The sequence below is a fragment of the candidate division KSB1 bacterium genome (genome assembly GCA_034506255.1).
Lineage (GTDB): Bacteria > Zhuqueibacterota > Zhuqueibacteria > Zhuqueibacterales > Zhuqueibacteraceae > Coneutiohabitans > Coneutiohabitans thermophilus.
In genome coordinates this window covers 461,372-519,042 of record JAPDPX010000003.1, presented here as the reverse complement: position 1 = coordinate 519,042, position 57,671 = coordinate 461,372, and the positions used below count along the sequence as shown (strand labels likewise).

The following is a 57,671-nucleotide window of genomic DNA, read 5'->3' as shown; positions in this document are numbered from 1 at the left end:
AGACTAGAATAGCCAAAGCTCAGGCTGAAAAAGTTGAACAGCCCGAAACGTTTACCCAGTGTGAACATGCCGCCCAAGCGCTTTTCGTTGACCTCCTGCCGGGAGGTGGTGAGGTAGCGATTGCGTTCCGTTTGGGCGGAGAAACTCCAGCGGCCGAACAGGTTGGCATGGTTGAACATCCAGGGGTTGCCGTAATCGAGTTGTAAAGCGGGATTGTAACCCGCCCAGCCCGAAATCGCCAGGGTCTCGCGCCGGCCGCGGAAATTGTAATGCAACAGGCCGGCGCCATAGGAAAGTTTGCCCCAGTCGCGATCATTCATGAAAAAAATGGGGTACGGGTAGATGTACCAGGCTTCCTGCACCGTGATCACGAGCTGCACACCGTCCGCCACGGCAACGCCCGCGATATCGACGCGGCTGAACAGGCGCAGATTGAGCAGGCGCATGCGATCGGCTTCCACCACTTCAGGATCGAAGACCGTGCCGACTTGCGATTTGATTTCCCTCAGGATGATTTGTGCCTTGGTCTGGCGGTTGCCGGTGATGACGACTGACGTGATGAGAGCGGGTGGAGCGAGAGAATCAGGTGCCAGCTCAGGTTCCTGCGCCAGGGCCGGCGGCTGCCCCAGCAAGAGGGCCACCCATGGCAGCCAGAAGCGAAAGGACCGGGCCGGCAGGTGGAAGTCACAACGGCAGCCGGCGCACTGTCGATTCATCATCAGCATCAAAACTTGTCGAGAATGCGAACGAGCAGACGCCAGTCATCGGAGCCGCGATCCAGGCGTTTGGCGATATCGATGCGCAGCACGTTCTCCGCGACAAAGATCGAGAGGCCGGCGTCATTGCGAAAATCTTTGAGTTTGATCCTGCCGAAATCGAACAAGCCGGCGTCGGGATTGCCCGGCGCCGCGAACCAGGCCAGGCCGGTTTCCGCGAACACGCCCAGCGAGACGCCCTCCCAAATGGGAATGAAATCGAGCGGCACGTGATGCAGCCAGTTCTGGCCGATGATGTAATTGGCGGTGAGGTAAAGCGCGCGATCGCCGATGAACTCCTTTTCGCGATAGCCGCGCAGATTGCCCAGACCGCCGAGCGGCAGCAGGTGTTGAAAGGCATGGCTGCCGGTGCGGCTGCCGGCGAGCAGCTTGATCTGGAATTTTTGATCGCTGAAGGTCGGTTGAAACCGCTTCACCGTGAGAAACCAGCCGGTGGTGGAAAAATCGCCAAAGGTCCGTTCGAGCTGAAAATCGGCATACCAGCCATAAATGGGAAAGATGGGGTTGTCGCGCCAGTCGAAGACGGTGGCGAGCGACAGGGTTCGTTCGCTGCCGGGCACCACCGGATAAGGCGTGCGGCTGTTGGGCGGATAAACTTTGTTGCCGCCAAACAGGCTCCAATTGCTGTTGCGCCGCACGACATCATACGCGTGGCCGGAGAATTCCAGGCGCAGGGTGTGCGTCTGCTGCAGGCGGTAATCGACGAAGCTGCGCACGCCTTTGCGGCTGAAATAATCCATGAAGTCTTCGTGCAGGAGGATGCCCGCCAGGGAGTTTTCCCAGTCGCCCACCAGCCAGTCGTCATTGCTGTCGATGCGATTAAAATAGTCGGCGCCGAAGGTGAGCTGGTCGGGCAGGGACAGCCGTTGCGAGAAGCCGGCATTGCCGCGCCAGCGTTTGCCCTTTTCGTTCTTGAAACCGTATCCCAGATCGCCGAACAGGGTCAACCCGCCGAGGGCGCGGGGGCGGTACTTGGCCCCCAGGTTGAGATACAGCCCCTCGACGCGATTGAAATGGGTGTTGGTGTAGAAAACGATCTGGCGGGCCTGCTGGCCGAGGAAGAAATCTTCACGCGCACGTTCGACTTTGAACTGGGCGGCTGCCGGCAACAGGGGAAAACCAACGAAAAGCAAAAAGAATCCACACAACTTCCGGGGCATCAGGCAAGATCTCCTGCACAAGTGAGGTTTGATGGGCGACACAGGCACGCAAACGCGCGGGACACAACGCCCGTCCAGTTGGCAGACGCGGTGCCTGGGTGCCGGGCGAGTCAAAGCAAGGCAGTCGGTTGGTTGAAATTGCGCGAAAGGTAGCAAACAGGGTGGGAAGATGCAAGGTTTCTTTTGGCGGCAGTGACGGTCACACGTGCACAATCCACCAGAAAGGGCGGAATGACGTGCCGCGCAGCCGGAAAAGCAAAAGCGAAGCGAGAGGCAACAACCCGGTGGCGAGGAGCGCTCTGCCTTCGTGGGGTTGTTGCACTCCGTTACAGCTTCACTTGTTGGCGAAGGTTCATTCGCCGGAAGTCTCGGTTTCCAACACCAGGGGGGTGCGCTCCTGGCGTCGTTTCGCCTGGGCGTGCTCACTTTTGCCGTTCTGGCCGGCTGGCACAGGCTTCATGCCGGGGAGTTGCCGGAACCAGGCCACGGTCTTTTCCAGGCCCTCTGTCAGGCTGGTCTTTGGCTCCCAGCCCAAAATGCGGCGGGCCAGCGAGATGTCGGGTTGCCGCACTTTGGGATCATCCACCGGCAATGGCCGCTCGATGATGGTACTGGAACTGCCGGTCACCCGCACGATGGTCTCGGCCAGCTCGCGAATCGTCATCTCATGGGGGTTGCCGATATTCACCGGCTCATGATAGTCCGAGAGCAGCAGGCGATAGATGCCTTCGATGAGATCATCGACATAGCAAAAGCTGCGCGTCTGCGAGCCGTCACCAAAGACGGTGAGCGGTTCGTTGCGCAGGGCCTGGGGAATGAAGGCGGGGATGGCACGGCCGTCATTGGGGCGCATGCGCGGGCCATAGGTGTTGAAGATGCGCACGATTTTGGTGTCGACGCCATGCGTGCGATGATAGGCCATGGTCAGTGCCTCGGCAAAGCGCTTGGCTTCATCATAAACACCGCGCGGCCCGACGGGGTTGACGTGACCCCAGTAGTCCTCCTTCTGGGGATGTTCGAGGGGGTCGCCATACACTTCCGAGGTGGAAGCGAGCAGGAAGGTGGCACCGGTGTCTTTCGCCAGCCCGAGGGCCTTGTGCGTGCCCAGCGCGCCGACTTTCATGGTTTGAATCGGCAACTGCAAATAGTCCATCGGGCTGGCAGGTGAGGCAAAATGAAGGATATAGTCCAGGCCGCCGGCGAGGTAAATGTACTCGGTGACGTCATGCTTGATGAATTTGAAGCGATCGCTGCGCAAATGTTCGATGTTCTCCGTGGTGCCGGTGAGGAGATTGTCCATGGCGATGACTTCATGTCCGGCATTCAGCAGATACTCGCACAGATGCGACCCTAGAAAGCCCGCCCCGCCCGTGACAAGTGTTCTCGGCATAGTTTCGGTCTCCACAACTCAATCAGTCATTGCAACAGGCTGCACAGCCTTGGTGTTGGATGTGATTTCCCCTAATACCTTCATGGCCGCCAGTCTGAAGAAGGCACAAACAAATTCAGCCCTGTCGCATGAACAAATTGCATACCAGGGCTGGCATTCTGTTGCAGGGGAAAAGTCAAACCGGGAAGTTCAGAAATGGCAGGATTGTAAAAACGGCGACTTAACAGGGGAACTTCACCGCCGCGGCCGTTTCGCCGCATGGGCGGGACGGCCGGGCGTGCCACACGGAATGTATCAGGTTGCTACCATGCCGGCGTCATTGTTCCATCTTCGCCCGCCCACTGCGGCGCCCATGCCAACGCCAGCAAGCGCACGCTGATGCCGGTTTTCTTCGGACGGATGGCGAGGGTTTCCAGCGTTTCCGTATGTGCCGCGCCCGCCCCCAGCGCCGCCACTTCGGCGTCGAACTCGGCGTTCAAATCAGCCACCTGCTGCTGCAACAGATCGAGCGTTTCCTGCGCGCTTTTCACGTCCTGCGCTTCCCGGCTGGCACGGCTGACGCTGCGCATGGCGGCGCCGGCGCGTTGCACGGTGGTGCGGCTGAGGGTCTTGCGGCCCATGAATGCGCCCAGGATGGTCGCGCCCACGTCCAGCACGGTGTTGATCTGCTGGCTGCGCGCCTGCGCCTGCTCGCGCGCCACACGTTCCTCCGCGCGCCGGATTTTCTCCTCGAGTGCCGCCAGCCGGGGGGCATATTTGCGTCGCAGCTTTTCCATCTCCGCATCGCGATCCTGGCGGCTGAGCTGGCTCAAGCGCACGCGGAAATCACGCTCGCTTTCACCCGGTTGGGAAATTTCCTTGGAGCGCGCACTTTTGAACAGCTCCAGGACGCAACTGCGTTGCAACTCCGCCACGAATTCCTTTTGCCATTTGCTGTAATTCGCCGCCTGGGCCGCAGCCGCCGGCAACCCGGCAAAACCTGCTCCCGCCTCGGCTTCCCTGCGCAGCTCTGCTTCCGTGACGCCCGCCTCAACAGCCTGCTGCCATTTCACTGCCAGCACCTCGTCGGTAATCGGCACCAGACGGCTGAGCGTTTGCATCACGTCCACGCCTTTTTTCGCGTCGCTGAACTGCACCTGCGCCAAACCGAACAAAAACGGTTGATACAACAACCGGCTGTTTGCCGGTGCTTCCCGGCGCACCGGCAGAAACACTTGCGGAATCGTGCCCGGCAAAATCGGCCGGCCGGCACTGGTCACCGGTGCGGCGGTCGCGACCGGCGCAGCCGGTACAGCCGCGGGCGGCCGCCGGCGGGCCTCCATCAGCGTCTTGATCTGGCTGCGCGTCAACGGGCCGGCGAGATACGACATCACCCAGCGCGTCTCGAAGACTTCCGGCTTGTCGTCGTGCACATTGTGCATCAGAAAAATCCGGTTGCCCAGGCCGGCCAGCGTTTGTTCCATGAGATTGCGGTCGAAGGTGCCGCCGCTGGCGGCGCCTTCCAGCCCCTCGAGCACGCGCGCCTTGTCGCGCTCGGTTTGCAATCTCCCCAAAAACCACGTGCCGATATTGGACAGGCCTTTATAATCGAGATCGACGGGATTTTGCGTGGCGAGTACCACACCCAGGCCGAACGCGCGCGCCTGTTTGAGCAGGGTGAGCAGCGGCGCTTTCGAAGGGGGATTCGCCACCGGCGGCAGATAGCCGAAGATTTCATCCATGTAGAAGATCGCGCGCAGACTGGTGGTGCCCGCCTGCGCCCGCATCCAGCCGAGCGTCTGATTCAACAGCAGGGATACGAAAAACATGCGCTCGGCATCGGAAAGATGCGCGATCGAAAAAATCGCGTGCCGCGGCTTGCCGGCCGGGGAATAAAGCAGACTCTGAATGTCGAGCGCCTCGCCCTCCAGCCATGCCTGAAAACCCGGGGAAGCCAGCAGATTGTTGAGCGCCATCGCCAGCTCCAGCCGTTCTTTCGCCGGATAAAACGCCTCGAGATCGAACACGCCGATTTTGCCCACCGGCGGTGTTTGAATCGCATGAATCAGGGTGGCGAGCTCGAGATTCACGCCCTGCTGCCAGTAGTGCTGGAGTAGGGTGGCAATCAAAATGTGTTCGCGGCTTTTGATGGGATCGGCGGCGATGCCGAGCAGGCCCAACAGGCTGGTGGCGGTGGTCGCAATGCGTTCGCGCAGGGCGTCGCTGTCCTGGCGCACCGCCGCGCCGGGCGCAGCGAAAGACTGCAGGATGGAAACCGGCAGACCCGCCGAGCTGCCGGGCGTATAAATCGCAAAGTCCACCGCTTCGCGCAGCCGCCGGATGCGGCTGGCATCCTGGCCCCAGGAGGCCAGCCCTTTTTTCCACAGCTCGGCCTGCTGCGCGGCAAAAGTCTCCGGGGTCAGGCCTTTCTTGCGCGCATCGTCTTCATTGATCCACGGCCGAAAATCCTCCGGCCGCAATTCCGGAAAGGTGAGCAGCAGATTGCCGAGATCACCCTTGGGATCGACGATCAACGCGGGAATGCCATCGATCGCGGCCTCCTCCAGCAGGCCGATGCACAGGCCGGTCTTGCCGCTGCCGGTCATGCCCACACACACCGCGTGCGTGACGAGATCCTTGGAGTCGTAGAGAATGAGATGCTGTTTCGCCTGTCTGGCGGCCAGATCATAGGCGCGCCCCAGGTAAAACACGCCGAGTTTTTCAAAATCAGTCATGGTTTGAAATGGGATGCATGATCCTTGCTGCCGGATACCGGGCACGGGAGACGGATCCGTGTCCGCTGATCCGGGCACGAACACACGGCTTTACGCCACCACAGCGGTGCAATGGCCGCAGCGCCGGGCTTTGAGTGGAATCGGCATCAGGCATTCCGGGCATTCCCGGGTGGTGGGCGCGGCGGACGCGGCTTCCGCCTTCTTCTTCAGCCGGTTCATGGCACGTACGATCATGAACATGGCAAAAGCGATGATGAGAAAATTGATCACGGCGTTGATGAAGACGCCGTACTTGATCGCCACCACCGGCTCGCGCTGCAGGGTGACCGCCAGATTGCTGAAATCAATGCCGCCGGTGAGCAGGCCCACGGGCGGCATGATCACGTCATTCACCAGCGAGCTGACAATGCTGCCGAAGGCCGCACCGATGATGATGCCCACCGCCATGTCCACGACATTGCCGCGCATCGCGAACTCTTTGAACTCTTGCAACATGTTGCTCCTCCTCACACGGGAAAATTCCGGCCGTCGGGGGAAAGCCGCCGGCCACTCATTCGTTCCACCGCGGCCGTCCGGGGTGTGACGGCGCCGCGTCAGAAAAAGGTATAGGACACACCAAAGCCCAGCACTTGTTTGAGCTGTCGCTTCTTCGAGAGGTCTTCATCATACAGCAGACGCACATTAAGATTGGCCGTGAAGAGTTTGCCGAGTTTGGCCGTGAGCGTGTTGTCCCAGTTGACATCCACCTTGTCGAAATGCTCGAAGGCGCTGAACATTTCCAGTTTGCTGGTGAACAGAACATTCTCCTCGAGTTTGTGCGAGAAGTCGGTCACCGACTCGATGCCGGTTTCGACCCGCACGTTCTCATCGAGCGTGTTGCCATAAAGCGGCCGGAAGGCTTGCGTACCGACAATGGTCTCCTTCAGCGACAGGCCCAGCCGGGTGACGAAATTCCCGGAGGCCTTGTAACCCATGCCCATGCTCTGGCGCAGAAAAGTGGGATCGAAAGAGTCGGACACCAACAGCCGCGGTTGCTTGCTGTAGTCATAACCATTGGCAATTTGCGTCAACCCGTTGAAAGAGATGTAAGGGTTGAGGTACTTGCCGACTTTGTAGGTCAGCACCGATTCCACCCGCAGCTCATCGTCACTCTTGCGCACCTCCTGATCGCCCTGCTTGACCTGGCCATAGGCCAGTTTGGCGGTGTTCTTCCAGTTGATCGTCGCCTGATTGTTTTCCCACAGAGTTTCAATGACACCCTTCCAGGCCACGGCATTTTCACCGCCCTGCGTCCAGTTGCTGTACGAATTTTGGGTCAGGGTCAATACGCCAATGAGACCCTTCTTCCAGCCGCTGGGCTCCGGCTTCGGCGCTTCTTGGGCCCGGGCGGCCGCGCCCGCCAGCATCATGACCAAAACAAAAACTTGTGCCACACGTTTTCGCATCTTGCCTCCTCCTCAACAGTGAAAGCTATCGGATAATTTGGGGGGCCGGAAACATGTATTGTGCCGGTTCATGCCCCAAATGCTCATCGGCAATCTACAAGTCTTGCCGCAAAAGTCAAGTCGGCAGTCCCGCTGGGCGGGCGGCACAGGGGATTTCGCAAGCTGTGCAAGGGCGCTGTGCTGATGTCATGCCGGGTGGAATGCCGCTGAGAAATGGACCGGTGCTCGCACATCCAGCCAACGGGATTTTCACAGAACAGGATCAAGGGGGTTGGCAGAGAGCTCTGCTGTTCACCGAGGGAGGGCATGGCTCTGTTTCATTGAAAATTCCGCAGCAGGGACCGGGAAAGGAGACGTTGTCGAGGCGGCGCTGGTCATCGGCGGCGCCGGGCGTGGAAAAGTTCGACGAGCTTTCTGCGATAGGCAGGACAATTTGAGGAATTTTGGTCTGACACAGAGAGCAGCAAGAGGGAGGGCAGAAAAAAAATAGTCACCGCGACTGCCGCAGCAATCGCGAAAAAGGTGGGAAAATCTCACTGCGGAGCGCTGGCAGCGCGGCCGGCTCAATGCAAACGATACAGCTCAATACGGCGGTTTTTGGCACGACCCTCGGCGCTGGTGTTGGGGGCGATGGCATTGGCTTCGCCAAAACCGGCGCAGCGAATACGCTCGCGGCTGATCCCGCAGGCCACGAGATAATCATACACGGCCTGTGCCCGCGCCAGGGAGATTTGCAGGTTTTGTCCGGCTTCCCCGCTGTTGTCGGCATAGCCGCGGATCTCAAAAGCGAGCTCTGGAAACGCCTGCAGGGTGCGGCACACACTGTCGAGTTGCTCGAGGGAGTGCGGCATGGGCTGCGTCTGCCCCTCCGCGAAGGTGACGCGGCTCAGCAGGAAGGACTGTCCGATTTCCACCCAAAAGGCCGGCTGTTCGTCCGGGCAACCGTCATGATCCTGATAATTGTTGACGCTTTCGAGCTCAGTGGGGCATTGATCCTGCTCATCGGACACGCCATCACCGTCGCTGTCTGTGGCAAGGGCGTTGGAGAGCAGGCTGCGGACCTCCTCCCCGTCGCTAAGGCCATCGCCATCGCTGTCCCGCCGCCGGGGATCGGTGCGGTACTGCAAAACCTCTTCGCCGTCGGGCAAACCGTCATGATCACTGTCCGGCCGGAGTGGATCCGTAAGTGTCTCCTGCAACTCGAAGGCATCCTCCAGGCCGTCCTGGTCGCTGTCGCGCTGCTTGGGATCGGTGAGATATTTTTCGATCTCATCAAAATCCGACAGGCCGTCGCGGTCCGAGTCTGCCTGCGTGGGATCAGTGAAATGCCGGTTGATCTCATCACAGTCAATCAGTCCGTCCTTGTCGCTGTCTGGTGAACGGGGGTTTGTGCCCAGAGCCTTTTCCTCGTGATCAGACAGGCCGTCACCATCCTTGTCGATGCGCAGCTTGATTTTCGCCGGATCGAGGCCGTTGGCGCTGAGACTCAGACTTTGCATGGCGACAAGTGGGGAATCAAAAGGATGGAGCGAGTTGAGAAGAAAAAAAGCTGGCAGGAGCAGTTTCAGGCTGGCGGCACGGACCATCAGAGTGATTTTCTTTGGCATGACCGGCTCCAATTTTTTTCAGGTGCTCATCTTCATGGGTTAGTTTCCTCCTGGCCGTGGTGCGAGGGTGTGGTGGGTTGCGTGAAGTAGGAAGCCCGATTTCGGCAACGCAAGGCTTGTGCCGGAATACAAGTCTATGCGATGACAGCAAGAAAGGACTGAGCACAGTGCCCGCAGTGCCGGCGAGAAGGCAGAAAAATCAACGAGCCAAGTGAAATAATTTTTTGTGATTAGCTTATGGGAATGAAAAAAGGTATCTGGCTTCAGAAACTGAAGGAAGTGGCGGTGGGAGAGAGATGTTGTCAGCCCGGGCTGGATGGAAATCAACCCGTCATTCATGAGCATAATTGACTCGAAATTGGCCAGGCGGGGTACAACTTGCCGCCCCTGAGACGAAGCAAGAATTTGTTCGCGCCAAACGCGTCAAAATGGAAACGGGAAGTACGCATTTAGTCTGCCTATTTTTGAGAGGTTGTGCCCAAATATGGGACCCCGAAAGGGGTCGGCGGATCACAGGTCAAATCATCTGCTGCGCCCCAAGCCAAGCGTCGGCAAAGCGGCACAGCATAGCAAATTTTTGCTTGAATAACAAATCCTTTTTGGCCGGCTAGGGAAAATGCGGGATGCGATGGCGCCCCGGGCTACGGAGCCACGCCTGACTACGGGAGGGCTTTGCCACAGGCAGGCGGGGCACCGCGCGGAATCTGCTGCTTCAATTTTTGCCATAGGTCTGCGTGAGGTAGAGCACGAGCTGTTCAAATTCTTCATCGGTGACCTCCAGGCCATTGTCGATCATGCGATCGAGCAGCGCGGTGGCTTCCGTCGCGTTGGCTGGCGGATTTTTTTCGACGTTGCTCAGGCTGTGGCACTGCGAACACGTTCGCTCGAACAGGCTGCGGGCCGCGGGGTGATCGAAAGCCGCAGCGGCGGGTGCGCCGGCAAGCTCCCCGGGAAGTGTGGCGGTAACGGCCGCGATTGCCGCCCGGGTCTCCTCCCGCTTAATCTCCTGCTGGCGGATGGCCATGACGGATTTCTGCAGTTCCGGTGTGATGGCGATTAGGTAGGCGGTGACGAAACGCTGTTCGAATTCGTTGAGCGGCTCGGCCAGCACGGCGCGTTCCGCCATGCGCGCGACGGTTTCCCGCCATTGGCCGGGCGTTTTCGGCCGCACCAGCACAGTGCGCAGGTCATGGCATTGCACGCATTTCTTCAGGAGAACCGCGCGGCCCTGTTGCAAGGCGGACGGGATGGCAAGCGAGCCGAGCGGCACGTCTTCAGGAAAACCGGCCTGTGGCAACAAAGACGCGACCCGCGCGAGATTTTCCGGGGTAAAGGCCGGGCCGCCAGCGGCACGCCGGCTCAAGTAGTGCTCACGCAGCGCGACAGGCACCGACAGCCCGATGAGCAGCGTAGTGCACACCAGCAGTCCGGTGCCGAGAATCGGTGCCATCTGCCCTTCCAGATATTTGAAGAACCGCACGATCACGATCTTGGCCAGCAGAATCACGCCGATGGCCATGCCCAGCATCAGATGCGCCACAGTGCGCGCCGGCAGCTCGACCTGATATTGCCAGAGACGCGGCAGCATCTGCGACATCAAATAGAGATAAATGACGAGATAGAGATACCCGATGGTGCGGTGCAACAGCATCATCGGTCGCGGCGCCGAGCTTTTCAGGGTCTTTTCATCGAAGGGATAGCCCCACAATTTGTACATCAAAAACGTGCCGGCGAACGACAGCGCCAGGAAAACCATCCCGAGAATCGCGTTGCCGAAGGTATCCATCGTCATCCTCACTTGCTTGCTGAGACATGAGCACTGCGAAAGTCGACATGTTTCTTCTTCCAGGCAGCGGACAGGGAACCTCCTGCCCGTTGCAGACGAATTGGCGGGCAAAATACCCAACACCACCGGCAAAGTCAAGGCCGGCGCTGGCAGATGTGGCAGGCACTTTCGTTCATAGCCACTTAATGATGCCATTATTTTCCTGTAAATCCTGCCGGCTATATTTCCACGACCATCAACAGCACTGCACTGCAACCATGAGAGGACACGATGATGGCATCCTTTGGTCTGCGACCGGTGGCTTTTCTCAAAGAGGAAGCCAAGCGTTTTTTGCTCACGCGTGCCGGCCTTAAACGCGTTCACATCGTTGGTTGTGCACGCTCCGGCACAACCATGTTGCACTACGCCATGATCGCCTTCGCCAATACCATTTTGTTTGACCGGGAAACAGCGCCGTGGAGTGCGCCGGGCCTCAAACTTTCTTTCATATTATGGCGGGAGGCGGCCGGCGGCCACAATCCCGGCTTTTTCATTACCAAGCGCTACGCCAACTGGTGGCGGCCGGCGCAAGTCAGTCGCCTGGCGGATTATGCCAGACGCTACCAGGTTTTCATCATTAACCTGATTCGCGACCCCCGCGATGTGCTCACCAGCCGCCACGCCCTGGATCCGCAAAAATACTACGTCACCCCCGAGTTGTGGGAAAACAGCATCGCCGCCGGCCGGCAACTCGAACATGAGCTGCGGAACTCTCCCTGTTTTCTCACGATCAAATATGAAGACGTGATTTTGCAATCGCAGCGCGTCGAGCAGTTGCTGCATCACAAGTTGGGACTCTGTCTGCGGCGGCATCTCAAATCATGGAGTCGCCTCAAAGAAAACCTGCAAGCCAGCAATGTTTCCGCCCGCATGCTGCCCTATATGCACCGGCTGCGCGATTTTGACCCAAGCTCGATCCAGAAATGGCGGCACGATCCCCACAAGGCCGCCTATATCAACCAACTGCTGACCGCGAGTCCCCACGCGGAAAAATTGCAAGCCTTCCTCACCGAAAACGAGTATGTCGACGCCGGGGAGCGCCCGCCTCTCGCGAAACGGCAGCCGCGGTTGGAGACCGTCTGAAGCCGCGCGTGATGCCGCCGCTGTCGTCACTGCCACGCGGTAACGCGCCGCTGGCAGGCACCGCCGGGCAGCGGCGGCGAAGCAAACGGTCGGCAACCGCCTTCTCTTTGGCGTGCACGGTTCCTCGCATCGCACCTTTCACCGGACGCCTGCCGTCTGGTGCCCGCCCGTCATTCACTTCCTGTGCCGCCGCCAACCTTGCATTCTTGCCGCCGACTTGTTAGATTGCCGGCGGTTTTTCTTTCGGCAATATTCACCGCCGGTTGTTTCACATTCGCCCGGCCGGTGGGCGGGCTGTGCCTGCCACCGCTCTTTCTCCATCGAAAGCCACGCGCCCATACTGAGGCGCTGCAGGTATTTCGCTGGGAAAGCAAACCTCTTACCCTCATGGTTGCAAGGATTGGCTCATGTCTGACTCCACCCGTGACGAATCATCCCGCGTCGAACGCATCGCCCTGGAGGCTTCACCCTTTCGGGCGCTTTATCCACCCACGGAAAAAATCAAAACCATCGTCGTCCCCAACTTTCCGGCACTCGGCAAGCTGGCGGCGATGCGCTTCCTCGAATGGGTGCAGCACAACCCCGGCGGCGTGATTTCCCTGCCCACCGGCAAGACGCCGGAACACTTCATCAAGTGGGTCACCCACCTGCTGGGACATTGGGACAACCGGGACACGCAGGCGGAACTGGAACGCAACGGGGTCGATCCCGCCATCGTGCCGGATATGCGCAGCCTGTACTTTGTGCAAATCGACGAGTTCTACCCCATCAATCCCCACCAGCACAACAGCTTTTACTACTACGTGCGCGAGTTCTATCTCGAAGGCTTCGGGCTGGATCCCGGGAAGGCGATGCTGATTGACTGTTCCAAAATCGGCCTGGAGAAAAACGAGACGCTGGCGGGCGTCTGGCCGGACAACGAGGTGAACCTCGAGCTGCGCTACCGGCAGGGTAAAACCGCGCGCGAACGCCAGCAGAAGCGCGTGCTGGAGCGCATCGATGAATGGTGCCAGGAGTATGAGAACCGCCTCCGGGCGCTGGGCGGCATCGGTTTTTTCCTCGGCGGCATCGGCCCGGACGGCCACATCGGCTTCAACGTGCGCGGCTCCGATCATCACAGCACCACCCGCCTGACGCCCACGAACTACGAAACCCAGGCGGCGGCGGCCACCGATCTGGGCGGCATCGAAGTGGCGCGCAAGCGGCTGGTGATCACCATCGGCCTGGGCACCATCACCTACAATCCCAACTGCACCGCCATCATCATTGCCGCGGGCGAAGCCAAGGCCGAAATCGTGGCGTGCGCGGTGCAAAGTGAAAAAAGCATCCGCCATCCCGCCACGGCCCTGCAGGTGCTGCCGAATGCCCGCTTTTATCTCACCATGGGGGCGGCCAAACGGCTGGTCGAGCGCCAGCATGAGCTGCTGCTGAACGCGCCCACCGTTGACGACACCGAGGTCGAGCGGGTGGTGGTCGATCTTGCGGTGCGGCTGCGCAAACGCGTGCGCGAGCTGCGCGAGGAGGATTTTCTCGGAGATCGCAACGCCCACCTCATCCTGGCGAAACGCCAGCAGGAGCCTGCTGCGCTGACCGCGCTGGTCGAACGCAATCTGATCACCAAGATCGAGAGGGGCCGCACGCTGTTGCGCAACACCCGTTTCTTTCACACCGAACCCCACCACGATGATCTGATGCTGGGTTATCTGCCCGCCATCGTGCGCCACATGCGCGATGCCAGCAACACCCATTATTTCGTCTGCCTGACCAGCGGCTTCACCGCGGTGACCAACCAGTACATGCGGCAACAGCTCGACCGCCTGGGCGAGTTCATCGACCAGCCCGAATTTGCCACCCTGCTGCGCGAGGGCTACTTCGAGCCGGACAATGACGAGGGCCGCAACCGCGATGTCTGGCAATATCTCGACGGCGTGGCCGCCAATCGCAATCGCGTCAAGGACGAGGGCACCGCCCGGCGTCTGTTGCGCAATCTCATCGAACTCTTCGACGAGCACGATCTCAACAACCTCAAAGACCGCATCGCCGAGCTGACGCATTATTTCGACAGGCAGTATCCCGGCAAGAAGGATCCCGACTACATTCAGCGCCTGAAGGGCATGTGCCGGGAATGGGAGGCGGAGTGTTTGTGGGGCTATTTCGGCTGGGATTGTGCCAACGTCCTGCATCTGCGCCTGGGCTTCTACACCGGTGATATTTTCACGCAGGAACCCACCATCGAACGCGACGTCATCCCCATCCTGCGCAAACTTGAAGAGGTGCGGCCCGATGTCGTCAGCGTGGCGCTCGACCCCGAGGCCAGCGGCCCCGACACCCATTACAAGGTCCTGCAGGCCATCACCGAAGCCCTGAAACGCTACGAAAAAAACAGCGGCCGCTCCGATCTCAAAGTGTGGGGCTACCGCAACGTCTGGTTCCGTTTCCATCCCAGCGAGGCCAATCTCTACGTGCCGGTGTCCCTCAACATGTTTTCGGTGATGCAAAGCGCCTTCATGAACACTTTCATTTCGCAGAAAGATGCTTCGTTCCCCAGCTATGAACACGACGGCCCGTTTTCCGAGCTGGCACAGAAAATTCAGGCCGAACAGTACCAGCGCATCAAGATTTGCCTGGGGCGGGAATGGTTTCACCAGCATGAGAGCGCGCTGATTCGCGCCACCCGCGGCCTGGTTTTTCTGAAAGAGATGAATTTGCAGGAATTCTACCAGCGCAGCCGCGAACTCAAACAAGTCGCCGAAAACCGCTGAGGCCCAAGCCGCGCTGCCACGAAGAGACCGGCATGAAATTGAAAAAACACTCGCGGGGACCGGCTTCGCCGCCGGTGCGCAGCAGGCCATCGATCATGCGGGGAAACGGTTCGAGATCAACGCCGCCAACTGGTGGTGCGTGAACAGCGCGGGAGCAGCAGGCAGTGTGTTAAAAACGATGCCGGCCATGGCCGCTCCGCGGAAGCTGCTGCTGTCGCCCCTCAAGAGGAGAAGGGGTACAATCCATCAGGCCTGCTCGTGACGAAAAAGCCATTCGGGAAAGCAGGCACCACAAAATTCCATTAGCACAGGCTGTCAGCCCTGTGGCATCAACTTTTTCACCTGAACTGGTTCAGAACCGCGAAAGCCGAAAACAACGCGAAGTTTGAGGGGACCCGGCTTTGTTTGGTTCGGACCATGACCAGCCGGCAAACCGGCTTGGATAATAGCTTTCATGGCAAGCTACGGTTCTTCGCGATGAAAACAGATGTTTTGTCTCTCTAGATCGGCAGCCTCGCGCTGCCAGCCTGCAGACAGGAGGTCTGCACGACGTTGTCATCTTGCTTGACGTGCAAGCGCACATGAGAATAATCCCCCCAAATCCCAACCGCGAAGATTTCTTGAACCGCCAAGGCGCCAAGCAGGCAAAGCAATGCCAGCTTGGCGTTCTCGCATGGCAGCCGGCGATGACCTCGTTTCCGAGTCGCGTTGACCGCCATTGCGCCAAAGCTGTCCGCCAGCAATCTGGATTCGGTGTTGCTGCCGCTGGCGTTGTTGTCCGCGGGTCGGCTTCTGTTGCTGATCGCGGCCGGCCCGTACCTGCTGTCGCAACAGCGAGGCGCGTCACAGGTTGCGCCGTGGCAATTGTCCGGCCCGAGGTCAGCTCTTTTGATCTTCCGGGTTGCCTTCCGGCCGGCCGGCCAGGCCGCAATAGCCCAAGACCAGCGTCTCCTGGCCTTTGGCCACAGTAACGGCGCGCCACATCATGCATTCGCCCGCCAGGCACAGGCAATCAGGATCCGCTTTGCCGCTGCCGATTTTGCGATTGATGGTCAGAGAGGTTGCTTCATGCCGGCGAAATCCCGCCCGCGCCATCGGGCACCATTTGTTGCGGGCATCCTTCTCGACCAGCCACATGGATCGTTCTCCGCTTGTTGGTGAATGCCTTGCCTCAGTCAAAAATTTCCAGAAAAGCGCTTGACTCGCACGGGAAACTTCTTCACATTGCCCGGACCGCGGATACAGCCCAAAAGTTCAACTCTTTTCCCAAGGACAATGCCCCATGACCTTCAGCCTCGAGGCGGTGAAATCCAACTGGAATGAAATCGTTGCCAAATATCAAAAGCCCGATCTCAAAAAAAGCATTTGGCAGTTGCTCAATACCACCCTGCCGTTTTTCGCGGTGTGGTATCTCATGTATCTCAGCCTGGATTATTCCTACTGGCTGACGCTGGCGCTGGCGCCGATCGGCGCCGGCCTGTTGATTCGCATTTTCATCTTCCAGCATGATTGCGGCCATGGTGCATTTTTCAAATCACAAAGGGCCAACAACATTGTCGGGTTCCTGTGCGGCGTGCTGACCATGGTGCCCTACCAGTACTGGCGCAAGTCCCACGCCATGCATCATGCCGGTGCCAGCAACCTCGACCGCCGCGGCTTTGGCGACGTGACCACACTGACCGTGCGCGAGTATCTGGCACTCTCGAAATGGGGCCGGCTGAAATACCGCCTTTATCGCAATCCCCTCATCCTGTTCGTCATCGGTCCGACGTTCTACTTTTTGGTGATGAACCGCTTTCCCTCCGCGGCTTCCCGGCAATGGATTCGCGAGCGCCGCAATCTCCATTTAACCAACTTCGCCCTGTTCGCGCTGGTCCTGCTGCTCGGCTTCACTCTCGGCTTTCGCAAGCTGGTGATGATTCACCTGCCCATCGAAGTCTTTGCCGCCACGGCCGGCACCTGGCTGTTCTACATTCAGCACCAGTTCGAAGACACCTATTGGGAACACAATGACGAGTGGGAATACGTCCTGGCGGCTTTGCGGGGCAGTTCCTTTTACCACCTGCCCAAAATCCTGCAATGGTTCACCGGCAACATTGGCTACCATCACATTCACCATCTCAGCAGCCGCATTCCGAACTACAACCTGCAAAAATGTTACGAGGAGAATCCGGTTTTTCACCACAGCGAGACGCTGACCTTCTGGCAGAGTTTGAAATGTATCCCGCTGAAATTGTGGGACGAGGAGCAGCGCAAGCTGGTGGGCTACCGGCATCTCAAAACGCTGCGACAGCCGGTGACGCGGCGCCTGCACGCCTGAGGGCGGCATCATTCCGCCACGGCTGCAGCACTTGCCGGCCGATGCGATCCGCGTGGCACTCGGCACCACAGCGCATGTTTGTGGCGCCGCCGCTGTCCGGAAGCAGTCGTGCACTGCCCGTCCTCACCGGCAATGGCGGCGCAACAGCTCGAAGAAGCCGGGGAAGGAAATATCCACACATTCTGCATGCTGGATGGTGACGGGCGCGGTTGCGATCAACCCGGCAATCGCAAAGGCCATGGCCATGCGGTGATCACCGTGGGGGTCGATCATTGCGCCCTGCAACCGCACCGGCCCGGTGATGATCAAACCATCCGGTAATTCCTCCACTTTTGCACCCATCGCCCGCAAGTTGCCCGTCAGCACCGCCAGACGATCACTCTCTTTCACCCGCAATTCCTGCGCGCCGGTGATGACGGTTTGTCCCTCCGCCTGAGTCGCCAGCACGGCCAGTGTGGGAATCTCATCGATCAATTGCGGAATTTGCTGCGGCGTGATGGTCACCGCCTGCAGGAGACTGTGCCGGGCACGCATATTTGCCACCGGCTCGCCGCCGCGGTCGGTTTGATCCTCGAGGTCGATGGCCGCACCCATTTGCCGCAGCACGTGCAGCATGCCAATGCGCGTGGGATTGACGTTGATGTTGTCCAGTATCAAATCGCCATTGGGCAGGAGGGTCGCGGCGGCGAGCAAAAATGCCGCGGAGGAGAAATCACCGGGCACCGTGATGCTCGCCGGCTGCAGACTGCTGCGCCGAATCGTCACGGCATGGTCTGTCACCTGCACCGCCGCGCCCATCGCGGCCAGCAGGCGCTCGCTGTGATCCCGCGTCGGCAGCGGCTCCAGCACCGTCGTCTCGCCCGCGGCTTGCAATCCTGCGAACAAGATGCAACTCTTCACCTGCGCGGAGGCGACCGGCATCTCATAGCGGATGCCCGTCAGGCTGCCGCCGTGGATGGTGAGCGGCGCAGTGCCGGCAGGCGAGGCCGCGAGGCGGGCGCCCATGCGCTGCAGGGGTTCAATGATTCTCTGCATCGGCCGGCGATTGAGCGAGGCATCGCCATAGATGCGGGTGGTGAAGGGCCGGCCCGCCAGCAGCCCGCTGAGCAGGCGCATGGTGGTGCCGGAATTGCCGGCATCGAGGGCCTGCATGGCGGGCTGCAAACCGGAGAACCCCCGGCCGCGAATGCGGACGGTGTCGCCTTCCGTTTGCATCGCAACCGCGAGTTGTTGCAGGCATTGCCGCGTGCTGTTCACATCCGCGCCCGGGGAGAGGCCGGCAATGCGGCTTTCGCCCTGCGCCACTGCGGCCAGCATCAACGCGCGATGTGAAATGGATTTGTCGCCGGGGACGCTCAGCCGCCCGGTGAGGGATTGGACAGGATTGAGGGTGAGATTCATTTGCGCAGATGACTTTCTTTCTATTTGCCTGATCGTCTCGCGCCAAGTCACCGGGAAACCCGCAGGATTCTGTTTTGCGGCTTTGCGACTCGGCGTTTCAAAAACCTGCGCAGGCGGGAAAGTTTTAGATCGTCCGACTCAAGCGTACATGGCCACATGACTGTTCTTTGCATCTGATGAACTCCGACAGGAGTGAGATGTTTATGGCCAAGTGCCGTTCGCCGAAATGGAACCCTCTCGGGGTGACATGTGCATCGTGCCTCCTCATTGATCTCCTCTTGAATTGAATGCAAACGCTGTTACATGTCACTCCCAAAGGAGTTTGAAGTTGGCGGTGTTGACAATTACTCTAGACGTTTCACCCCTGGCGGGGTTGGGCCGTTCGCCATCACGTTAGGCCAAGTGGCTCTCCGCAGAGAAGGCACGGAACTGATTTTGCGATTCTTTTCATCTTGTTGCCGCAAAATGTACGCAAAATTCGGATGATCCAAGTTTTTCCCGGAGAGACTCCATAACCAGACCTCTCGTCTGCAAACTTGTGCAGGCAAGATGCCGACGCTACCAAACCGACGCGGGCGGGAGGGATGGTTTTTCCAGGGTGACACCATACAGCCATCTCCGCCGGCACAACCTAAGCAAATCCAGCGTGCAGCGCAATTGTGATTTTGCGGGGGAAGATCGCGGGCTGCCAGCCGGCAGGCAGATCAAACAAAGCAAACAACTCTCACGCCGGGACCGCGGCGAGTTTATTGCGGCAGTTGCCCAACATCAGGCTGCCGCACCGCAGCAATCACACCGGCCGCCAGGTTTTCCCCCGTGCTCCTGGCCGGTTTCATGGTTTAAAAATCTTAGCAGTAACCGTTCACGACTTGGCCGCTGCATTCCTGCCGGGAGCATCCGCAGGATCGCAGGATAAAGCCACGGTCAAATCGTGCGGAACGGTTACTCTTTGCGCAATCCCCCCGGCTTCGTGTCCTTGTGTGTGCTGGCTTTGGGATTTTATCGCTGCACAAAGGTTGGCAGCATGGGACAGCCGGTCTGCGCTGCCTGTGTGCGCACAGCCTGTGTTGTCACTCAGGAGAAGTCCTTTCGAGCTGAGGCGGCTTCCCGGGTCTAAAGAGCTGCCTGCAGCATCCCATGCTCACCCGGGCGCTGTTGGGGAGCTGTACCGCCGTGCGCTGGGTGCGGCGGTTCCAAGCCTGTTTTTCGGGTTGCGCGAGACCGGGCGGCTGCCTGCCGCTGGTTCCGCCAGGCGGGCAGGCGCGGGTGGGTGCGTTCAACCTTCTTCGACAAAATCGAGGTTGCGGCCGTGCGTTTCACTCATGTTGTACAGCGCCCAAAAGGCGAGTAGAAAAACCACGCCGCCGATGGCGAGGGTGCTGGGGATCAAGCCGAGCTGGTGGCGCGTGGCATCGAGCACCGTGGTCATCGGTACCACCATGGCACGCACGAAATTGGGCACGGAGGTGGTCACCGTGGCGCGAATGTTGGTGCCGAACTGCTCCGCGGCCATGGTAATGAACACCGTCCAGTAACCCTGGCCCAGGCCGATGATGAAAATCGGCACAAGAAAAGCGAGAGCGGAGACGCGGCGCAGGCTGAGCACGGTCACGATCAGCGCGGCCATCAGCAGAAAACAGCCCCACACCACCCGTTTGCGGCTTTTGATCATTTCACTGATGACACCTGTCAGCGCACTGCCGATCGCGAGTCCGACGGCCTGCCAGCGCAGCGTTTCCGCCGCCGGCACCAGCCGGTGCAACGCGAGCGCCTGGCTGAATTCCTGCGAGAAGGTGACCAGGATGCCGGAAACATACCAGATCGGCACGCCCACCGCCACCACCCCGAGATATTTGAGCAAAGCACGCCGGGAGCGCAGGAGCAGCAGGGCGTTGCCCATTTCGCGGCCGCTGCTTTTTTGCGCAGCGAACATTTCCGACTCGCGCAGACTGAGAAAGCGGCCAAGCAGGACAACCAGGCCCATCAGGCCGCCAACCAGGTAGGCGGTGCGCCAGTGAAAAGCGCTGCCCACGAAAGAAGCGGTGAGCGCGCCCACCAGCCCCAGGAACGACACCACGGTGGTGCCGTAACCGCGGTACCTTGCCGGCAGAATTTCCGAAACCAGGGTGATGCCGGCGCCAAACTCGCCGGCCAGACCGATTCCGGCAAGCAGGCGGAGCAGGGCGTAATCGGCGAGGCCCTGCACGAAGGCGTTGGCAATATTGGCGAGTGAATACATGGCGATGGTGGCCAGCAGCGCCAGCCGGCGGCCGAATTTGTCACCGATGATGCCCCACCCCACCCCGCCGAGGAGCATGCCGATCATTTGCAGGTTGAGCAGCAAAATCCCTTTGGAGGTGAGGGCATCACCGCTCAGCCCCAGGTCGGTGAGGCTGGCGACGCGGACGACACCGAACAGCACGATATCGTAGAGATCGACGAAATAGCCGAGCGCGGCGGCCATGACCGCAAGCACGGGGGCGGATTGTTGCGTTTTCATAGGGTCGCGAGCGGTTGGTTGAATGTTTGCGGTGAAGAGGGCAAGGCTTCCACCGGGGCGAGCAGGAAATCGAGGACGACCTGGTTGAAGCGGCGGCTGTGTTCATAAAAGAAGAGATGCCGGCCTTCGAAGGTCACCAGTTGCGCGTGGCGGATTTTTTCGCGCAGGGCCGCGGCATTGGCGAGCGGCACGATTTCATCATCACGGCCGAAGCACAGCAGGGTGGGCGCCGTGATCTTTTGCGCGCAGCGTTCGCCGTGATAGGCATTGCCGGCAAGCAGTTGGCGGTAATAGGCGAATTCCGGCTGCGGATGTTCGAGGCGCCATTGCGTCAGGCGTTCGAGCTCTTCGGCGTGCCGGGCGATATAATCCGCCGAGAAGCTGAGCGGATAGGCATCCTGCAGGCGCTCCAGGCGGGTGCGGCCGTGGGGCCGGATCAGCCGGCTGAGGATTTCACCGTTGGGCCCAATCTGGCACTGGCCGCCAAGCGAGGTGGCAACCAACACCAGTTTGCGCACGCGCTCCGGCCAGCCGCCCGCCAGTTGTTGCGCCACAAAACCACCCAGGGAGGCTCCCAGCACGAAGGCGCGCGGCACATTCAGGGCATCCAACAGCGCCAGCATGTCCTGCGCAAAGAGCCGGACCGAATAGGGATGGTCGGGTTTGTCGGAGCGGCCGCTGCCTCGCAATTCCGGCATGATGAGGTGAAAATGGCGGCTCAAGCGCTCGACGTTGTGCTGCCACAGCCAGGTGCCGGCGCCCAAACCGGGAATCAGCAGCAGCGGCTCACCCTGGCCGCGCTGCTCGACGTGCAAATTGATGCCATTGACATCGAGTTGACCATCCAAGAGGGTTTCACCTTTCCCAACCACTGCCGCAGGGCACCGCCGGTTTCAGGGGCCTGGTTGCAGCTTCTTCTTGTCGATCTTGCCGATTGCTGTTTTGGGCAATGCGGCGAGGAATTCGAAGGAGCGCGGGATTTTGTATTTCGCCAGTCGCGTCCGGAGAAATGCCAGCAGTTCCTGTTCACTCACCTGCCTGCCCGCCTTCAGGACGAGGAAGGCCTTGCCGACCTCGCCCCAGGTCTCATCCGGCACGCCGATCACCGCCGCCTCCGCCACGGCGGGATGGGCATGCAAGGCACTCTCCACCTCCGCAGGGTAAACATTTTCGCCACCGCTGATGAACATGTCCTTGCTGCGGCCGATAATGTAGAAACAGCCCTCCTCATCCTGGCGCGCCAGATCGCCGGTGTGCAGCCAGCCGTCGCGCAGCACGGCGGCGGTTTCTTCCGGCTTGCGCCAGTAGCCGGCCATGACATGCGGCCCGCGAATCAACAGTTCGCCGGCCTCCTGTGCGGCACAGCGGCTGCCATCGGGCCGCACGATTTTCATGTCGATGTGAAAGAGCGGGAACCCCACCGCGCCGGGTTTGCGACGCACCTGTGGCGGCGGCAGCCAGAAATTGTTGCCCGCGGCCTCCGTCAGACCGTAGCCTGTTTTGAAATCGACGCCCTTGTCCCAGAATTTCTGCATCACCGGCAGAGGGCAGGAGGCGCCACCACTGATGACCAGCTTCAGGCGGGAGAAATCCGCCTGCTGCCAGCGCGGATGCTGCTGCAGCATGATGAACATCGTCGGCACGCCGACATAGAGGGTAATGGCGCCACTTTCCACCAAATCGAAGGTTTCGTCGACTTCGAAACCACGGCACAGGATGGTGCGGCCGCCGACGTGCACCAGCGGCAGCATGAAAATGTTCGGCCCGCCGATGTGAAACAGGGGAAGCTGCAGCGCGGCGCAATCCGCCGCGGTCAGCCCCCAGCTCGTCACCGTGTTGATGCTGTTCCAGGTCATGTTGCCGTGGGTGAGCACCGCGCCCTTGGGAAGGCCGGTGGTGCCGCCGGTGTAGAAGATGGCCCAGGCATCATCGCTGTGCAGCTGCGCGGGATCGGGCAAAATGTCGGCGTACTGCTCGCGTTCGTGGAAGCCGCGTTCGCCGGCCGCCGGCTCGCCCAGCGCCACGATCGTGGTGTTGCCCAGCGCCGGCCGCAGCTCCTCCACTTGCAGCCGCCACTCCGGCGAATAGCACAGCACTTTGGCCTCCGCTTCGGCGAGCAAAACGCGCAGTTCGAACACGGTCAGCCGCCAGTTGAGGTTGTGCAGAATCGCGCCGATCTTGCCGCAGGCGAACAGCAAATCGAGATAGGCCGGGCAATTGGAGGCATACACCGAGACGCGGTCACCCGGTTGCACGCCCAGGGCGCGCAGAAAATTGGCGGTGCGGTTGGCCTGCGCGTTCCACTCGGCAAAAGTCAACTGCCGGCCGCTGGCGCGATCCAGCAGCGCCGGCTGCTCCGGCGTCAAACACGCCCGCTTGTGCAGCCAGTCCGTAACATAGGTTGAGGGTTGTATCGGCATGACAGCCGCACTCCATGTCTTTGGTTTTTTGCAGCCGCCGGTCCTCCGGGAATGCGCCGATCCGGCGGCACCGGCGTTTCTCGAACGCCGCGTCGCGTGCGAGCTTGCCGGGTGCGGATACTCGCGCTCACTCACAGCGGGCCCCAGCGCACGCAGGCCGCGCCCCACACGTAGCCGATGCCCGCGCCCACCATCACCATCAAATCCCCGTCCCGCAGCCGGCCCTGCTTCTCGCCTTCGCGGATGGCGATGATATTGTCCTGCTCCCCGATATGACCATACTCCGCCAGATAAACCGACTGCGTTTCCTGCAGGCCGAGGTGCTGCAGCATTTCGCGATGCGCCGAGGGTTTGACCAGGATCATGTTGAGAAAACCGATGTCGCGACGGGTCAATGTCCGGCCCACGAGCCGGCTGCTCTTGCGCAGCGCCTCGTCGATGCAAGTGAGCCAGTTGTGCATGGAAACTTCGTTCAGACGGTTCTTCATCGCTTCGGGCTCGACCAGGTCGAAATAAAAGCGGCCGGCGGCCACTGCCGCGTCGCTGGGATGTTCCCGCGTGCCGCTGGCAGGCACGATGACATGCCGGCTCATCGAACCATCGCTGAGGAGATGGGCGCCCAGCACGCGATTGCGCGGCCAGTGCTTGCGCAGCAGCAGGGCACCGGCGCCGGCGCCGAGATTGAACAGAAACGAGGTGCGGGGGTTTTTGAAATTGACGAAGCGGCTGACGTTGTAGCCGCCGGCGATCAGCACGGTGTGCAGGCTGTCGTCACAGGCCATCAGATCGCAGGCGATTTTAATGGCGGCAATGGTGGTGCAGCAGCGCATGTGCAAATCGATTGCCCACGCCCGGGGGGCGCCCAGACGGTGGGCGAGATCGATGCCGGCGGTCCACATCGCGTATTCCTTCCACTCCTCGGTGGTGCAGAGCACCAGGTCGATTTCGCTGGCGGGAATGGCGGCGCGGGCCAGGCAGTCACGCGCGGCGGCCAGCGCCATGTCGTTGGGATGATCATCGGCGCCGGCGATGTACTTTTTGTGAATGCCGAGCTTGTCGCGCACCACCCACTCCGGCAGGCCGCTTTGTGCGGCAATGTCGGCGGCGGTGAGGAAACCGGCGGGCAGGTGCATGCCGGCACTGACGATGCCCACGGGGACGGTACCGGCAGGCGCTGCAGGCAGCGCGCTCGCAGCGTTGTTGAAAGACTGACTCATGTGGCAGATCAGCAGATACCAACAAAAATCAGCGGGGATCGGCGTTCATCTGTGTCCCCCGAAACTACGAAAATGCCTGTCGGCAGACAGGCTGTCTGCGCTGCCTCCCCTTTTTGATCGGCGGCGGCCTGGCCGTGGCACTCCTGCAGAGAGCCTCCACAGGATCGCAGGACAAAGCTGCGGCCAAACCGTGGCAGAACGATTATTCTTTGCAAAGCCCCTGCGGCTTCGCGTCCTTGCCCGCTTTGGTTTGGGATTGTATCGTTTCGCAAAAGTTGGCAGCATTGGCTCGCCCGCCTGCAGGCAGACGGGATGCCGACCTTTCCGGTCAGCATCGCGAAGCCGGCAAGCGGCCTCGCCACATCCGGTCAGGCGCTCTCTTCACGCAGGACGGACTTGAGCAGTTTGCCGGCAGCGGAAACCGGCAGGTGCTCACGAAAAACGATGGTTCGGGGTACTTTATAGCCGGCGAGTTGATCCCGCAGAAAGTGCAACAACTCCTCCGCTGTCACCGCCGCGCCTGATTTCCGCACCACGAACGCCCGGCCCACCTGCCCCCATTTCTCATCGGGCACGCCGATCACTGCACACTGTGCCACCGCAGGATGGCGGTACAAGGCGGCTTCGATTTCAGCAGGATAAACGTTTTCGCCACCGCTGATGAACATGTCTTTCAGGCGATCGACGATGAAAAAATAGCCCTCGTCATCGACATAGGCAAGATCGCCGGTGTGAAAGTAGCCGTCGGCATCGAAGGCGGCGGCGGTGGCGACAGGATCGCCGAAATAGCCGGTCATCGCCGTGGGGCCGCGCAACACCAGTTCGCCGATTTTGCCGGGCGGCAGCGGGGTATTGTCCGCCGGAGCACGAATCGCGGCATCGACGAAGAAATTCGGTTTGCCGATCGAGCCGGCCTTGCGCTCGGCGTCCTCCGCCGCCAGGGAAAACACGCCGGGGCCGAATTCCGTCATGCCGAAGCCCTGGCGAAACACCACCCCCTTCTCCTGTTGATAGCGGCGAATCAACGGCACCGGCATGGGCGCGCCGCCGCTCATGCAGTAGCGCAGCGAAGTGAGATCGGCCGCCGGCCAGTTGGGCGCCTCGCTGAGCATCTGAAACACCGTGGGCACACCGCCAAAGAGGGTGACGTGCTCCTGCGCGATGAGCGCGAGCGTGCGCCCGGCCTCGAATTTTTTGGTTTGCACCACCGTGCCGCCCTGCAACAAAATCGGCAGGGAAAAGGCGAACAGGCCACCGACATGAAACAGGGGAAAGATGTTGAGAAAGATGTCACTGCCCCGCACGTCGGCGAGCATGGAATTGATCATGTTCCACACGATCTGGCGGTGGCTGATCTGTGCCGCCTTGGGCCGGCCGGTGGTGCCGCCGGTGAACAGCAGACAGGCGGTGTCGGATTCGGTGAGTGTCTCGCAGGTCACGGGGGTCACCCCGCCCGCCGGCACAGGGAACCATTGCGTTGCACCCGCATCGAAGGCGATCACAGCTGGCAGGCCGGGCCGGCCCTGCCATTGTTGCACCAGCGACGACATCGGCTCTTCACGGGCATGAAACAGCAGGCGCGGTGTGATGAGCCGGAGCTGCTCTTCCAACTCCCGGCTGTGCAGACGCCAGTTCAGCGGCGCGAAGATTGCGCCGAGCTTGCCACAGGCGAAAAAGGCGTCGTAGAAATGAATGCCATCGTGCGCCAGCATGGCGACGCGATCGCCCTTGCCCACGCCCTGCTCGCGCAACCAGCACGCCAGCCGCTCGGCGCGCTGATTGAGCTGCGCATAGGTGTAGCGCCGTGCCGGCGTGTGGCTCACCGCGATGAGCGCAACCTTCTCCGGCGTGTAGACACAGCGCCGGCCGAGATAATCACCGATGTACATGTGCCAGACCCTGCTTATGCCACCAGGCCGCCGTCCACCGAAATGACTGCGCCCGTGATGAAACTCGCCTCTTCGGAGGCCAGGAAGAGATAAACATTGGCGACTTCCCGGGGATCACCCAGCCGGCGCAGCGGTGTCTTCTCGCGCAGGGCGGTGAGCACTTTTTCCGGGACGGTTTGCATCATCTCCGTGGCGATGAAGCCCGGCGCCACGGCATTCACGCGGATGTTTTTGGGGCCCAGCTCGCGGGCCCACACTTTGGTCATGCCGATGACGCCCGCCTTGCTGGCAACATAGTTGCTTTGCCCGAAATTGCCATACAACCCCACCACCGAGGCGGCATTGAGAATCACGCCACCGCCAGCCTGGTTTTCCATCATGCGCGCGGCAGCCTGGCCGCAGAGAAACACGCCGGTGAGATTGACGGCGATGACGCGCTGCCACTGCTCCGGGGTCATTTTCACCAGCCGGGCATCCTGCAGAATGCCGGCGTTGTTGACAAGCACATCGAGCCGGCCATGACGGGCCTGCACGCGCTCGAACAGTTGCTGCACTTCGACCGCTTCGGCGACATTGACCTTCTCGAATTCGGCGCCCGCCAGACGGGCAGCCACCGCCCGGCCGGCCTCTTCATTAACGTCAACAATGATCACCTTCGCCCCTTCGCGGTGGAAGGTTTCCGCCGTCACCCGGCCGATGCCGCTGGCGCCGCCGGTGAGGAGTGCAATTTTGTTTTCAAGACGCATGCTTTTTCCCTGCCTTGCCAAGACAAACGTTCGAGAGTGGCCCTGTTCCTTCCCTCAAAGCCGGCTTGCAAACACCGAATCGTGGCGAGTGCGGCATCCCAACCTCACCGTCTTTGCCGATCAGATGACAGTCCCACCCCTCCGGGTTGCGGCTTCGAGCTGGGCCACTGGTGAAAATTTCATGCAACGCCCCGGTCATTGCTGCGTGCCGGAGGAGAGCTGCTGCCTGATCCGATGAAGTGCACCCCGCCCGCCGCCATGCAGCAAGGCCTCGCGTCGTGCGGAGGGCCCCTTCTGCTCCCGGGAAATCGGGCCGGGCCTGGCGAGGATGCCCGCAGCAAGACAGGGAGCGGGAACACCTCCGTCAAAAAATAATTCCCCACGAACGTGTGGCGCAACGCAGACCTCCCTGTCTGCAGACAGGATATCCGCGCTGCCTCTCCACACGAAACTGAGGCATGACGTCAAACACAAGTTACAAGCGCCTGCTGGTCAGGAGGTCATCGCGTTGCCGATGATGACAACCCATGCCGGACCGGTGCGGCATACAGCATCCGGGGCAGCCATGTTGTTGGGAGAAGCGCCCGGCGCATGGCGGGGCGCTTCTCCCACAACATGACAGCCGGATTCCTGCGCGCGGATTCAGAATGCGTACTTCAGCTCGGCGGCGAACAGCCTGCCGATGGGGGGTGAAGCCACGAATTCGCGCACTTTCGCATCGAAAAGATTGGTGATGTGGCCGGCGATGGTGAAGTCCGGGGTGAAACGCCAGCCGGCGCTGAGATCAACATTGACGAAGCCGCCGAGTGGGCCTTCGTTGAAATCGCGGCCGACGCGCCGGCCTTCGATCACCGGCTCGCCGTTGTAGATCAACGCGCGGTTGGTTTTGGCGGCGACATTGATGCCGGAGAAGAAATCATACTCATCCACCCAGCGCACGAACAGCGAGCCAAAGTACTTCGGCTGGCTCAGCGTCAGGCCGCCGGAGGCCTTGTGCTTGGGGGTGTTGATCGGCAGGTCGCTCTCGTTGACCCGGCCGTCCTTGTTGCCGTCGTTTTTGAGATCGGAATTGTCGAGAGCGAAATCGAAGAAGGAGTAGTTGAGCGACAGGGTCAGGTTGTTGCGCAGGTAGTAATTCACCCCGAGATCGAAACCAAAAGTGTTGACGTCACCAAAATTGAGATAGGTGAGCACGAAGGGCGAGCCGGTCGCCGGCGTGCCGGGGATCACCTGGCTCATCGGCGTGTTGCCGCGATGGGTGACCGTGCGGCCGTTGGTGGCGATGTTGATGGTGGGGCTGATGAAATTTTTGGAGAAATTGTAGTAGCCATTGGCATCGAGATAGAGCTTGCCCGCGAGCACGCCCTTGTAGCCGGCCTCGAGGGTTTGAATGGTTTCCACCTCGAGTTTGGGGATCTTGGTGCCGTCGCTGAGGGTGAAGCCCTCGCCGTTGCCGAGCAGCAAGCCGCCGAAGATGTTGGCACTGAGGTTGAGGATCGAGGGCGCGGCAATGCCCTTGCCGTAGGTCAGGCGCCAGGTGCCGTTGCCCTGGCTCACCAGCACCCCGCCCTTGGGGATGAAGTTGAAGCCGTAGAGTTCATGATCGTCGGCGCGGCCGGCCAGCACAACCTTCAGACCCTCCACCAGGGGTTTTTCCACCTGGGCGTAGAAGCCGTACTGGTCGAGCTCGATGGTGCCGCCGTTGTCGAGCAGATAGGTGCCCTTGCTGCTCGCCATGTCACGCTGCCACTGCACCCCGCCAATCACGGTGAAACCGGCCCAGGTGTTGTTGTATTGCAGCTCGGCATTGAGCCGGCGGGAATCGTCAATAAACAGCGCGCCGCGATTGAGCGCCACGCCCGCAGTCTGCGTGCCGACCCACTGCTCGCGATAGGAGCGCTGCCGCGCCACCGACTCGCTAAAGCCGGCATTGATGAAACTGCGATAGTTTTGTGTGCGCTGGTTGATGGCGTAGGTGCTGTCGGTGCGGCTCCAGGTGTGATAAACCTGTGCGAACAGCCGCGGGGAAACGTAACGGCCCTGCACGAAAAACAGCCGCCAGTCGCGAATCTGGTTGCGGCCGGCGTTGGTCACGCCCAGATTGTTGCTGTTGCTGCCGCCGGCGGAAAACACCAGGTCGGTGCCGGGCTCGAGGGTGTAGTAGAGCGCGCCCTCGCCGCGCAGCGAGTTGAACTCGCGGTCGAGGTCGAGCTCGGGGTAGGGCCGGCCGGCGATGTAAACCGAATCGATGAAAGCAAACTCTTCGCCGCGGCTGTATTCCCCGCTGATTTTGTAGGCAAATTTTTCATTGACGACGTTGGCATGGCGGAAGCGGCCGCTCACCACACTCTGGTTGCCGCCTCCCACGGCCACGCTGGTGCCGGGATAACTGCGCGGGTCCTTGGTGATGGTGTTGACCAGGCCGTTGTGGGCGTTGGGGCCATAGAGCGCCGCGGCCGGTCCGAGAATCAACTCGACCCGTTCGATGTCCTCCTTCACCGTGGTGCTGAGCGCGCCGAACGGCAGGCTGGTGGCAATGAGCGTGGAAAGGCGCGCATCGTTCATCTGCAGGTTCTTGGCATTGAAAGCGCTGTTGAAGCCGCGAATGTTCAAGCCGGTGCCGACCACACCCGAGCGCACGTAATCCACGCCCTTCTGCCGGCCCGCCAGTTCGCCGGGATTGAAGGCGGGAAATTCATCGATGCCGCGGGCATTGATCACCGCGACGGTGGCCGGCGCCTCGGTGAGTTTTTCCGCGCGGCGCGAGGCACTGATGATCACCGCATCCGCCAGCAGACTGCTTTCTTCCAGGTCGAAATTCACCGTCGTCGTGGCACCGGCCGTCACGGTCACCTCCTGTGCCGCCTGCTGATAACCCATGAAAGTGGCGCGCAGGGTGTGCGTGCCCGCCGGCACATTGCTGATGGTGAAATTGCCATTGACATCCGCGGTGGCGCCGCGGCTGGTGCCGGTGATCACAATGTTGGCACCCGGCAGCGCATTGCCGCCTTTGGCCTTCACACTGCCGGAGATCGTTCCGGTTTGCGCCAGCGCCAGCGGGGCGAGACACAACAGCGCCGCCATCCCGCCACGCAGCGCGCGGCTGATCGCTTGAAGCCGTTCTTTCCTCATGTTACCTCCCTTTGGTTGATCACAACAGAACGAATTGAAAGGTGAGCATGCCTGCGGCCCCTGCCGGAAATGGCGCCCGTGGCCGGAGTGCGCACGGGCGCGGTGCTCATCATGCCTCCAGAAATTGTTTTGCCTGCGGCAGCCGGGCCCGCAGGCTGCGCCAGTCCTCGATGAAGCGCTGGTAGGATTCGATCAACTTGCGGTGGAACTCGCGCATCTCCAGCAGCCGTTGCGCAATGATCAGGAGCGCTTCGCGCTCCGGCTCCGGAGCGGTTTTGTACCGCTCCGCCACCAACTGCAAATTGCGCTCGGCAATCTGCACGTTGCCCTCGGTGAGCCGCGAGAGATTCAAGCTCGCCTGCAGAAAGACGTTGTCGACGATCTCGTAGTGATACTTGCGCCCGCCCTTCACCCAGGCGCGGCGAATCAACTTCACCTCCTCCAGCCGGTTGCAGATTTGATTGACCGGGCTTTTGCTCACCCGCAGCGCCTCGGCGATTTGCTCGACCGTCATCGGCTCGCTGGCACACAACAACAGCCCGACAATGCGGCCCATCAGCTCGCTGTTGCCGAAGCTGGCGTAGCCGTTGCCAAAATCGGTAATAATGGCGGTGCGGAGATCATCCATGGTTGCTGCCTGTCACTGAAAGGTTGTGGCATGGGGAAACCGCGGGCGGCCCGCCGAATCCCCCGGGCAGACCGGCCGCGCTCACCGCGGTGCGGGCACAGCCGCCTGCAAAAATTCTTTGACAGCACGATTGAACGCCGGCGCCTCTTCGACAAAAAACTGATGGCCCAATCCTTCGAAAATTTTCAGCCGGCTGTTGGGAATCTTTTTGGCGAGATTGTAGGCGTTGGCCACCGGCACCAGCCGGTCGCCAGTGGCGGCCATGATCAAACACGGCGCCTGAATCAGATGAACCTGCCCGGAGAGATTGAAGGTGGCCCCCGCCGCCGCCTGCGCCAGATAGGCGGCGCGCGGTTGCGGCTCGCGCAGGCGCAAATCGATGAGATGCTCGACGACCTCGCTTTGCATGAAAGCCTCGGAATAAGCCAGCGCCAGTTTGCGGCGGGTCAGCTCGCGCGGCTCGCCCTCGGTGGCCAGCATTTGCGCCAGAACCTCGGGCGCCATCGGCACATGATCGGGACCGCCGGCACTGGTGGCCACCAACACCAGACGATCCACCCTTGCCGGATAACGCAACGCAAAATCCTGCGCGATGAAACCGCCCATTGAAATCCCCAAAATATGCGCGCGGGCGATCCTGAGCGAGTCCAGCAAACCGGCGAGATCATCCGCCATCATGCGAATCGAATAAGGCCCCGGCGGCATGCCCGATTTGCCCACCCCACGGTTGTCATAGGCCACCACTGTGAAATCCCGCGACAGCTCGGGAATCTGCCGCTCCCAAATCCAGGTGGCCACTCCCAGCCCCTCGATCAGAACCAGGTAAGGCCCGCTGCCGCTGATTTCATAATACAACTCGACATCACTGAGCTTGACCCGGCCATGCACCGGCTCACCCGCATGCAGCGCAATCATGGAAGCAACCATAACGGCTGCGACCATTTGCCAGATTGCTTGCCACTGACCACGAGAGGATGTCATGGGCCACCCACAAGTTTTATGATTTTGATTTTTGTCGGATAATTCGAATTTTCGAATTTTTCGAGATATTAAAAAAATAAAACTTGATTGTAAAGAAAAAATTTTTTGAGGGTGAACCAGGATTAATGTCAGGTGAACAAAAAATACCAAAAGATTAACATTATTTTTGACAATAGCTTGCTCGCATAAAATTGGCTCCAATGTGATTGATCTGAATAACGGAAGTGAAGACTTTGCCTGCCTGTGCTTCGCACGAACGCTTTAATGAACCGCCCGCCAGAACAGATTTGATCTTGCGAAAAGGAACGCCGGCAAAATGAGTTTTGGCCTTTCTCGTGGCATTCCGATTTTGTGGGAGGGTTTTCATCAAAATGCCGCAGTGCGCTTTGCAGGCTGCCCCGAGACAAGGCCTCTGCGCAACAGGATGCCGGCGCAGGGTGAGCCGCTTGCGGAGCAGAGGTCAGTTTCATATTTCTCTGCCGGAGCGCGGGTCGTCCGCCTGCCTGCAGCCAGGCAGACGACGCGGCATATTCATCGTGACGCACAAGGGAGCATTATAATCCCTCAGGAACGTGCGGAGGGGCGCAGGCCTCCCTGCCTGCACACAAAGAGGTTTGCGCGGCGTTCCCAAACGGAACCGAGGCTTTGCAGACCGTCAGGATTTTCTGTTGTCTCTTTTCACAAAATTTGATAGATTGCCGTTCCGCAAACGGCTCAGGATGACACGACGTTTGCCGGCTGGTTGTGATTTCAAATTATGGGACGATCCGGAAATTTATGCAGGCCAACATTCGCAACTTTTGCATCATTGCACATATCGATCACGGCAAATCCACGCTGGCTGACCGTTTTCTCGAACTCACCGGAGCGTTGCGCAAGGAGGAAATTGTTTCCCAAACGCTGGACAGCATGGATCTGGAGCGCGAGCGCGGCATCACCATCAAGCTGCATGCGGTGACGATGAACTATCATGCGCCCGACGGCCGCGCGTATGTGCTCAATCTCATCGACACCCCGGGACATGTGGACTTCAGCTACGAGGTCTCGCGCAGCCTGGCGGCGTGCGAGGGCGCGATCCTGGTGGTGGATGCCTCGCAGGGCGTGGAAGCCCAAACCATCTCCAACCTCTATCTCGCCCTGGAACACAATCTCACCATCATCCCTGTCATCAACAAAATCGACCTGCAGGGTGCACAGATCGACCTGGTGAAGCGCCAGATCACCGAAGTGCTGGGCATCGACGAGAGTGAGATCATTTTGGCAAGCGCCAAGCAGGGGGTGGGCATCCCCGAGATCATGCAGGCGGTGATCGAGCGCGTGCCGCCGCCCGCCGGCAAGGCGGATGATCCGCTGCGCGCGTTGATCTTCGATTCGATGTTCGACAGCTATCGCGGCGCCGTGGCCTACATACGGGTGTTCGACGGCACGATCCAGCCCGGCATGAAGATCCGTTTCTTTTCCACCGGCAAGGAATTCGAGGTGGCGGAAGTGGGCACCATGTGTCTGCGCAAGTTTCCCCAGCCGCAACTGCGGCCGGGGGAGGTCGGCTATTGCATTGCCGGGGTGAAGGAAGTGAAGGACACCAAGGTGGGCGACACCATCACCGCGGTGGATCATCCCGCCGCCGAGCCGCTCCCCGGCTATCGCGAAGTCAAGCCCATGGTGTTCAGCGGCATCTTTCCCACGGCCTCCGAGCAGTACGAGGTGCTGCGCGCCGCACTCGACAAGCTCAAACTCAATGACTCGGCGCTGGTGTACGAACCGGAGAGTTCGGTGGCGCTGGGCTTCGGCTTTCGCTGCGGCTTTCTCGGCCTGCTGCATCTGGAGATCGTGCAGGAGCGGCTGGAACGCGAATATGGTCTCGACATCCTCACCACCGTGCCCAATGTGGAATACTGGGTGTACAAGACCAACGGCACGAAGGTGGTGGTGGACAATCCCGCACTCATGCCCAACGCCGGCGAGATCAGCCGGGTGGAGGAGCCCTATATTCGCGCGCAAATCATCACGCCCGCGGAATACATCGGCAACATCATGAAGCTGGCGCAGGAGCGCCGCGGCGTGCACAAGAACACGCATTATCTCGACACCAGCCGGGTGGATCTCACCTATGAATTTCCGCTGGCGGAGATCATCTTCGATTTCTACGACAAGCTCAAATCCTGCACTCGCGGCTATGCCTCGCTCGACTATGAGTTCATCGGCTATCGCGAGGGCAACCTCGCCAAGCTGGATATTCTGATCAACGGGGATCCGGTGGACGCGCTCTCCCACATCGTGCATCGCGAGAGGGCCTACGAGTGGGGCAAGAAGATTTGCGAGAAGCTGCGCGAGCTGATTCCGCGCCAGATGTTCGAAGTCGCGATTCAGGCCGCCATCGGCTCGAAGATCATCGCACGCGAGACGGTGAAGGCGATGCGCAAGAACGTCACCGCCAAATGCTACGGCGGCGACATCACGCGCAAGCGCAAGCTGCTCGAACGCCAAAAGGAAGGCAAGAAGCGCATGAAACAGCTCGGCCAGGTGGAAATTCCACAGGAAGCCTTCCTGGCAGTGCTCAAGGTCGAGCATTGACCGTCCGCGCCGTTGGCCGGGCGCAACGGCTCAGGTCTCGGCGGCCCCCACCGTTTTCCCGGATTCTTCGCGGAAATGAATCTCTGAGAAATTATCCTTGCAACCCTCACGGGACTTATCTAGCTCCAAGGTAGTCAACATTATGGCCCAGGCAACTCTGAAAATGACCAAGCCCAAAGGCGAAACGCCGGAACACCCCACCAAAAGCAAATCACGGGAATACATCGAGGCCATTCTCGTGGCGCTCTTTTTCGCGTTGCTGCTGCGCACCTTCGTGGTGCAGGCGTTTCGCATCCCCACCGGCTCGATGAAGGACACCCTGCTGGTCGGCGATTTTCTGCTGGTCAACAAGTTCATCTATGGTGCGCGCACGCCCGACGGCATTCCGTTCACCAACATCACCTTTCCGGTGTGGCGTCTGCCCGCGCTGCGCGAGCCGCAGCCGGGTGACATCGTGGTGTTCAAATATCCCCGCGATCCCATGCTGGACTACATCAAGCGCTGCATTGCCGTGGGCGGACAAACCGTCGAGATCCGCGGCGGGGTGGTGTATATCGACGACCGGCCGGAGGGCGAGCGGGTTTTTCTCAAAGAGGAATATGACGCCTCGGAAAATCACAGTGTGCGCTATTATCGCATCACCACCCCCACCGGCCAGAGCTACACCATCCGGCATTATGCCGACCGCAATGAGGCCAGCGACAACTTTGGCCCAATCACCGTGCCGGCCGGCCAGTTCTTCATGATGGGCGACAATCGCGACAACAGCCAGGACAGCCGCTACTGGGATTGTCTGCCGCGCGAAAACGTCGTCGGACAGGCGCTGGTGATCTACTTCTCACTCGACACCGACAAGCCCTGGCTCACCTGGCTGAAAAACATTCGCTGGAGCCGGATCGGGAACTACATCAAATAACCGCCATGGCGGAAGCCGGCCTTTACATTCACATTCCCTTTTGCGAAAAGCGCTGCCGTTACTGCGATTTCTACACCCTGGCCGGCAGCCGGGCACGCATACCCGACTACCTCGCCGCGCTGCAGCGCGAGCTGGCGCTGCGCGCCGCCGAGCCCTTCTGGCAGCGCCAGCGCTTCGCCACCATCTTTTTTGGCGGCGGCACGCCCTCGCTGCTCTCCCCCCAACAGATTGCCGAAATTCTCGACAGTTGTTTTGCCCATTTGCGGTTCAACGAGCGCGTCGAAGTGACGCTGGAAGCCAATCCCGGCACGCTCGACGGCACCCAGATGGCCAAGTACCGCGCCGTGGGGGTCAATCGTTTGAGTCTGGGCGTGCAGTCTTTCGACCCCGCCGAGCTGGCCCTGCTGGAGCGCGTGCATACGCCGCAGCAGGCGCTGATCGCGGCACAAAACGCACGCTATGCCGGCTTCGAAAACCTGAATCTCGACTTCATGTTTGCGCTGCCCAATCAAACCCTGGCGCGCTGGCAGCACACGCTGGAACAGGCGGTGGCGCTCGCGCCGGAACATCTCTCCGCCTACAATCTCACCATTGAGCCCGGCACACCGATTCATGCCGCGATGCAACGCGGCGAGCTCAAACCGCTAACGCAGGAGGAGGAACGCGAGTTCTTCGCCTTCACCATCGACTTCCTCGAACAGCACGGCTACCAGCATTACGAAATTTCCAACTTCGCCAAACCCGGTTTCGCCGCCCGCCACAATCTCAAGTATTGGGACGGCAGCCCGTATTTGGGGCTGGGCGCCTCGGCGCATTCCTTCGATGGCAGGCGGCGGTGTTGGAACGTGGCCAATTTGCGCAAATATCTCGAACGCCTGGCCGAAGGCAGGCTGGCCCAGGAGGGCGAGGAGAAGCTCACCCCGCAACAGCGCATGTTCGAGTTTGCGTTTTTGGGACTGCGGCAGCGGCGCGGCATTGCACTGGACGAATTCGCGCAGAAATTCAAAATGCCGCTGACGCAGGCCTTCAATGGCGAGTTGCACCGTCTGCAGGCGCAGGGCCTGCTGATCCACGAAGACGGGTATCTGCGCCTGAGTCGCGAGGGCGTGTTCCTGTGCGATGAAATCTGCGCCCGGCTAGCGCCGTGATGGACGGGCAGGTACCAGCCCGCTGAGCATCGCTTGGCCGCTTTCATTTCTCGAAACAATTCACGCGACTTCGCCGCCCGCCGGGCGACTGCATCAGAGCCGCTTTACTGTCAAGCTGTCGCAAGAGTGTCCGCCGCCGAATCGCCACCCTGCAACAGCAGGGTTCCTGCACTGGCGCGGACGTTGCATGAGAACCCCTTGAGCGTTCATGACACCCGGCAGTGGTGCAGCCTCTGCTGCGCCGGAATTGGAACGTTTTCAGACGGACACGAACAACAAGTGCCAGAGGCGGCTGCCGGGAAGCCAATTGCCGGGGCCCGCCGGCATCCGGTTTGTCTTTGCAGAGGGGCAATGAAGGAGCTGCAGCCGGCTCCGGCCCCCACTTGATTTTTTGTCCTGCCTGCCGCTCACCCTAGATCAGGAGATCCTGCCATGTTCATGCGTCTCTGGGGTTCCGCACTGTTGCTGCTGGGATTGTCGGTCATTGCCGAGGGCAGCTTCCATTTGCTGCAGCGCGACAGCGGCCTGCCGCGCTGGCTGTATGTGGCCTTGGGTGTCGTGCTGGTGGTGCGAGGCCTTTATCTCACCTGGCCGTTTCACAAGCAGCCGCCTGCTGACGGCGCGGCATAAGATCTTGTGCGCGTTGCTTGTCCCCCGCCTGCCGGCTGGCGCGCGCAATTTTAACCCGCTCCCACCTGCCGCAACCGCCTGCTTTGCCGGTACTATCCTGGCACAATTGAATCTCCATCATCAGGACGAGGCATGGCGGCTGTCGAACACTACGGCGATTGGCTCGAGATTTTGGGGAGCATGTTTCCGGAGGTCGGTTACACGGCAATTTTGGTATTCGTGCTTTATCTCGCGCGCCAGGGCTGGAAAACGCGCGACGACTGGCAAATCGGACCGCCCTGGAGTGCCTCCACCCAATACCTGAAAAAATTCCATCAAGAATTCGGCCACCTTCTCCGCCACGGCTATGGCCAGCAAGTCTCCTTCTACATCCTCAAAGCCTGGCCCGCCACCGCCAAACGCCTGGATGAGCACGAGGCGCACGATCTCGAAAGCATCATGCAACTGCTGGCGGTGGAAAAACGCAGCCTGCTCATCACCGGCGGTGCCAGCTCGGGCAAGACCACGTTTCTGCAGGCCCTGGCCCTGCGCGCCAGTTCGCCGCAGGAACATCGCAAGCTGGGCTTTCGCAAGCCGCGCCTGCCCATCTATCTGCCACTCAAGCTCATCGATACCTCGCTGCCGTTTCCCAAAGCGCTGCGCCGGGCGCTGGCCGGATTGGGGTTGAGCCTGAAAACCGTTTACCTGCAACGCGCGCTCAAAAGCGGACGGGCGCTGTTGCTGTTCGACGGTCTGGATGAAATCCCCGCCGGTGAGCAGCGTGAACGTCTGTGCCGCTGGCTCGATGGCCTGGCGCAAACAGCGGCCGCTGCCTTTCCCCTGGTCATCACCTGCAAGGCCGAAGCCCTGCTGCAAAATGTGCGTTTCGAGTTTCCGCATTTCACCGTGGCACTGCGCAACTACGCACTCCTGCAATACCGCTCGCTGCGCGCGGTTTCGGAAACACGCATGCCGCCGCTCTACCACAATCCGGTGGAGCTGGAGGCCGAATACATTCTGCTTTCGCCGCCCGGCCTGCCGTTGATGTTGAAGGGCGCAAAGAAACCGGCGCCGCTGTACTTCTATCATCTCGCGAAGTATCCCGTCACCAACAAGCGTTATCGTGCCTTCGTCCAGGCCACCGGTCACCGGCCGCCCAGTCTGTGGCAACAGCCGGATTTTGCCGGCGACAATTTGCCGGTGGTGGGCGTGGATTGGGAGGATGCCGAGGCCTATTGCGCCTGGCTCACCGCCATGGCGGACAAGCTTACCAATACGGCGGCGCTCGGCAAGTTCGTCTTTCGTCTGCCGACCGAGGAGGAGTGGGAATGGGCGGCGGGCAACGGGGAGCGCACCTATCCCTGGGGCTTTGAATCGCCCCGGCCGGAGCATGCCAACTTCGCGGATGATTTGTGCCGGCTGCAGCCCGTCGATGCCCATCCCGCGGGCGCCACACCGTTGGGCATCCACGATCTTGCCGGCAATGTATGGGAATGGACGGCGACCAAAGCAAGCGAGAAACCCGAAAAACGGGTGGTCCGCGGTGGCGCCGCCTTCAATGATGCCGGCGCCCTGCTCTGCACCGCGCGCGATGCCCATCTCAAACAACTTTCCCGTTTCATCGGTTTTCGCGTGGCACGTCTGCCGGTGGAATGAGGTCGTCGCTTCAGCTTCGGCTGGCAGCGCCTGCTCTCTTGCCTCCCCACGCCAGAAATTGCAGGGACCACACAACGCGGCCTGTGCCCGGGCGGATTGCCTGACCGCGGTGCGGCGCCCGCTTTTCAAGCTGACGTCAGAACCGGCTGCCGCCCTTGTGACTGCCGCGCCCGATCGCCACACCGTTGTCACCCAGCCACGCACAGCCCGAAGCTGTAGTCATCGCAGTCCTGCCATGCGGCTTTGCATGCCGGTTTGCTGTTGCCCGGAAAAAATGTCGTGTTCGCAAAATTCCATCAGTTATTCCGTTCGAAGTCAAGCAAAACTTCTTTTTCAAACGTGGCGCAGCGCCAACTGCGAAATTCGCCCCTTTGCCGAAGGCACCACGATTTTTCCCCCAACGAAAATGGCCTCCCACGAAATGGCTTTTTCCGTCTCGTGGGTGGCTGGCCATCGCAATCAAACCGGCGTTGCTCGCAGAGGGGATCAATCCGGGTGCAAAATACAGCGTCCAGGAACGTTTGTGATAAAAACCCGCCACTTATTTTTTGCCATTCGTTTTTCTGTCTGTGCTTTTGAATTGTTTTGCCCGCCATCGGTTTGTCTTTCCAAAAGTTGGCCGTCTTGGACAAGAGGTCTGCGCCAGACTCCTGCACGCAAGCGAGACACTACGTGACAAACGCGCTTGACTTGTCGGTTTTTGATTATTATCGTCAGGGGCATTCGAATATTTATTGCAACCGGTTTGCCATGCACCTGCTCATCCGAATTGCGCGCCTGGTACGCGCTCATTGGAACCGCCACTTGGAAAGCCCTGCCGCGCCGCAAGCGCAATGGCACGATGAAGCCGGCAACGACCGGACGGCGGGGCCGGCCTCCTGGCGCAGCGGGCAGGATCCCGAGCTGGCGCGTTACTATGCCAATTTGGAGGTTCCCTATGGCGCCGACCTGGCCACCGTGCGACAGGCATGGAAAAAACTGTTGCGCAAATATCATCCGGATTTGCATGCGCGCGATCCCGAAAAGCGGCGGCTTGCCACCGAGCTGACCAAGGGCTTGAATCACGCTTATGCCGAGCTTGAAAAACGACTGTCAAGATAAGCGGCACGCCGGCGGCGTTTGACCCGCCGGCCGGACAACTTTCCAACCCAGGAGGTTTGCATGTCATCACATTTGGATCGCATCAAAGGCTATTTGCTGGATCTCGATTTGAAAATCGTCAGGGAGGATCGCGAGCAAGAGCTGGTGGTGGTGGAAGACGAGGCGGAAGGCATCAAAAACCTGGTGATCGATTGCGAGCCGCCGCTGGTGATTCTGGAGCAATTGATCATGCCGGTGCCCGAACAACCGGGCGATCTCTTCAAACGGCTGCTGCAGATGAACCATACCCTGGTGCATGGCGCCTTTGCGCTGGATCAGGAAGGCCGGCACGTCTTCTTTCGGGACACGCTGGAATTGGAAAACCTCGACCGCAACGAGCTGGAAGCCTCGATCCGTGCGCTCTCGCTGGCGATGGCCGAGCATGCCACGGAACTGCTGCAGCTCGCGAAAAAGTAACGCCACCCAACTTGCCAGGCCGGGCCGGGATCACAGCCATTCACTCTGACTGGAGGACATATGCCAAGCATTTTCCAACGTGTTTTCAAGATCGCCCAATCGGAAGCCCACGCCGCGATTGACAAGCTCGAAGATCCGATCAAACTGACGGAGCAGGGCATTCGGGATTTGAAAAACGATTTGCAGGCCGCGATGGTCAGCCTGGCGCAGGTGAAGGCGCTGGCCATCCGCATGAAAAAGGACGCCGAAGAGCAACAACGCCTGGCAGCCGACTATGAACGCAAGGCCATGCTGCTGCTGCAACGCGGCCAGAGCGGGGAGTTGGAGGCCGCGCAGGCCGACAAGCTCGCCACCGAGGCCCTCACCAGGAAGGAAGAGGCCGCACAACGCGCCAACTCGCTGCTGACAGACTATCAGGCCCAGGAAAAAATGGCCGGGCAACTGCAGGTGAAGGTCGACAAACTCAAACAAACGATCACGCGCTATGAAAACGAGCTGGCCACCCTCAAGGCGCGCGCCCGCACGGCCTCCTCGATGCGCAAAATCAACCAGCAACTCGCCAATGTCGATTCCTCCAGCACCCTGCACATGCTGGAGCGCATGAAGAACAAAGTCTCCGAAGAGGAAGCTCTGGCCGAAGCCTATGGCGAGGTGGTGACGGGCGGCACCAGCCTGGATGAACAAATCGACCAGGCACTGGCCACGCCGGCTGCGGCGAAAGCCGCCGACTCACTGGCCGAGCTGAAAAAGAAGATGGGCCTCACCGCCGGCTGAGGCCCGCCGCGTCCTGCCGGACAGGTGCACCCCGGGGGCAATACTCTGCTCGCGTTCCACAGCCGTTTAGGGTTGGTTTTTGAGTTGGTGTGCCGGGCGGACGCTTCATACTCAGAGATTCACATTGCAATCCTCAACGAGTATAAAATTCGCCTGTTTGCCAAAGACATCCCCTCTCATCCTCCCACGAAAAGGAACTTCCTCGAAAGGTTTTTCCGAGGAACTTCGTTTTCGTGGGAGGATTTTTTATGCTCTCAGTTGCTTGCTGTGGGTAAACAATGGCGGGATATTGGCCGCGGGTTTTGCACAAAAGCGTTTCATCAGACCGGCGTTGGCCTTGGCATCGTATCCCCCCAAATGCCGCAGCCCGCATTTGCTCCCTGCCGGCAGACAAGAGGTTCAATGCTGCCAACTTTTCGCAGTGATAAAAATTCAAAAACACGCAAGGGCGCGCAGCCGCAGTGGTTTCGCAAAGCATAACCGTTCCGTCACGGTTTGACCGTGGCTTTATCCTGCGATCCTGCAGATGTTCCCGGCAGGGATGCCTCGACCAAGCCGTGGCAAGGTCAAACAGGGAACTGCATCGTTACTGTTTTCTTTTCGCAACGCAAAAAGGCGGAGTCGCCAAGCCGCAAGGGAAAACCTTGCGGGGCTCCTGGCGACTTTGCGTTTATCATGGGAATAGCTTTTGTCGCAGACCCTTCCAGGTCGGTTTCTGAAGGCACTGCTACGAAAGTTCGTCTCCCTCATAAGGCCTGAAGCGCGCGGCATGGCAATTACCCGGAAAACACCATTTGCCGCCGAGATTTTGGCGACACCGATTTGTACAGCTTGCGGCCGATAAAAATCAACGCGACCCCGCCAGAAAATTTGTTTGGGGCCGCGTTACGATTTACTCACACACAAATCAACGCAGAACCGTTTTTATCTCACGCCCTGTCCGATCCCCACTCCGCCAGCAGACGATCCATATCGCCCTCCGCCTGATTGCGTTGTGCCTCCAGCTCACGCAAAGCCTGCCACTCGGTTGTGAAATCAAAGGCTGGTTGATAACGCCGGCCACTGACGTAGCGGGTGAAATTGAGATTGCAATGATGAGCAGTCTCGATGTCCGCCAGCGTGGCGGTGGCCGCGAAACCGGCGAGGGCGGGGTTGTGGGCCAGCCAGAGGCGGGCGCGTTCGGCGGCCTGTTGCAGGGCCTGGCGGCGCAGATGAAATTGGGCATCGATCTTCTCCCGGGCGCGGCTCCCTTCCGGCCAGCGGTTGCGGGCCGCGTGGTGTGCCGTATCACAATGCCGCAGCCACTCGGCAATGATTTCCTCGAGCGCCGCCGGCATTTGGGCCGCCTCGCCAAAGGTGCGGTATGTGGCCACGATTTTCAAAATGTCGGTATCCTGCAAGCCCTGCTCCGGGCTCTCCGGTTCGAGGTGTGCGGTTGCGTCGATGAACAATACCCGGCCGCGGCGGGCTTGGGGTTTGTTGGGCCGCAGCAGGAGGATGGCAAAGGCCAGGCTGGCACCATAACCCAGGCCACTGGGCAGGCCGATGACCGCTTCGATCACATCGCAGTCCGGTTGCAACCACCCCCGGCGGATGTTCTGTTCGAGGCCGGCGCGAAAGAGCACGCCGTGCGGCATGATGAGGGCCGCGCGGCCGGTGGGCGTGAGCGCCGCAAGCGCATGTTGCGCGAAAGCGAGGTCACCGCGTTTTTCCGGTGGCACGCCGGCCTGAAAGCGCTGCCAGGGATCATTGCTCGCGATGTGACGCGGCCAGTTGGCAATGGAAAACGGCGGGTGAGCGATGAGACGGTCGCAGGTTAGCAGACTGCCGTCGGCAGCAAGCAGCGGACGGCTGAGGGTGTCGCCCAGCTCGAGTTGAAAATCGGTGACCCCATGCAGCAGCAGATTCAAGCGGCCAAGCACCCACGTTTCCGGATCGAGTTCTTCGCCATGCAGTGAGAGGTTTTGGAGCTGGCCGCCGGCGCGCGCTACATACGCGCGACAGGCCAGCAGGCCGCGCGCCGCGCCGCACACCGGATCGCACAGGCGCATGCCGTCTGCCGGCTGCAGTAATTCTGCCAGGAGCTGCATCACGCTGTGCGGACTGGCAAAATCGCCGGCTTTGCGGCCGGCCTTCTGGATGAAGTCTTCCAGCAGACGGTCGATAGCCCCGGCAAAGACTTCATCGGTCAAAAGATTTTGATCGGCAAGCGAAATTTTGCTGAGATGATGCAACAGCCGGTGCCACAGCTCATCGGCAGCCGCCGCCCCTAGCCCGGTGTCGAGCGTCTCGAATGAGAGACGGTCGAGCACGCCGGCCAGGGCGCCGGGATTGCGGGCCGCCAGCGCGGCGCAGGCACGCGCCAGAGCCGCCAGACTGTGCCCCGGGGTGCCGAGCAAGACCGGCCAGCGCGCTTCGCGCGGCACAAAGATGGGATGCTCATCGGGATCCTCCGCAACCGCAACCGCCTCGGCTTCCGAGCTGCCCTGGCTGCGCTCGCGTGCGATGAGCGAATCATAGCGGTCCTGGAACTGATCGTGAAGACGCTTCAACAGAATGACTGCCAGAAGATGATTGCGCAACGGCAGCGGGTCGGTGACGGCACTCACCAGCTTGAGGGCTTCGGCAAAATGGGCACTCAACTCGTCCAGGGTCACAGGCTCCGGCCTCATGTCACCCTCCATTTTCCAGCAGCGTATGCACCACCAGATTGTGCGCCAGCGCCAGTCGCTGCGTGGCGGCGGCCAGTGCCAGGTGATGGTGTCGCTCGGCGGCACGCAGCAGCTTCACCAATTGTTCCTGCCTGCCTGGGGGAGGTACCGGCAGCATGATGCGGCGCACAGCCTTGAGCGTGAGATTCTTCTGGCGGGTGGTGGATTGCGAGGCGCGTTCCAGGAGCTCACGGCCGGCGGGATGCCGGAGGAAAGCGACCAACAGCTCGGGCAGCAATTGCGGGCCGCAACGGATGGCAATGAGATTGGAATCGATGATCATGCCTGCAGCACGCTCGGGCAGCAGCGCCACGCGCACCGCCGTGCCGCGACAGGTGAGCAGCACATCACCGGCGGCAACCTGCGACGAGGCCGCATCGACCCCGGGCGCGAGACTCACCGTCTCGATGGCCTCCCAATCCACCCCCGATTCACCGATGGCTTTCATGCCGATCAGGCTCATCTGCAGGCCGTATTTCTGCGAGCTGAGCACATTACCGTGGCGCGCCAGCCCAACGAAGACTTGCGCGACTGCTTCCAGTGGATAGTGGGGGAAGGCAGACATGAAGAATCCCCGCAATTGAAGGTGAGGCCCCCGGGCGGCGGTGAGCCCGGGGGCCCGATGAATTACAACGTCCGCACCGCGCCGCCCCTGCCCCGACCAAGCCGAAAGATGCCCGACAGCGCGCCGCAGGCGAAGGCCGGGATAAAAATACAACGGCCAAGTGTTGCAGGAGCACCAGCACCGGTTTGGGTTTGCGGACAGACACCGTTTCTATTCACGCACAATGACCTCGCAATAGAGATGACCTTCCGGCGCGCGTGCTTTGACGTAACACCGCACGATTTTGCCGGAGAGCTGATCGGTGAGTTGACGCCTTGCCTCTTCGCCGGCTTCCGTGTCGGGTGGCGGCGCGCTTTGCTCCAGACGGATCACTTCAATGGGATTGTAGGGATAATCATTCCCCGCGCCCGCGAGCGTGACTTGCATCTCGAAGGTGTCACCGGCGATGATGCGCAGGACAGGCCCCTCGATCCAGTCTTCCATTCGCATGATTTTGCCTTTCTGTGGCCGGGCCACGATTGGTGGTTGGATTTTCCGGCAAAATCAGCTATCTTTGTGTGCCGACCTTTCGAGCTGGTTTTGCCGGCTTGATTGTGTCCACGCCGTGTTCATCGCCATGAACACGGCGTTTTCTTTTTCAACTTGCAGAGGCCTGGAAGGTGAGCATTCCTGTGGCGTGTGTGCGGTGAGATATTCAAGAGGAAGTTGCCCTCCCATTGGCGCGCGCGATTATAAGATAATTTTGAAAATTTGTCAACAATTTTATTAAATAAAAAACTATTATGTAGTCATTATTTAGTAAAAATTTTATTATTTTTTATAAAGTGAACGCAATAGGACATAGAAGTGAATGAATTGGACTTGAAGGTACATTTTCATACATGTCATGTCGACTTCGAATAAACTACTACACTGATTTATAAAACCTTATGGCCACTGCTGTAGACCAGGATTTTTACGGCATTGGCCTTGCCTTGTCTGGTGGCACAACGCAACCACAACCAGTTGCTACCAAGCATTATCAAACCAAGAGGTATCACCATGAAACGCATTCTGCAATGGTCGGCTTTGCTGGCCACCGCTGGCATGCTCCTGACCGCATGCAATCAACAGCAACCAGTTGAAGCAGTTACAGAAGCTGATTCCAGTACCGAACTGAGCCTGGAAAAAGACTTCGGCGGATTCACCACCAGTGATGAAGCGCCAATGTTCAACGACGAAGACGTCATAGCGGAGGCAGTGGAAGATGCCGAGACCGGAGACCCGCTGGCTGTCGAGTCCCTGGGCTTGGCCGCCACCCAAAACGGAGTGAAGGCCTACTTCCTCCGCGTGAAATGGGGTTTGCTGGAATTCGACTCCACCGCCACCGAGAGAGTGGATTGGAGCGGTTCGATCCACATCACGCGCGGCACACTGGCAGCCCTGAGGAAAATTGCCTTTGAGCCCGGCGATTACATTCAACGCCCGCGCAGCAGCCGCAAAGAGATTGCCTTTACCTCGACGACTCAGCAGCATTTTGACGGTTTGATGTTGATGATTGTAGACAAGGACACGGCTGCCACTGCCGGCGAGCTGACCATCACGCTCGGCAGTTATTCCCGCACTTTCCCCTATTCCGATCTGAATTCACTGGACCTCGTCGAGGCAGTCGATGCCACGGGCCACGAGGTTTCCATCGTGAGTCGCAGCCGGGAAGTGCGGCCTTTTGCCGGCGGCTTTCTCGAAGGCCGCTGGGTGAAGACAAACCGCCAGGGTGGTGAGTTCAGCGGCCGCTGGATCAGCAGCGAGGGCGGGAACGCGGGCACCTTGCGCGGCATTTGGGGCGAGCGCCGCAACGGCGAAAAGGTGTTCTTCGGCAAGTACATCAGCAACAAAGGGGAATTCGGCGGGTTGCTCGCCGGTCATTGGGACTATACACGCGGCAATCAGACAGGCTGGTTCGAGGGCCGCTGGTTAGACCGCAATCGCGAAGCCACGGGCGGCCTCAAAGGCCACTTCCTGCTCGGCAACAACCAGGGCCAGCGCGGTTTCTTCGCCGCTCGCTGGAGCAAATCGTAAAGGTAGCTGACCTCCCCTTCTCCGTGATAAAACGCCGTTCGGCTCACGCCGGACGGCGTTTTTCTTTTCAGCCTTTCGCGCGCGCCCGATTTCAGGGAGAAACTGCAATCTTACCGCACACGCCACAATTCCCGGCCATCGCTTTCAAAAACGATTGCACCGGATTGATCAGTGCGCAACCACGCAATGCCGAGCGAGTCGCAGCGCGCCAGAATCAACGAGTCGGGATGGCCGAAGGTATTGCGCCGGCCCGCTGAGATGACGGCCCAGCGGGGGGACACCGCGGCGAGAAATGCCGGCGTGCTGGAGGTGCGGCTGCCGTGATGTCCCACTTTCAACAAATCACTGGCCAGTGCCGGTGCATGCTGCAGCAGGCGGCTTTCACTCCAGCCTTCGGCATCGCCGGGGAAAAGCAAACTGACCTCGCCGAATAACACTTTGAGCACGATGGAGGCGTCATTGAGCGACGGCACGGCGTCGAGCAGGGCACCGGTATGGAGTACCGTGAGCTGCGCGCCCGGGAAGCCGGAGAGGCGATCCCCCGCGCGCAAGAGGCGTTGCGTGATCCGCAAACTATCCAGCAGGCGTTCGCAAGCCTGTTCGAGATCGGAATCGGCTTCGCGGCCGCAAAAGTAAACGGATTCAATGGCACATGCGCGCAACAATGACGGCAGACCGCCGAGATGATCGGCATGAGGGTGGGTGATGAGCACCGCTTCCAAGCGACGGATGCCCCGGCGGCGCAAATAGGGTAACAGCGCGTTTTCCGCCGCGGTGGTGAATTCATTCGCCGGGCCGGCATCGATCAACATCTCCCTGCGCTGCGGGAACTCGAGCAATATGGCATCACCCTGGCCGACGTCGAAGAAGGTTATCCGCAGCCTGGGCGCCGTGGCGAGGGCCGCGAGCCAGACGCAGCAATTGAGTGTCAGCAAACCGAGTGGCAGCAGGAGGCGGCGTGGCCGGCGCCGCCATTCAATCAGCGCGGCACCGAGAAGCGTATACGCCAGCCAGAAAAGACCGGGCAGAGCCGCACCGTCGACATAAGCGAGGGGCAAATCCGCCAGCCAGCGGGTCAACGAGATCAGACCCGCTGCCATGAGTTGGGCCACGCTGCCAAAAGCCAGCGCTACAAAATCGCTGAACACTGCCGCCAGACAGCCCACGGCGCTCGCGGCCACCAGCACGAACGACGCGGGAATCACCAGTAAATTCCCCACAATCGCCAGCAGCGGCACACGCCCGAAAGCCATGGCAGTCAACGGCACAGTCGCCAGTTGTGCCGCCAGCGAAACAGCCAGCAACGCCACGGCCGGGCGCATGCCCGGAAGGCGGCTGCCCGGCAGCTTCGCAAGATGAAACAACAACGGCCGGTAGAGATAGACAATCCCCAGCACCGCGACGAAGGAAAGCTGAAAGCCAATCTGGAAAAGCTGCAGCGGCTGCCAGAGCAGGATCAACACAGCCGCAATACCCAGGCTGTTGTAAATCGAAACGGAGCGTTGCAAGGCGCGGCCCAGCAGCACCACCGCTGCCATCACCGTGGCCCGCAGCACCGGCGGTTGCAGGCCGGTGAGCACGGCATAAAACGTCAGTCCCGCCACCAGCACCGGCCACTGCCAGCGCCTGGGCACGCGAACCAGCTCCACCAACACAACCAGGATCAGCGCGATGAAACCGACATGCAAACCGGACACGGCCAGCACATGAATCAAACCGGTGCGCGAGAAATTCTCGATCACCTCGTCCTCCAGGCTGGTGCGGTTGCCCAACAACAACGCCTGCAGCAGGGCCAGCTCCTGTCCGGAGGCAAAGTGCGCGAGCCGGGATTCCATCCAGATTTTGACCTGGGCAACCAGACGATCACCGGAAAATCGCGCCGTTTTGCCCGAACACCATTGCAGGGAATCCGAGGCAAAGAAGATTGCGTTGATACCGGCCGCTTTGAGATAGGCGCGGTAATCGAACGCGCCGGGATTGCGGCTGGCATCCGGCAGCACAAGCCGGCCCCGCATGATGAGGGTTTCGGAGACAGCGGGCGGCTCCGCTGTTTTCAAGTAAGCCAGTACTGCACCGTGGATGCGTTCCACGGTGCCTGCGGTCCATATGGCAAGCGCCCGACAACGAAAGCGCCAGGAATTGGGACGTGCTTCCGGAACACTGGCCACCGTGCCCAACAGCCAGACCTCGCGGGTGTCATCGACCCGGGAGCTGACTTCCCCCACGCCTGGCCGTTCTTCAAGATGCAGGCGCAACATGCCCGCCAAAAGACAGGCCAGCAACAACCACGGCGTGCTGTTGCGACTCGGGCTGCGGGCCGCAAAAAAAAGCAGGCCCGCTGTCAACAAACTGAAGGCAAAAGCGGCGCTGAGAAAAGTGGCAGGAAGATCGCAACGACGCTGAATGAAAATGCCGAGACTGAGAGCAAGCGCAAGGAAGAAGACCGGGCGTCTGGCCATGACACTGTCTCTTTCGGGCTGAATTCGCGGGTGGAAGCGTTCGAGCGGGAAGCAGCGGCGCGACGGATGGTGTGCTTGAAAACGGCTGGCCCCCGAATGCGCGCCGGTGCCGCGGCTGAGCCACAGGACAAATTTAGCATTTTACAGCCGGGTTGCAACGGCTATTTCGCCGTGTTGGTAATCCCTCAGTTGCGTGTGGAGCCCCGCAGGCATCCCCGCCGGCAGGAATGCCGCGGGCAAACCGTGGCAGATCAAAAAGGGAATTGAACTGCCACCGTAAAGATTTTCGAACCACGCCACCTACCAAACGCATGAGAGAAAACCGGTGGCCGGTGTGATTTTTGTGGTGCCGAGGCTTGTTGTTGGGCAATGGCTGCAGAAAAGAGGTCTGCGCTACGCCCCCATTCGTAAATGAGGCCTCACACGAGCTGGCCGCGCAGTGCAAGCGGCAGCCGGTGGCGTCATGCAATTCACCGCCGCGTCATAAACCGCAACCGGCGGGTCTGCGGGTATGTTTAAAGCTGAATCAGCGAATATCTTGGGCAAAAGAGCCAGTCGCTTACAAGCGCGGGGAGAGCTGAGGAAAGGCCACGGCTTGCATCACTGCAAACCCAGAAACTCATGCGCCGTATTGAGGGATCAATGCGCTTTCATCACCCACAGTTGATCCTGCCCCTTGCCCGGTTTTTATTCATCCTGCCGGAGGTACTGTGCGCCCAGCCGCACACTTCAGCAAGCCAACTGACGGTCGGGGTCTATCCCGTGGTTGCCGTCGCTGACAACGCCATGGTGCCGGGTGATTCGTTGTTTGCAGAACGTGCCCGGGAGTTGGGCCAGTTGCTGGCCGCGGCCCTGCATCAGCATGAAGAATTGATTGTGCTGTTTCCGGATTTGATCATGGCGCAGGTGCCGCAGCCGGCGGCATTCAATCCACTGGAGGCCGGTGCAGTGCGGCAGCTCTGTTCCGAACTGGGCCTGCACCGCCTGCTCGTGCCAACCGTGGAAATTTCAAACGGCGCGCGGGAGCACAAACAGCGCTGGCGGATGCTGTTGCGCTGGCTGGCAGCCGACACCGGCGAAATGACCAAATCCCACCTCGTGGAATTCGAGATCATCCCCTCACAGCATTACGATGCCAGTCAGCCGCCGGCAGGATTTCGCGCTGCACAGATCATCGCCGCGCTGCTGCGCAAGCCCGAAGTGAGCCCGACCCCTGCGGCTGCCACCGCCTTGCCGGTGATGCCGGCGCCACCCGAGCTCAGCTCACCTCCAACAAACAAGCGTCGCTGGTTGTGGTATGTTGCCGGCGCTGCTGTCGTGGGCGGTTCCGCCTACTGGATTTTTGGACGCGAAGCCGGCAGCGGCAGCCAGCCACAATTGCTGCCCGAGCCTCCGGGACCGCCGCGGCAGTAACCCTCGCCACCGCGCGATTTGTGCTCCTGCAAACGCCTTTGTGGAGAACCGTATCATGCAAAAAAGGATGGCAAGCACAAACACTCCCGGGTTCAGGAAAGTTATTTTTCATCACCCGAACGGCCGTCTCTCCCAGGTTGCCGGTAAAAAGCACCACCGGCAACCCACTTGTCTGTCCGCCCTCGCTCTTCTGTTGCTCACCGGCACAACCACACTACCGCTCAGAGCACAACAAAACCTTCCTGTCGTCATTGCCACGGGGCGGCAACACGTGTCGGCGGTGGCGGCATTGCCCGCTGGCGGCGCAGTGATCGCCTGGCGCGATGAACGCAGCACGGCCGCCCTGTTCGCCCAGCGCTTGAATGAAAGCTGGCATCCGGTGTGGGCCGCCAATGGCATTGCCGTCTCCAACCCATCCAGCAAAGTGGAAGCTTATTCCGGGGTCTTGGCCGCGGATGGCAGTGGCGACCTCATTCTCGTGTGGCAAAGCAGCCAGGATGATGACGGCGACATTTACGCGCAACGTCTGAATCCCCGGGGCGTGCGCCTGTGGGGCGAAAATGGTGTGTTGGTCTACAAAGGCAGCCGCGAGCAGGGCCTGCCGATCGTGGTCAGCGACGGTGCCGGCGGTGCCTTCATTGTTTGGCAGGACGAGCGCCAGGGCGGCAAGGATATCTATGCCCAGCGTCTCTCCGCCGGCGGGACACGTCTCTGGCCCGAAAGCGGCGTGGTGATTGGACAAACGCGGCGCGAGCAGATGCTGGCAGACGCGGCCGCCACGCCTGACGGCGGTTTCGTCGTGGCCTGGAGCGATGAAAGATACAACCCCTATCGCGTCCTGGTCCAGCGCGTTGACAGCGCCGGACGAAATCTTTGGGGCACGGGTGTGTCGGTGGCCAATCCTCTGCGGCACCAGCGCGCCCCGCGACTGGCCGTCGTTCCCGGCAGCACACCGGATTTTACGCTGCGTGTTGCCTGGCTGGAGGGCCGCCTGTTGAGTTCGCCCAATGTCTATGTGCAAAGCCTGAGTGCCAATGGCGCCCTGCAGTGGAACAGCGCGGTGGCTGCCGGGCGCAACAGTGCCGAACAATCTGCCATTCAGATGCTCGCCAACCTCGACGGCAGCGTGCTGCTGGTTTGGCAGGATGGCCGCAATGACCTGACAGATATTTACGGCCAGCGCGTGGCGGCAAGCGGCACTTTGCTTTGGGGCAATGACGGGCTGGCCATCGCGCGCGTGACCAAATCCCAGACCCAACCCCGCCTTGCCAGTGATGGTGCCGGCGGACTGATTTGCGCCTGGCTCGATGATCGCAGCGGTGCCAATCTCGCAGTGCAGCGCATCACCGCGGACGGCAAAGCGGCCTGGGCGGTCAATGGCGTGCTGATCAAAGCCGGGGACGGCAAAACGACGCAACCGGCCATTGCAGCCACGGCAACAGGCGGCGTGCTGGTTTCGTGGACGGATTCGCGCAAAGGCAATGAGGACATTTTTGCGCAGCCGGTATCGGCCGCGGGCGGCGCGGAGAACATCGTTCCGGTGATCACCTCCACTCCCGTCCTTGCTGCGCAGGTGGGCAGCCTCTACACCTACCGCGTGAGTGCCATTGATTTCGACTCCGAGACGGCGCCGGCCGTGCGGCTGCAAAGTGCCCCGGCATGGCTGCGCCTCGAGGACAGCTCGGCAACACTCTCCGGCACACCGGCGGAGGCGGACACCGGCAGCAGCCTGGTCACGCTTCTGGCCGTCGATCAGGCCGGAGCCAGTGCCAGACAAAGCTATTCGTTGCGGGTAAACCCGGATCCGGACATACCGCGCATCATTTCCCAGCCCGACACGCTGGCGCGCGAGGATCAAAAATATTTCTATCAAATCAAAGTTGTCGGCGCGGGCAGCGACCCCGGCTTGCGATATGAACTGAAAACCGATGCCGGCTGGCTGTCGCTATCCGCGCAGGGTGAGCTGTCGGGTTTGCCACTCAACGAGCATGTCGGCAGCTATGCCGTGACCATCACGGTCACCAATTCACAAAACAAATCCGCCCGGCAGCAATTCAGGCTGCGGGTGGAAAACACCAATGACGCGCCGGCCATCGTCAGCGGGCCGCCACCGGCGGCCGTCGAGGATTCGCCCTACCAATTTAGTTTAGAAGCCCGTGATCCGGATGCGGGCGACACACTCACTTTCACAGCACCCCGCAAACCGGTTTGGTTGCAACTCAGTGCCGCCGGCGTTTTGACCGGCACACCCCGGCGCACCAATTTGAACGACACGCTGATCACCGTCGTGGTCAATGATCGTGCCGGGGCGCGCGATCAAAAGACGTATGTCATTCCGATCCGCGCCGTCAATCATCCGCCCCGCATCACCTCGACGCCGCCAACCACCGCGCTTGAAGACGCCCTCTGGCAGTATCACATCACGGCTTCCGACAGCGATGCCGGCGAACGGCTGAGCTTTGTTGCCCTCGAGCGTCCCGGCTGGCTGTCCTTGGATGCCAGCACCGGCTTGCTGCAGGGCACGCCCGCCAATGAGCACGTCGGCGAGCATCGTGTGCAGATTCAGGTGCAGGACCGGGCCGGTGCCAGCGATCAGCAAAGCTTCAACGTGCGTGTGATCAACAGCAATGATCCGCCTGTTTTCACCAGCCGGCCCGACACCATCGCGCTGGTCGATTCGCTCTATCGCTACCCGGTGGCAGTGCAGGAGATCGATGCGGGGGACCGTGCAACCATCACCGTGGCGGCCAAACCGGCGTGGCTCATCTGGGAGAGTGCCGGCAACCTGCTGGCCGGCGTGCCGGCGATCAGCGACACCGGCAGCGTGAATGTCACGCTGCTGGCAAGTGATCAGGCTGGGGGCACTGCGGTGCAACAGTTTCGCCTCAAGGTTTTCAGCCTGGCCGCACCGGACAACAGCGCGCCGGGAGCGCCGCAAAACCTGACGGTGCTGCCCGGGCAGTGGAGCCGCGCCACGCAAATCACTGTGCGCTGGCAAAATCCCTTTGATCCGAGCCAGATCAGCGGCGCCTATTATCGCTTTGGCGCAGCGCCCGCCTACAACAGCGACGGTTCCTTCGTCGCGGGGCCACAATTGCAGGAACTCCGGCTGCCGATCACGCGTGAAGGCCGCGTGCCGGTTTACGTTTGGCTGGTCGATGGCCGCGGCAACGTGGATTACCGCAACGCGGCACGGGCGGAGTATCGTCACGACCTGACACCACCCTTGCCGGCGCGTGACCTGCGTTTGATCACCGCAAACAGCAGTTCCTGGACGAACGCCGATTCTCTGATTTTCTCCTGGCAGGCGGCCAGCGACCTGCTCAGCGGCGTGGCGGCCTACGAATTTCGGCTCAACAGCGAACCCATTCTCAAACTGCCCGGCAGCGTCACGCGGCTGGTGCATCGCTCACAGCTCAACGAGGGCAAACAACGCTGGCAGATAACCCCGCTTGACAGCGCGGGCAATCGCGGGCCGGTGGTGTTTGCCACCTTTGGCGTGGATCGCACGGCACCCTTCATCACACATGCCCCAATTGACACGGCAGAGAGCGGCCGGCCGTTGGTGCTGCGCGCAACCGCCGGCGATGGACTCTCCGGTGTGGCAGGGTTGCGGGTTTGGCAGCGCCGTGCCGGTGCCGCGGAATTTGTGGCACAAGCGATGCATCGTGAAGACAGTGCGTATGTCACCACCCTCAGCGGCGAAACCGTGGCCCCCGCCGGCTTCGAATATTATCTCGAGGCCGCCGATTCCGCCGGCAACGTCGCGCTTTCCACGCCGGTCAATGCCGCCGCCTGGCATGCCGTGGTGACGCGCAGCAGTCGAATTCCCGCCCCGCAGGCAACGCCAGCCGGCTACTATCAACTCGTGGCCCTGCCCTATCGCGTCATGGTGCCTGCGGTGGAGGCCGTTTTTGCAGATGATTTCGGCGCGTATGATCCGGTGCGCTGGCGCCTGTTTGCCTATGATCCGGCGCGCGGCAATGTCGAATTTGGCCATTACGATTTTCGCACGCTCGAACCCGGCAAAGGTTACTGGCTGATCACGGCGGCCCGCAGGAGTTTTTCCCTGGACGAAAGTTATTCGATCACCACCAGCGGGGATTTTCTGCTGACCTTGCAGCCCGGCTGGAATCTCATCGCCTCGCCATGGGATTTTCCTGTTGATTGGAGTGCCGTGCAAAAGCCCGATGGTGTGGAGGCGCAGCTCTGGGCCTTTGACGGCCGACAATACCTCGCTGCCGGCAATGAGATGCTGCCCTGGCAGGGCTACTTCGTTCACAATCTCACGGCGCAACCCCAAACGCTGCGCATTCCGCCGCGCCGGGCCTCCGGCCTGAACAAGCCCGCAGCGCCGGCCTTTCCTCCGCCCGCCGGCACCGTCACGTGGTGGCTGCAGTTGCGACTGAGCGATGGCGAATTTCATGACGATCACAACTGGCTGGGTGTGGCACCGGCAGCAGAGGAAGAGTGGGATGCGCTCGATTGGAGCGAACCGCCCACGGCGCTGGGCAACTCGGTGTCATTGCGGTTCAATCGTCGTGCCTGGCGGCACTATGGTGGCGATTACACCGCGGATTTCCGGCCGCCGGCAGAAGGTGTGCAAAGCTGGCCGTTTGAAATTGCCGGCAGCAACCCGGGTAAAACCCTGCAACTTGCCTTGTCCACTGCCGCATTTCCGGAGGACTGGCAGATACTGCTCACCGACGAGAACGGTGAAATGCTGCATCAGTTCGATTTTGCCACTGGCACCAGCCTTGCTTTGCGCAGCAGCAGCAGTGCGCGTCGTTTGATCTTGTGGGTGGGACCGGCACAGGAGATGGCAACGGCCGGACTGCTCACAACGCAGGGCTTCGCGCTGGCACCGGGCTATCCCAATCCCGCGCGACTGCAGGGCGGACAAAATGCCGTGAGTGTCATCCGATTCCATTTGCCGGTGGCGGCGCCGGTCACGCTGGAAATTTTTGATGTGCTGGGCCGCAAAATTCGCACACTGGCGGCCGGCCGGCATTTTGCAGCCGGTGTGCAGGAGCTGATGTGGGATGGCCGGGATCAAGCGGGGGACGAGGTGGCGGCGGGAGTGTATGTTTATCGTTTGAGAACTCCCCGCTTCACCGCAAGTCAAAAAGTGATCGTGATCAAGTGAAGTCAGCCCACGCCAAAGCATCGCTGTGCCTGCTGATCGGGATCCTGCTGCTTGTTTGCTCCGGCCTGCAGGCGCAAGGCAAAAATCAGCAGCGCGCCCAGAGTCTCTACCAGCAAGCGTTGAAAGCCAAAAACGCGCAGGATCGGCTCGCGTGGTTGCGCCAGGCGCGGGGATTGGATCCCTCTGCCGCCAAAATCGCATATGCCCTAGGCCGGGAATTTTATCAGCAAGCGCGCCTGGATTCGGCGGTGGCGCATTTCGAACAAGTGATTTTGTTGGATCCCACGCTCGCCGAGCAGGTGGGACTGCGCACCCTGCTGCCGCCGGCCTACAACACGCTCGCCAACCGCCATCTCGGCAGCGGCGATCCCGCCGCCGGCCTGGCTGCCGCGGTTGCGGCCCTGCGGCACAACGAGAATTTTGCACCCGCTCTGGCCATAGCTTTGCAAGCCAGCATTCAGCTCAATCGCCATGCCGAGGCGGTGCAATTCGGCGAACGGCTGGTGCGGGTGCAGCCCACAGCGCGCAATCACTACCATCTTGGCATGGCTTACGAGGCCGGCCAGGAGCCTGCCCCGGCCGCGCAGCAGTATCGTCAGGCGCTCAACCTCGATCCCGGTTATGAAGCAGCCCGACAAAAACTGGAGCAGTTGGAAAAAGCCGCCCAACCGGCGGAAACTGTTCCAAACCCGGCTTCGCCGCCCCTGATTTCCAAAAACAAGCGCGATGAGTTGCGAAGCAAAAAAACGGCCCTCCGCACCGGTGAGCAGCAGCCCCGGCCGACACCGGAATTCCGCCGCAAAAACGAAAACAAGCCGGAAACAGATGGAGGCGAGCGCAAGCAACTCATTCCGGAGGTGGTCTATGAAACCGGGACGCTGCGGCTCGCCAAACCCCGCTTGGAGATCATACCCTTCCTCGATTCGATTCAACACCGCAATCGCGAACGCGAACTGGCAGAGCGGGAATCCGAAGCCGGTGACCTCTGGTTGCGGCTGATGATTCTGATGTTGCCCGCCGCCCTGCTGTGGTATTATCTCAAACGCCGGCCGCTTTCCCGGCAGATGATCCTTGCCGATCTCGAGCGTACATACACTGCTGTCGCAGCGGGAGCCGGCCGGCCCCTCAGCCGCCTCAGGGCGAGACTGCGCCGCAACCTGCCATCGCCGGCGCCCGCGCCTGCACTGGCATTATCGAACCCGGCTGCAACGGCGACGCTCGCTTCGGGCACTCCGACAGACCACGCGGTGGACGGGGAAGAACGAGCCGCACCGCTGCCCCACACATCCGGACAGCACATGGAACCAACCGGAAACAACATCATGGACGATGACAAAACGCCGGAGGCTGCCGCCGGCTTCGGCCTGCAAACCGAAATTCTCTTTGCCGAAATGATTGCCGCCTCACCCGGTCAAATTGATGTCGCAGAGACCGTACCGGAAAAAGAATCGGTCGTCGCGCTCGCGCCCGCCCCTGTCATGACCACCGCGTCTGCCAATCTCAGCGAGCTTGCGCCTGCCGCACGGCCGGATGCTGAGCACCTCGAATTTCTTGCAGCCTCATCCTGGCAAGAAGTTGAACCGGCGTCAACCGCCCGGCAGAACACCGCGGTCTCTTTGCTGCACGAGCTGGAGGGCGAGCCCCCGCTCGACATCGTCGAGCCGGACCTCCTCTTCGAGCGCGACAAGGCAGTGGCCGCAACACAGACGTTGCACAACGGCGCAGCCTGCAAGCCGACAGACACCGCAACATCCACCCCGGCATCCGATTCAGGCGCCCATGGCGAACACCCGCCACAGCAGCCGGCAGCGCCGTCCAAAATCAACCGCTATGTGATCGAACGGGAAATCTCCAAGGGTGCCAGCGGCCGCATCTACAAGGCGTGGGACCCCAAACTCGACCGGGCCGTGGTGTTGAAGATCGTGCATTATGGTCTGGGCGTTTCGACGCAGGAGATTCATGTCCTGAAGGACCGCATCTACCGGGAAGCCCGCGCCATTGCCAAGCTCCATCATCCCAACATCGTGGTGGTGTATGACATCGATGACGAGCCGGACTTTTCCTACATCGTGATGGAGCATCTTGAGGG

The 57,671-nt window shown here is 60.6% G+C and carries 39 protein-coding genes (2 of these 39 running past the window's edge); 15 read left to right on the top strand and 24 right to left on the bottom strand.

Annotated elements, in window-relative coordinates:
• The 8 genes from ONB52_08225 to ONB52_08190 form a co-directional block, all read right to left on the bottom strand.
• Positions 1 to 719, bottom strand: the 5' portion of a protein-coding gene (locus ONB52_08225; protein MDZ7416137.1) for a BamA/TamA family outer membrane protein. Its footprint begins 685 nt before the window's first position; the window shows 719 of its 1,404 coding nt (coding positions 1–719); it begins with the start codon at positions 717 to 719; the stop codon falls past the left edge of the window.
• 5 nt (positions 720 to 724) lie between these two features.
• Positions 725 to 1,936 (bottom strand): BamA/TamA family outer membrane protein, encoded by a 1,212-nt coding sequence (locus ONB52_08220; protein ID MDZ7416136.1) that lies wholly within the window; start codon positions 1,934 to 1,936, stop codon positions 725 to 727.
• Positions 1,937 to 2,288: 352 nt separating this feature from the next.
• On the bottom strand, positions 2,289 to 3,326 hold the full coding sequence (locus ONB52_08215; protein MDZ7416135.1) for an SDR family oxidoreductase: 1,038 nt from the start codon (positions 3,324 to 3,326) through the stop codon (positions 2,289 to 2,291).
• A gap of 302 nt (positions 3,327 to 3,628) precedes the next feature.
• Positions 3,629 to 6,040 carry an ATP-binding protein gene (locus tag ONB52_08210; protein ID MDZ7416134.1) on the bottom strand — a complete coding sequence of 804 codons (2,412 nt, stop codon included), beginning with the start codon at positions 6,038 to 6,040 and terminating at the stop codon, positions 3,629 to 3,631.
• Between the two features lie 90 nt (positions 6,041 to 6,130).
• Positions 6,131 to 6,535: a large-conductance mechanosensitive channel protein MscL gene (gene mscL, locus ONB52_08205; GenBank protein MDZ7416133.1), complete on the bottom strand. Its 405-nt coding sequence runs from the start codon at positions 6,533 to 6,535 to the stop codon at positions 6,131 to 6,133.
• Positions 6,536 to 6,633: 98 nt separating this feature from the next.
• On the bottom strand, positions 6,634 to 7,485 hold the full coding sequence (locus tag ONB52_08200; GenBank protein ID MDZ7416132.1) for a DUF3078 domain-containing protein: 852 nt from the start codon (positions 7,483 to 7,485) through the stop codon (positions 6,634 to 6,636).
• Between the two features lie 563 nt (positions 7,486 to 8,048).
• On the bottom strand, positions 8,049 to 9,092 hold the full coding sequence (locus ONB52_08195; protein MDZ7416131.1) for an OmpA family protein: 1,044 nt from the start codon (positions 9,090 to 9,092) through the stop codon (positions 8,049 to 8,051).
• A 712-nt stretch (positions 9,093 to 9,804) separates the two neighbouring features.
• Entirely contained in the window at positions 9,805 to 10,884 is a 1,080-nt protein-coding gene (locus ONB52_08190) for a cytochrome c (protein ID MDZ7416130.1), read from the bottom strand.
• Between the two features lie 264 nt (positions 10,885 to 11,148).
• On the opposite strand from ONB52_08190, the gene ONB52_08185 reads away from it, so the two are divergent.
• Together ONB52_08185 and ONB52_08180 are read left to right on the top strand one after the other, a co-directional pair.
• A complete protein-coding gene (locus ONB52_08185) occupies positions 11,149 to 12,000 on the top strand; it encodes a sulfotransferase domain-containing protein (protein MDZ7416129.1) in 852 nt (283 codons plus the stop codon).
• Between the two features lie 407 nt (positions 12,001 to 12,407).
• Positions 12,408 to 14,762 carry a glucosamine-6-phosphate deaminase gene (locus ONB52_08180; protein ID MDZ7416128.1) on the top strand — a complete coding sequence of 785 codons (2,355 nt, stop codon included), beginning with the start codon at positions 12,408 to 12,410 and terminating at the stop codon, positions 14,760 to 14,762.
• A gap of 879 nt (positions 14,763 to 15,641) precedes the next feature.
• Here ONB52_08180 and ONB52_08175 read toward each other — a convergent pair.
• The gene (locus tag ONB52_08175) at positions 15,642 to 15,899 is read right to left on the bottom strand and encodes a hypothetical protein (protein ID MDZ7416127.1); all 258 of its coding nucleotides are present in this window, start codon (positions 15,897 to 15,899) and stop codon (positions 15,642 to 15,644) included.
• A 145-nt stretch (positions 15,900 to 16,044) separates the two neighbouring features.
• On the opposite strand from ONB52_08175, the gene ONB52_08170 reads away from it, so the two are divergent.
• Complete coding sequence (locus ONB52_08170; GenBank protein MDZ7416126.1) at positions 16,045 to 17,082, top strand: fatty acid desaturase; 1,038 nt, start codon at positions 16,045 to 16,047, stop codon at positions 17,080 to 17,082.
• Positions 17,083 to 17,205: 123 nt separating this feature from the next.
• Here the strand turns inward: ONB52_08170 and aroA are convergent, their stop codons facing one another.
• The 10 genes from aroA to ONB52_08120 all read right to left on the bottom strand — a co-directional run bounded on the left by aroA (position 17,206) and on the right by ONB52_08120 (position 31,930).
• Positions 17,206 to 18,483 (bottom strand): 3-phosphoshikimate 1-carboxyvinyltransferase, encoded by a 1,278-nt coding sequence (gene aroA, locus ONB52_08165; GenBank protein ID MDZ7416125.1) that lies wholly within the window; start codon positions 18,481 to 18,483, stop codon positions 17,206 to 17,208.
• Between the two features lie 1,276 nt (positions 18,484 to 19,759).
• Entirely contained in the window at positions 19,760 to 20,983 is a 1,224-nt protein-coding gene (locus ONB52_08160) for an MFS transporter (GenBank protein ID MDZ7416124.1), read from the bottom strand.
• On the bottom strand, positions 20,980 to 21,831 hold the full coding sequence (locus ONB52_08155; protein MDZ7416123.1) for an alpha/beta hydrolase: 852 nt from the start codon (positions 21,829 to 21,831) through the stop codon (positions 20,980 to 20,982). Before ONB52_08155 ends, ONB52_08160 begins: the two co-directional genes overlap by 4 nt.
• Before the next feature lie 45 nt (positions 21,832 to 21,876).
• Positions 21,877 to 23,403 (bottom strand): long-chain fatty acid--CoA ligase, encoded by a 1,527-nt coding sequence (locus ONB52_08150; protein ID MDZ7416122.1) that lies wholly within the window; start codon positions 23,401 to 23,403, stop codon positions 21,877 to 21,879.
• Positions 23,404 to 23,534: 131 nt separating this feature from the next.
• On the bottom strand, positions 23,535 to 24,620 hold the full coding sequence (locus tag ONB52_08145) for a 3-oxoacyl-ACP synthase (protein MDZ7416121.1): 1,086 nt from the start codon (positions 24,618 to 24,620) through the stop codon (positions 23,535 to 23,537).
• 368 nt (positions 24,621 to 24,988) lie between these two features.
• Positions 24,989 to 26,509, bottom strand: coding sequence for a long-chain fatty acid--CoA ligase (locus ONB52_08140; GenBank protein ID MDZ7416120.1), 1,521 nt, complete (start codon positions 26,507 to 26,509; stop codon positions 24,989 to 24,991).
• Positions 26,510 to 26,523: 14 nt separating this feature from the next.
• The gene (fabG, locus tag ONB52_08135) at positions 26,524 to 27,255 is read right to left on the bottom strand and encodes a 3-oxoacyl-ACP reductase FabG (GenBank protein MDZ7416119.1); all 732 of its coding nucleotides are present in this window, start codon (positions 27,253 to 27,255) and stop codon (positions 26,524 to 26,526) included.
• A gap of 642 nt (positions 27,256 to 27,897) precedes the next feature.
• Positions 27,898 to 30,387 (bottom strand): TonB-dependent receptor, encoded by a 2,490-nt coding sequence (locus ONB52_08130; GenBank protein ID MDZ7416118.1) that lies wholly within the window; start codon positions 30,385 to 30,387, stop codon positions 27,898 to 27,900.
• Between the two features lie 109 nt (positions 30,388 to 30,496).
• Positions 30,497 to 31,015, bottom strand: a complete 519-nt coding sequence (locus ONB52_08125; protein ID MDZ7416117.1) for a MarR family transcriptional regulator — start codon at positions 31,013 to 31,015, stop codon at positions 30,497 to 30,499.
• Between the two features lie 81 nt (positions 31,016 to 31,096).
• Positions 31,097 to 31,930 (bottom strand): alpha/beta hydrolase, encoded by an 834-nt coding sequence (locus tag ONB52_08120; protein ID MDZ7416116.1) that lies wholly within the window; start codon positions 31,928 to 31,930, stop codon positions 31,097 to 31,099.
• An 843-nt stretch (positions 31,931 to 32,773) separates the two neighbouring features.
• On the opposite strand from ONB52_08120, the gene lepA reads away from it, so the two are divergent.
• The 5 genes from lepA (at position 32,774) to ONB52_08095 (ending at position 38,899) form a co-directional block, all read left to right on the top strand.
• Positions 32,774 to 34,570 carry a translation elongation factor 4 gene (gene lepA / locus ONB52_08115; GenBank protein MDZ7416115.1) on the top strand — a complete coding sequence of 599 codons (1,797 nt, stop codon included), beginning with the start codon at positions 32,774 to 32,776 and terminating at the stop codon, positions 34,568 to 34,570.
• Between the two features lie 163 nt (positions 34,571 to 34,733).
• Entirely contained in the window at positions 34,734 to 35,486 is a 753-nt protein-coding gene (lepB, locus tag ONB52_08110) for a signal peptidase I (GenBank protein ID MDZ7416114.1), read from the top strand.
• 5 nt (positions 35,487 to 35,491) lie between these two features.
• Entirely contained in the window at positions 35,492 to 36,634 is a 1,143-nt protein-coding gene (hemW, locus tag ONB52_08105; protein MDZ7416113.1) for a radical SAM family heme chaperone HemW, read from the top strand.
• Positions 36,635 to 37,066: 432 nt separating this feature from the next.
• Positions 37,067 to 37,264 carry a hypothetical protein gene (locus tag ONB52_08100; GenBank protein MDZ7416112.1) on the top strand — a complete coding sequence of 66 codons (198 nt, stop codon included), beginning with the start codon at positions 37,067 to 37,069 and terminating at the stop codon, positions 37,262 to 37,264.
• A gap of 132 nt (positions 37,265 to 37,396) precedes the next feature.
• Complete coding sequence (locus ONB52_08095) at positions 37,397 to 38,899, top strand: SUMF1/EgtB/PvdO family nonheme iron enzyme (GenBank protein ID MDZ7416111.1); 1,503 nt, start codon at positions 37,397 to 37,399, stop codon at positions 38,897 to 38,899.
• Between the two features lie 136 nt (positions 38,900 to 39,035).
• On the opposite strand, the gene ONB52_08090 is transcribed toward ONB52_08095, so the two are convergent.
• On the bottom strand, positions 39,036 to 39,440 hold the full coding sequence (locus ONB52_08090) for a hypothetical protein (protein ID MDZ7416110.1): 405 nt from the start codon (positions 39,438 to 39,440) through the stop codon (positions 39,036 to 39,038).
• Positions 39,441 to 39,571: 131 nt separating this feature from the next.
• On the opposite strand from ONB52_08090, the gene ONB52_08085 reads away from it, so the two are divergent.
• The 3 genes from ONB52_08085 to ONB52_08075 are packed head-to-tail and all read left to right on the top strand — an operon-like array spanning position 39,572 to position 41,230.
• Positions 39,572 to 40,000 carry a DnaJ domain-containing protein gene (locus ONB52_08085; protein MDZ7416109.1) on the top strand — a complete coding sequence of 143 codons (429 nt, stop codon included), beginning with the start codon at positions 39,572 to 39,574 and terminating at the stop codon, positions 39,998 to 40,000.
• A gap of 60 nt (positions 40,001 to 40,060) precedes the next feature.
• Entirely contained in the window at positions 40,061 to 40,456 is a 396-nt protein-coding gene (locus ONB52_08080; GenBank protein ID MDZ7416108.1) for a YbjN domain-containing protein, read from the top strand.
• Positions 40,457 to 40,516: 60 nt separating this feature from the next.
• Positions 40,517 to 41,230, top strand: coding sequence for a PspA/IM30 family protein (locus tag ONB52_08075; protein MDZ7416107.1), 714 nt, complete (start codon positions 40,517 to 40,519; stop codon positions 41,228 to 41,230).
• Positions 41,231 to 42,159: 929 nt separating this feature from the next.
• Here ONB52_08075 and ONB52_08070 read toward each other — a convergent pair.
• The 3 genes from ONB52_08070 to ONB52_08060 form a co-directional block, all read right to left on the bottom strand.
• Positions 42,160 to 43,902, bottom strand: coding sequence for an SAM-dependent methyltransferase (locus tag ONB52_08070; protein ID MDZ7416106.1), 1,743 nt, complete (start codon positions 43,900 to 43,902; stop codon positions 42,160 to 42,162).
• Between the two features lies 1 nt (position 43,903).
• The gene (locus tag ONB52_08065; GenBank protein MDZ7416105.1) at positions 43,904 to 44,506 is read right to left on the bottom strand and encodes a hypothetical protein; all 603 of its coding nucleotides are present in this window, start codon (positions 44,504 to 44,506) and stop codon (positions 43,904 to 43,906) included.
• A 210-nt stretch (positions 44,507 to 44,716) separates the two neighbouring features.
• Positions 44,717 to 44,995 carry a hypothetical protein gene (locus ONB52_08060; GenBank protein MDZ7416104.1) on the bottom strand — a complete coding sequence of 93 codons (279 nt, stop codon included), beginning with the start codon at positions 44,993 to 44,995 and terminating at the stop codon, positions 44,717 to 44,719.
• Positions 44,996 to 45,547: 552 nt separating this feature from the next.
• On the opposite strand from ONB52_08060, the gene ONB52_08055 reads away from it, so the two are divergent.
• On the top strand, positions 45,548 to 46,564 hold the full coding sequence (locus ONB52_08055) for a hypothetical protein (GenBank protein MDZ7416103.1): 1,017 nt from the start codon (positions 45,548 to 45,550) through the stop codon (positions 46,562 to 46,564).
• A gap of 110 nt (positions 46,565 to 46,674) precedes the next feature.
• On the opposite strand, the gene ONB52_08050 is transcribed toward ONB52_08055, so the two are convergent.
• Positions 46,675 to 49,023, bottom strand: a complete 2,349-nt coding sequence (locus tag ONB52_08050) for a DNA internalization-related competence protein ComEC/Rec2 (protein ID MDZ7416102.1) — start codon at positions 49,021 to 49,023, stop codon at positions 46,675 to 46,677.
• Between the two features lie 642 nt (positions 49,024 to 49,665).
• Between ONB52_08050 and ONB52_08045 the strand changes: the two genes are divergently transcribed.
• The 3 genes from ONB52_08045 to ONB52_08035 form a co-directional block, all read left to right on the top strand.
• Positions 49,666 to 50,436 (top strand): hypothetical protein, encoded by a 771-nt coding sequence (locus tag ONB52_08045; GenBank protein MDZ7416101.1) that lies wholly within the window; start codon positions 49,666 to 49,668, stop codon positions 50,434 to 50,436.
• Between the two features lie 280 nt (positions 50,437 to 50,716).
• Positions 50,717 to 55,582, top strand: coding sequence for a putative Ig domain-containing protein (locus tag ONB52_08040; GenBank protein MDZ7416100.1), 4,866 nt, complete (start codon positions 50,717 to 50,719; stop codon positions 55,580 to 55,582).
• A protein-coding gene (locus tag ONB52_08035; protein ID MDZ7416099.1) for a protein kinase crosses the window boundary here: on the top strand, positions 55,579 to 57,671 show its 5' portion. The gene runs 550 nt beyond the window's last position; 2,093 of the gene's 2,643 nt are visible here — the first part of the coding sequence; it begins with the start codon at positions 55,579 to 55,581; its stop codon lies beyond the right edge, outside the window. The genes ONB52_08040 and ONB52_08035 overlap by 4 nt, the downstream gene beginning before the upstream one ends.

Bases quoted from the DNA above. Each gene is read 5' to 3' on its own strand.
- ONB52_08220 (MDZ7416136.1), bottom strand. From the start codon at position 1,936: ATGCCCCGGAAGTTGTGTGGATTCTTTTTGCTTTTCGTTGGTTTTCCC.
- ONB52_08215 (MDZ7416135.1), bottom strand. From the start codon at position 3,326: ATGCCGAGAACACTTGTCACGGGCGGGGCGGGCTTTCTAGGGTCGCAT.
- ONB52_08210 (MDZ7416134.1), bottom strand. From the start codon at position 6,040: ATGACTGATTTTGAAAAACTCGGCGTGTTTTACCTGGGGCGCGCCTAT.
- mscL (MDZ7416133.1), bottom strand. From the start codon at position 6,535: ATGTTGCAAGAGTTCAAAGAGTTCGCGATGCGCGGCAATGTCGTGGAC.
- ONB52_08200 (MDZ7416132.1), bottom strand. From the start codon at position 7,485: ATGCGAAAACGTGTGGCACAAGTTTTTGTTTTGGTCATGATGCTGGCG.
- ONB52_08195 (MDZ7416131.1), bottom strand. From the start codon at position 9,092: ATGCCAAAGAAAATCACTCTGATGGTCCGTGCCGCCAGCCTGAAACTG.
- ONB52_08190 (MDZ7416130.1), bottom strand. From the start codon at position 10,884: ATGACGATGGATACCTTCGGCAACGCGATTCTCGGGATGGTTTTCCTG.
- ONB52_08185 (MDZ7416129.1), top strand. From the start codon at position 11,149: ATGATGGCATCCTTTGGTCTGCGACCGGTGGCTTTTCTCAAAGAGGAA.
- ONB52_08180 (MDZ7416128.1), top strand. From the start codon at position 12,408: ATGTCTGACTCCACCCGTGACGAATCATCCCGCGTCGAACGCATCGCC.
- ONB52_08175 (MDZ7416127.1), bottom strand. From the start codon at position 15,899: ATGTGGCTGGTCGAGAAGGATGCCCGCAACAAATGGTGCCCGATGGCG.
- ONB52_08170 (MDZ7416126.1), top strand. From the start codon at position 16,045: ATGACCTTCAGCCTCGAGGCGGTGAAATCCAACTGGAATGAAATCGTT.
- aroA (MDZ7416125.1), bottom strand. From the start codon at position 18,483: ATGAATCTCACCCTCAATCCTGTCCAATCCCTCACCGGGCGGCTGAGC.
- ONB52_08160 (MDZ7416124.1), bottom strand. From the start codon at position 20,983: ATGAAAACGCAACAATCCGCCCCCGTGCTTGCGGTCATGGCCGCCGCG.
- ONB52_08150 (MDZ7416122.1), bottom strand. From the start codon at position 23,403: ATGCCGATACAACCCTCAACCTATGTTACGGACTGGCTGCACAAGCGG.
- ONB52_08145 (MDZ7416121.1), bottom strand. From the start codon at position 24,620: ATGAGTCAGTCTTTCAACAACGCTGCGAGCGCGCTGCCTGCAGCGCCT.
- ONB52_08140 (MDZ7416120.1), bottom strand. From the start codon at position 26,509: ATGTACATCGGTGATTATCTCGGCCGGCGCTGTGTCTACACGCCGGAG.
- fabG (MDZ7416119.1), bottom strand. From the start codon at position 27,255: ATGCGTCTTGAAAACAAAATTGCACTCCTCACCGGCGGCGCCAGCGGC.
- ONB52_08130 (MDZ7416118.1), bottom strand. From the start codon at position 30,387: ATGAGGAAAGAACGGCTTCAAGCGATCAGCCGCGCGCTGCGTGGCGGG.
- ONB52_08125 (MDZ7416117.1), bottom strand. From the start codon at position 31,015: ATGGATGATCTCCGCACCGCCATTATTACCGATTTTGGCAACGGCTAC.
- ONB52_08120 (MDZ7416116.1), bottom strand. From the start codon at position 31,930: ATGATTGCGCTGCATGCGGGTGAGCCGGTGCATGGCCGGGTCAAGCTC.
- lepA (MDZ7416115.1), top strand. From the start codon at position 32,774: ATGCAGGCCAACATTCGCAACTTTTGCATCATTGCACATATCGATCAC.
- lepB (MDZ7416114.1), top strand. From the start codon at position 34,734: ATGACCAAGCCCAAAGGCGAAACGCCGGAACACCCCACCAAAAGCAAA.
- hemW (MDZ7416113.1), top strand. From the start codon at position 35,492: ATGGCGGAAGCCGGCCTTTACATTCACATTCCCTTTTGCGAAAAGCGC.
- ONB52_08100 (MDZ7416112.1), top strand. From the start codon at position 37,067: ATGTTCATGCGTCTCTGGGGTTCCGCACTGTTGCTGCTGGGATTGTCG.
- ONB52_08095 (MDZ7416111.1), top strand. From the start codon at position 37,397: ATGGCGGCTGTCGAACACTACGGCGATTGGCTCGAGATTTTGGGGAGC.
- ONB52_08080 (MDZ7416108.1), top strand. From the start codon at position 40,061: ATGTCATCACATTTGGATCGCATCAAAGGCTATTTGCTGGATCTCGAT.
- ONB52_08075 (MDZ7416107.1), top strand. From the start codon at position 40,517: ATGCCAAGCATTTTCCAACGTGTTTTCAAGATCGCCCAATCGGAAGCC.
- ONB52_08070 (MDZ7416106.1), bottom strand. From the start codon at position 43,902: ATGAGGCCGGAGCCTGTGACCCTGGACGAGTTGAGTGCCCATTTTGCC.
- ONB52_08065 (MDZ7416105.1), bottom strand. From the start codon at position 44,506: ATGTCTGCCTTCCCCCACTATCCACTGGAAGCAGTCGCGCAAGTCTTC.
- ONB52_08060 (MDZ7416104.1), bottom strand. From the start codon at position 44,995: ATGCGAATGGAAGACTGGATCGAGGGGCCTGTCCTGCGCATCATCGCC.
- ONB52_08055 (MDZ7416103.1), top strand. From the start codon at position 45,548: ATGAAACGCATTCTGCAATGGTCGGCTTTGCTGGCCACCGCTGGCATG.
- ONB52_08050 (MDZ7416102.1), bottom strand. From the start codon at position 49,023: ATGGCCAGACGCCCGGTCTTCTTCCTTGCGCTTGCTCTCAGTCTCGGC.
- ONB52_08045 (MDZ7416101.1), top strand. From the start codon at position 49,666: ATGCGCTTTCATCACCCACAGTTGATCCTGCCCCTTGCCCGGTTTTTA.